Below are 48,512 nucleotides of genomic sequence, written 5' to 3' on the forward strand. Positions count from 1 at the left end.
TCGTAAAGTAGCAACAATGCTTGGATTGGATCTAAGTGGAGTTGGTAGAGGTGATTTGTCAGCACCTATAAGACTTAAATTGTGGTCTTGTGAATCCCCTCGCCTTTAGGCATGGGGAGATGTCAATTTAATCTTTGGCTTATTTTGTAAAATTCGATTGGAGTATTAACTGTATGATGAACGTAGCAAAAAAGAGTGAAACGGTTTTACGAGTAGAAAATATTAATATTTTTTACGGCGCTTTTCAAGCTGTAAAAAATGTTTCGATGGAGATTCCTAAAAATCAGATTACTGCTTTAATTGGGCCGTCTGGCTGCGGTAAAAGTACAATTCTGCGATGTTTTAACCGCCTGAACGATTTAGTTAACGGTTTTCGTTTAGAGGGCAGAATTGATTACCAGGGTCAAAATCTTTACGATCCTGATATTGATGCTGTGGAGGTGCGCCGCAAGATTGGGATGGTGTTTCAAAAGCCGAATCCTTTCCCGAAGTCGATTTATGACAATATTGCTTACGGTGCGAGGGTGAATAACTATAAGGGAGATATGGATGAGTTGGTGGAAAAGTCGCTGAAACAAGCGTATCTTTGGGATGAGGTGAAGGATAAGTTGAAGCAAAGCGGTTTTTCGCTTTCGGGTGGCCAGCAGCAGCGTTTGTGTATTGCTCGGGCGATCGCCATTAATCCTGATGTAGTATTGATGGATGAACCTTGCGCTTCTCTGGACCCGATTTCTACGATTAAGGTTGAGGAGTTGATGCGGGAACTAAAGGAAAAGTATACGATCGTCATCGTTACTCACAATATGCAGCAGGCTACCCGGGTTTCTGACTTGACTGCTTTTTTCAATGCTAAACTCTCTGACGATGGAAAGCGGTTTGGCTATCTTGTGGAGTGTGACAAAACTGAGGTGATTTTCCAAAATCCGAAGGAAGAGTCTACTATGGATTATGTCAGCGGCCGTTTTGGTTGATTTGCCGGAGTCTCCAACAGGTTGAAACAATCACGCTACGCCAACGACTACAATCAAATTGGTTCGTAGTGAGGACTTTAGTCCTCATCCCTCACAGGACTAAAGTCCTTACTACGAACCAATTGGGACATAATATAACTTAAGAATCCCGGTTTCTTGGAGGAGCCGGGATTCTTGGTTTTTATGTTTAAAAGCTCGATCGTACTTTTTGCAGATACAAGTCGCTGATTTTTTTGAGAAGAAGTTTTAAAAGAGTTCACATTTTCTTCATCCAATACTTTAACAGGTTTTCTTTGACCATGTTTTGCCGCATCACTTCTAGCAAGTATTCCTGAGCTTGGTCTTGACTCAATGTTTTGACTTGTTCGCGCAGCACTTGCAATTTAAACTGCTGTTCCATGCTGAGGCTGGTTGTAGGCATATCCATAAAATCGCTCCTCCAGTTTGTTACGTGAGATCCATGCGAGATAGATCGGAATGACGTTTCGCAGACTTTGTTGTGTTCCCTCTATTGTAAACTATCATAACATCTGCTTGACAATATGTCCAAAGTACACATTTTGAAACTAATTTGTGCCGCAAAAGTACATCTAAGTGGGGGGAGCTTTATCATAAAACAGGGATAAAAACCGGGAAGCCTAAGCCAAAGGAGCTATTTTGTATGGATGCAATGGAGTTTTTTGTGAGCAGTGCAGGGGAGTGGCGATCGCAGCGCAGCACTCACCATCTGGCTTTTCGCCAAGCGGAGATTGGGGATTCAAATATTCAGGTAACGGCCCTCGGTGCGGATGACGATCGGGTGGCCCAGATTTGCCAGATGCACGAGGTCGATCCGAGCCGCGCTGCTGGGGGAGCGTTTGTGACTTGGCACGGCACTATGGCGTGGGATAAGGATGATGAGAATCATAAGGGGTCTACGGTATTCGCGATCGTCCCCGATCCTGAAAATCCGCGGCAGGGTTTGATGTTGCGGGAACGGGGCTATGCGGAAATTACGCCGGTGGCTGGCCGTTTTGAGATGGATGATGAGGATGCGCTGCTGCTGATTACCGAATATGAGACGATGAGTTCGATCGAGCGTTTTTGGTTTGCGACTCCGAACGTGCGGATGCGGACAAGTGCGGTAAAGCGCTTTGGCGGTTTCAGCACATCGACTTTTTGTACGGAAGTTCGAGTGGAACCAGACTCGGATGCAGTGGCGACCGCCGCCGAGAAGGAGCCAGTTGCTAGCGAGTTTTACTCGGCTCTGGGCTGGTAGTTTTCGACTTCCTGCTTCCCGGCTCTGCCTGGGAATGCTCTGACGGAGGCTCTGCCTCCTGTTTGAGGAGGCAGAGCCTCGCTTATGGGCCAATAGATCCACTTTCGGGGAACGATCCCTCTTTCTTCCTTCTTCCCTCTTCCTTCTTCCTTCTTCCTTCCTTCAAGGTCAACAAATGTTACAGATTGTTGCAAAAATTCAGGAAAATCAGATTTAGATTGCGAGAATCCCCTAATCTGTATGTTGGTTAGTTGTATCCGTTATGCTGGCAGCTCGCGGTGTCAACTATTTCTGAAATTTGAGATAACGGAGATTTTAACGTGGCGCTTCCTTTATTAAGCTACGCCCCCAAAAGCCAAAACCAGCGCGTTGCTGGTTATGAAGTAGGGGGCGACGAGCAGCCCAGAGTTTTCACAACTGAAAATGTGCTCTCGTCCGGGGACATGGAAAACTTGATTTGGGCTGGATATCGCCAGATATACAGCGAACACCAAATCCTGAAGAGCAACCGCCAAACGTCTTTGGAGTCGCAACTCAAGTTCGGCCAAATTACTGTGCGGGATTTCATTCGCGGTTTGGCGACTTCTGCTCCTTTCTTGGAACGGAATTACCAAACTAACAGCAACTACCGGTTTGTGGAAATGTGCGTGCAGCGCGTTTTGGGCCGGGATGTGTACAGCGATCGCGAAAAGATTGCTTGGTCGATCGTGGTTGCAACCAAGGGGCCTCAAGGGTTTATTGACGAGTTGGTCAATAGCGATGAGTACCTGGACAACTTCGGCTACGATACAATTCCTTACCAAAAACGCCGAATTTTGCCTCAGCGTGTTGGAGGGGAAACTCCTTTCAACTTGAAGACACCCCGCTACGGTGCGTACCACCGCTCGCAGCTTGGTTTCCCACAAGTCATTTGGCAGTCAACGGTGCGCCGTTTTGTGCCTCAAGAACTACAGCCGAAAGCTGGCGATCCGGCAAACTATTTGAATATGGCTCGGAATATGTCCATGCCTGCTACTCCGCCGCAGCGCGTACCTCTGGCTAATATCAATATTGCCACGATGGTTCCTCGCCGCTAATTGATACTGCTTGGTACTATTGTTTGTGTCGAGCGATCGACTGAATCTATCAGTTTTTAAGCTGAGAGAGTTTTGAGTCTTGAGTTTTGAGGTTTGAGTTTTTTATTAAACTCGGAATCCAAAACTCAGGACTCATAATTTTTAGGGAAGAAGTTCGGCACCGAGCAATAGACTCATTGCATAAATCTTTACTTGATACAAAAACCGCATATGTCAGGCAGATTAACGCCGATCAACGCCGATAATTTTAAAATAGTTTCCGAATCAAGGCCGATTGGTTCGTAGTGAGGACTTTAGTCCTTCTTTCTGAGGACTAAAGTCCTCACTACGAACCTTTGTTGCGGGTAATTGACAGAACATAATATCAAATATGAGCTCGCAGGCGCAATATTTTTAGCAGGGTGTTGAATTGATCGGGTAAAGGCGCGATCGCCTCAATCAACTCTCCAGTTAACGGATGCTGCAATTGCAGGCGCCATGCGTGGAGGGCTTGTCCGGTTAAATTAACGCCGATCGAACGGTTGGAACTGTACATGGGGTCGCCGACAATCGGATGTTTGATTTCGGCTGTGTGGACGCGAATTTGATGGGTTCGGCCGGTTTCTAATTGATAGTGCATTAAGCAATAGTTGCCGATTCTTTCTTTGATTGTCCAGTGAGTAACGGAGGGGCGGCCGCCTTTTTCTTCTGGTACTACTGCCATTTTTTTACGGTCTGTAGGATGCCGACCGATCGGCAAATCTATTGTACCTGTTTCGGCGTTAGGAACTCCGTAAACTACGCCTAAATATTCGCGGCGGGCGGTTTTGGTTTTGAGTTGGGCTTGCAGGTTTTGGTGGGCAATGTCGGTTTTGGCGATCGCGATCGCACCTGTTGTATCTTTGTCTAATCTGTGGACGATTCCGGGGCGTTGAACTCCGCCGATTTCTGCGAGGGGACAGTGGGCTAACAGGGCGTTGACTAAGGTGCCGTCTTGATGGCCGGCTGCTGGGTGGACGACTAATCCGGCTGGTTTGTTGATGATTATTAGGCTGTCGTCTTCGTAGAGGATGTCGAGGGGAATTGCTTGGGGTTCTAATTTTGTGGGCTGGGCTTCGGGTAATGTGATGTGGATGCGATCGCCCGTTTTGACAGCTATTTTTTTCGAGGTGCAAGTTTCGTCATTGACTTTGACGTTGCCTTGTGATATGAGAGTTTGGATTCGCGATCGGGATAAATCTGGAATCTGGTTTGACAGCCAAATATCTAATCGCTGAGTGACATTAGTTTGATTGAATTCCTCTGTATTTTCAACTGTATATATCTGTGCCGTAGTCTCTGTTTCTATCATTTATTGTTGACGATTTTTTGTCTTTATTAAGACAGGGCGGTTAAAACCGCGTCTATACGAACAAAACCCGCCTCCGCGGGTTGAAGACAAAGGCAATTAAAATTACGTTATCCTCTCTTAGTCGGCGTCCGGCTGACATCGTTTGTATAGCCGCGGTTTCAACCGCCGTCTCATCTTTCATCCTAACATCTTTTAGTCTAATTGTCAATTCTATCGACAATTATCGCAGTGCCCGCACCGCATAGATTTAGCTTCATTTGCAAACCCAAAAGCTTGCAACAAAAATTGCCACCTGCACTGTCGGTGTTTCAAATATTTTGCCATTTCCTCAGCGACGGTAAAATTTGGTTTCTCGCCTTTCTGCTGTGCAGATTTATTAATAACATAATTAAAAGGATCTGACCATGTTAATTGTCCGCTGCTGTGCAAGATGGAAAGGGCGATCGCACTTGCGGGAAATTCCCGCCCCACAGCATCTGCATCGCCCTTAGCTGGGAGTTGTTTCGCCAACTGCTGCGCTTCTCGAAATTGCGATCGCAATTTGTCTTGAAAAAATTGTGCTCTTTGTTTGTCATCGGGATAAAGCAAACCCGTCGGTTCGCTAATCAACGTCAGGGCGATCGATGATTTACCGTCCCGTCCGCCTCTACCTATTTCCTGAATGTATTCCGATAATAGCAAAGGTGCTTGAAAATGAACCACCCAGCGCACATCCGCCTTATTAATTCCCATCCCGAAGGCACAGCTACAAGTCACAAATTTAAGGTCATTATTCAGCCAAGCTGTTTCTATTTTTCGGCGCGATTCAGGACTCAAGCCTGCATGATAGGCCGCCGTTTTATAACCCGCACCTGCCAAAAAATCCGCCAAATTCTCGCTATCTTTTCTCGTGCGGACGTAGACTAAACCTGCTTCTTTTGGTCGAGCTTTGATAAAATTTAATAACTGTTGTCTCCGCCCTCTGGGTGTCCAGACAGTTTGCACTTGCAAGTGCAGGTTGGAACGGTACGGACTGAGTAAAAACGCTTCTGGCTTGTGCAGTTGCAAGACTTTGTTGATTGTTTGCTGCGCTTGGGGGTTGGCGGTGGCGGTGAAAGCTGCGATCGCGATTTTACTACCTTCCGGCTTCGATTTTAACAAAGCCGGCCGTACTGTTCCCAAACGGCGGTAAGCGGGTCGAAAAGTATCGCCCCACTGGACTAAACAGTGAGCTTCATCTAATATTAAACCGTTGATTGGGATGTGGGGCTGACTGATAATTTCCCAGACTGGTTTGCTGAGCAATGTTTCGGGAGACAGGTACAGCAATCTCAACTTGTTTTGTTGCAGCGATTGCATAGTTTGTTGCCGTTGCTGTGCTGGTAATTGACTGTGGAGGAGGCCAGCGGGTAAATTGCGATCGCGCAATTCTTGCACTTGATTTTCCATCAGTGCGACTAACGGCGAAATCACCAAAGTTAAGCCTGTTTGTAATAAAGCTGGCAGTTGAAAGCAGATTGATTTGCCACCACCTGTCGGCATAATTATCATTGTATCTTTCCCGGCTAACAAACTGCTGACGATTTCTCCTTGGGGCGGCCGAAATTCGTCGTATCCCCAGATTTCTTTGAAGGCGGCGCGGGCTTGATTTAATAATGTTGGTTCTGGTTCGTATTTCATTTGGTTTATTCCCAAATCAGACCTGTCAATTATACCTGAGTCCGTAGGGTGCGTCAGCAAAAGTCCGATCTGTTTTTAGCAAAAATTTTATAACTGACGCACCCTACAATAACTTCAGAGTATGCAAATATCGAGCAGAATTAGTGTTAAGTTAATAACAGTTAATAACTTTACTCAAATTTGAATTATGAACGCAAGCACCTCAAGCGAAGTTTTTAGCTATCAGCAAAAGACTTGCGACATTTCGGATACAGCGGGCGCGGTAGCAGCATTACATGAAGATGGTTTTGCGCTGATTCCCGGTGTGCTAGGCGAGTCGGAAATAACCGCGGCTAGGGAAGCACTCGATCGCCTGCAACCCTTCGGACTCGATGGTAGCAGTTGGAGTGAGTTGAACAAACATTTTAAATGCGTGTTCAATCGCGATCGCCTGTGGCTTTCATATATCGATCGACCTGGTATCATTGAATTGGCAGAAGCATTGATGGGCAGCGATTGCCACATCATCGGCATGACTGCGTGGAAAAGTGGGCCCGGTTACGATGGTTGGCGCGTGCACGTCGATCAGGTGTTTGTCCCACTACCCGAAAGCGTGTTTGCCGTTAGCGGAGCCCTCGGAGAGGATCGCACTTTTCAACTACCTGTTTGGATTTGTACAGCCCATTTCTATCTCAGCGATATCACAGAAGACCTCTGTCCTACCTATATTATTCCTGGCAGTCACAAATCTGGTAGAAAGCCCGATCGCGGTGAAGAAACTTGGAACGGACACTCGCCAGAACCAGTTGTGTGCAAAGCTGGAGATGTGCTATTTTTTCGCAGTGAAATTTGGCACTCCGGCGGCAGAAATACCACACTCGATCGCAGTCGCTATATGCTGCAAGTGCATTATTCCCACCGCAACATCGCCCAGAAATTTTCACCTTGGCCGTGGCAATTCAATCCCGAAATTATTGCGACTGCAACCGAACGGCAACTACGACTTTTAGGAAAACATCCTGAGTCAAATTACGGTTAGTGCGATCGGTAAGCTGAAGTGGATTTAAATTGTATAATCAAGTTTAAGAAAAGTCTTGTGAGGTGGGCCAGAAAGCCCGCCCAAAAAATACAATTTAGATGCGGAACAGCTTATCAACGAATTTTTGGCAAATTTGGATCTTTGCGACAAGTCGAAAGCGGTAATTGCTCGCCACCTCGTATTGCAATAATTCTCCTTAGATTCTTATTTGTTACCACATTTAAACAAGCACAACCGTATCCGTAATTGACATTAGTTTTGACATATTCATCATCCTTAAAAGGAGGAAGATTATCCATTCCTCTAGCTTGATATCCCCCTTGGGCTGAGATTAGCCAATTATCATCTTTATCTTTGAGAAACCAATTTGCAGGCGTAGGATTTTGTAACCACCCGCACCTGGTTTCAGCGGCTTTGGCAGGAGCAATCGCGATTGAAAAAGATGAGATAATTGCAGGTATTAACCACTTTAGTTTCATAGCTTTATATCCTAATTTTTTAGTAACGATCGTAGCAACGATCGCACAGGACTTACGCGCTTCGACAAAAGAAACCGGGTTTTTTTAGCTAATCGGCGGGTGACAACGAAATATTGTCGCAAAAACCCGGTTTCTAAACACCCGCGCGCAATCCAAAATCTCAAATCGCCTAAGACTCCTCGCCGTCTCGACGCCCGAGCTCGTATACGCCACCGCCAATACAGGCGATCGTCCCCATAGATACTGCCCAACTGGTACCCAGCGACAATTCGACGCCCCAATTGCACAATCCGCCCACAATCAAAAAGGGCAGAATGCTCAACAGGGAAGCATAAAAGGCATTTTGAGCTTCTCGGGCTTGGCGGGTTCTCTCAAACTCCGCTTCCGAGGTGTAGAGGGATCTTTCGGCAAAATTCATCCAGCGGTTGAGTTGCAGGATTACCCATTCTGTGATGGGTGACAGACCCCAATACAGGGCTAAAGACCATAATGACGCACCGGCGATCGCAGTTGCGTCTATGGCAAAACTAAAAGGAAAAATTTCAGTAAGCATTGCTTGATGTGTGTTATAAATTTGAGATTTCAGACTAGATCCAAAATCCTGGAACTACTATACTGTCCAACAAAAGCTCGATCGAATTCAAGCACAGCACGAATTTGGCTGGCACATAATTTTCCCTTCCCGGCAGCATTTAACCCGGAGCCTTGACACCTGTTCTGTATGCAGTAAGATACACGTTGGTCAACTGATTCGCTAGTGCGTAGAGCACGCGAGGCAATCTTGCAGCGAATTGGCACATCAGACAACGCAGATTCGCAAATACATTCAACTTTTAGGAGTTCAAGAAATCGTGCAAGACTCTACAAACGGGCTAACAGTAAAACGCTTTTTTCGTCCCAAATCGCTGCTGCTGGTAGCAGCTTCCATCGGCATTGGTTTACTTGGTATGGGATGGCGGCAGGAGTTAGTCCGGGCCCAGCAAACCTCACCAAGCAACGTCGCTACGGGTAATTTATGGCAGGAAGCCTCTTTCCCAGTGGAAAGTTTTGAAGCCTATACTTCCCCCTTCGGCCCCCGCGGCGGGGATTTTCATTACGGTTTGGACATGGCGGCCCCGGAAGGCAGCTACATCCGCAATTGGTGGGGGGGTCAAGTTGTGGAAGTTTGGGAAGATGGCAGGTGCGGTACTGGTATGGTAGTGCGATCGGGAAATTGGGATCACATCTACTGTCACCTCAAAGGTAGGGTGCAAACCGCTAACGGCGGGCGTTATTATATCGATCGCGAAGGCGGCCTGCAAATTTGGCAGGGTCAAACTGTGCCGGCCGGTGCGAGAATTGCCAGAGTGGGGATGACAGGCCGCACGAGTGGGCCTCACCTGCATTGGGGATTGAAGTACGGCGGCCGCTGGGTAGATCCGGCTTTGGTACTTCGCGAAATGTATTCCAATCAGTCTTAATTAGTCATTGGTCATTGGTCATTGGTCATATCATGTCTGCTTGATTACCATAAAAAACCGTTTGTAGTGCGGACTTAAGTCCGCTCGCTTGTTGCGGACTTAAGTCCGCACTACGAACCAATTTTATAGTGGTCGATCGACCTGACACGATATCATTAGTCATTAGAATCGAATTCCATTGATTCGCAAACAATTTTGAAACGCACCTGCGTTTATCTGTGTTTATTTGCCTTTGATCTGCGGTTAACCTATCCAATCAAACATTAAAGGCAATTCACATCTATTAGTCATTAGTCACCAATCAAAGAGAAGAAGTAGTAGACCATGTCTGACCAAACCTGACTAATGACTAATGATATCATGTCCAGTCGATGACCATCACAAAAAAGGTTTGTAGTGCGGACTTCAGTCCGCAGCAGAAAGCGGACTGAAGTCCGCACTACAAACCTTACTTATTTCGCGGTTAATCGACCGGACATGATATGACTAATGACTATTGAAAACTGTCAACTTAAGAGGGCAGGCCCGCACCATCCACTGCCCCTACAACTGACAATTGACTAATTCACGTTGGTGCTAACTCTTTTTTTGTTGTCAACTCGGTGTATCGATCGACAATTCGGCGGAATTCCTCACCATCGATGGTTTCTTCATCCAACAGCGCTTCCACCAGCTTGTCTACCAAAGCGCGGTTTTCGCGGATAATTTGGCGTGCTTCTTCGTAGCATTGAATAGCGATTTCTCGGACTTGCCGATCGATCTTCATCGCCATTGCTTCAGAATAATCCGATCGCGAATTCCAGTCTCGGCCCAAAAACACCTCATTGTTCGGACTTTCCAAAGCCACAGGCCCCAAATCCGACATTCCGTAAAGCGTTACCATCTGTCTCGCTAGTTTGCTGACTTCTGTGATATCGCTGCTGGCGCCCAGAGTTACTTCCGCATCACCGTAAACTTCTGCCTCCGCAGCCCGTCCGCCCAAAGCGACAGTAATCCGGCTTAACAGCCACGCCCGACTCCTCAAACCTTCGCTGTCAAGCATTTCTTCGTCGAGCACGTAGTTGGCAAAGCCTGCGATGCCACCGGAACGAGGAATGATTGTTACTTTTTCTAGGGTGTCGGTATTTTTGAGCATAGTTGATACGAGGGCGTGTCCGATTTCGTGGTATGCTACAAGCCACTTTTTCTTACTGTCGAGCAGCGGATTCAGAGTCAGCCCGATCGTAATTCGGTCGATCGCGTCATTAACTTCCAAAGTACCGATCGTGTCTTTGCGTCGCCTCGCGGTGAGAATTGCTGCTTCGTTGAGCAAGTTTGCCAAGTCAGCGCCGGAAAAGCCGGGAGTGCGACGGGCTATCGTATCTAGGGCAACTTCCTCGTCGAGTTTTTTGTTGCGCGCGTGCACTTCCAAAATCCCCAAACGCCCTTTGTAGCTGGGCAAATCTACCGTTACTTGCCGATCGAACCTACCGGGCCGTAGCAGGGCAGTATCGAGCACGTCGGGGCGGTTAGTAGCTGCAATCACAATCACGCCGCTGTTACCCTCAAAGCCGTCCATCTCTGTCAGCAACTGATTGAGAGTTTGTTCGCGTTCGTCATTTCCGCCGCCAATACCAGCACCGCGCTGCCTTCCTACGGCGTCTATTTCATCGATGAAGACGATGCAGGGCGCATTTTCTTTAGCTTTGCGGAACAAGTCCCGGACGCGGGAGGCGCCGACTCCGACAAACATTTCCACAAATTCGGAACCCGAGATGCTGAAGAATGGGACGGCTGCTTCACCTGCGATCGCTTTTGCCAACATTGTTTTACCTGTTCCCGGAGGCCCGATTAACAGAACTCCTCTGGGAATTTTGGCGCCGATGGCGTTGAAGCGTTCGGGTTTTTTGAGGAAGGTGACTACTTCTTGCAATTCTTCTTTAGCTTCTTCGATTCCTGCTACGTCGTCGAACATCACGCCGGTTTTGGCTTCCATTTGGAAACGGGCTCGGGATTTGCCGAAGTTCATGGCATTTCCTTGCGATTGGGTCGATCGACGCAGGATAGCCATCAACACTGCCAACACTGCGAAAATTACCAGCAAGTTTACGACTAAACTTACTGCGGCGGCGTTGTCGGCTGTTTGTTTGACTTCAAAGTCGATCTTTTTGGCGCGGATTTGTGAGTAGAGTTCTCGGTTGTTGTAGTCGAAGAGAGTAACAATTTGCGCCTGCTCGTTTTTTTGATCTTTTAGCTTAACTTTGGCGGTTCTTTGAATTTCGTCTATTTCGACTTTACTGACTTGTCCTTTTTCTATGTTGTCGATCAGTTGGCTGTAACTCATCGTGTTGTTTGGCGCGCTGTCGGCAAAAACCGGGGTAGAGAGCAATATTCCTTGAGAAATCACCAAACTACCCAGAATGCGCCACAGATTTCGTCCTGGAATTGATTTTTTAGGATTCTGCTGGCTCGATTTGTCTTTGTTTACAGCTAGATGTCCCAGCCATGCGTGTTTCCAAGAATTTTTCATATTGCTGTGCCCAAGGTTGAAGACTGCCAAGATTGATTGCTTTTAGTTTGCTACGTTCGTTTATTTTAACAAGATGCCGGGTGTTCAATGGGTTTATCTGTCCTTGACATCTCAAGAGGTACCTGCAAGATGCAGGATTTTGAACCCACTGCGATTCAGAAACCGGGTTTTTGACCAAATCAGAGAGGTACGTAGTTGGGCTTTAGCCTCCTTTATCTATAGGTTTAAAGGAGGCTCAAGCCCAACTACGTACCTTTATCCTGAGTTTTTAATTTTTTATCCCGACAATAAAACCACCCTGCTTCACTCTACGCACTGCGACTCAAAAAACCTGGTTTTTCGACCATAAATCTCAAATCGCCAATCCAAAATCTCAAATCGATTGACATTTGCCGATCGCACTTGTTAGACTAATCATAGTCGTAATGAGTACGCTTTGGTCAAGCAGTTATTGTTTTTCAACTCCTATGGTAAAGATTGTCGGCATTGGTGGAAGTTTGCGGGCTGGCTCCTACAGCCAGTTAGCGCTGACGGTAGCAGCAGGACGGATGCAGGCCCTGGGTGCAGAAGTTGAAATATTGGATTTGCGAACCCTCGATTTGCCATTCTGCGACGGCGAGAATGATTATCACGACAAGCCCGATGTGGAAAAGTTGCGGAATGCGGTACGCCAAGCCGACGGTTTAATTTTGGCAACGCCGGAGTATCACGGTAGCGTTAGCGGTGTTCTCAAGAATGCCCTAGATTTGATGAGCTAGTACCTAGGTAGCGATTAAATAGACAAAGTGGTACACTTGTAGACAAATCTACGATATACCATCCTGTTCAAACCACAGGAATTCGCAAAAAGCTTAGATTGTCAGTAAAGACAATGCTTAGGGGCGAAATATCAACTGTCGGAGGTCGAGCAATGCTTTTATCCATCAAAACAAAGCTAAAGCTAAATAAGAGTCAAGAAACGGTCATGAGTAAGCACGCTGGAATAGCAAGGTTTACTTATAATTGGGGACTGGCTACTTGGAGCGCTCTCTATAAAGATGGATTAAAGCCCAATAAATACCTGCTCAAAAAAATCTTCAACAATCATGTGAAACCTGAGTTTACATGGATAAAAGAGACCGGAATTTGCCAGAAGATAACTCAATATGCTTTTGACAATTTAGGTGATGCTTTTGCTCGTTTCTTCTCTAAAAAGGGTGGATACCCCAATTTCAAAAAAAAAGGCCATCACGACTCTTTTACTATTGACGCTGGTGGCAAGCCGATTCCTGTGGGCGGTACATCCATCAAGTTGCCGACAATCGGCTGGGTAAAAACTCACGAAGGACTACCTCACACAACTTGTAAATCAATCACCATTTCACGTACTGCCGACAGTTGGTTTATCGCGTTCGCTTACGAACAAAGTCATGAACCAACGGTCAAAAGTCATGAGGTTGTAGGAGTGGACTTGGGAATTAAAGAATTGGCTACCCTTTCAACTGGCGTAGTATTTCCAAACCCAAAGCACTATAAAGCGCATCTCACAAAACTCAAGAGATTATCAAGAGTTCTTGCGAGAAAAGTCAAAGGTTCTGGAAATAGATATAAAGCTAAAGTTCAGTTAGCAAAACACCATGCAAAGATAGCAAACCTCAGGAAAGATACTCTGCATAAAATCACTACTTACTTATGCAAAAACCACGCAACAATAGTAGTAGAAGATTTGAATGTCAGTGGAATGCTAAAGAATCACAAACTAGCACAGGTAATAGCTGATTGTGGATTCCATGAATTTAAACGTCAGTTAGAATACAAAGCTAAAAAGTTTGGTTGTGAGATAATCGTTGCTAATCGCTGGTTTCCATCAAGCAAAACCTGTTCAAATTGTGGACACATCCAAGATATGCCACTGAAAGAAAGAACTTACAACTGTGGAAGTTGCGGTCATTCGATGGACAGGGACTTAAATGCAGCGATAAATTTATCACGGTTGGCTAAACCGTGAAAGCTTACCGAGGGATAACCGCTCCCATGCTCCCGATGAAGTAAGAAGCAAATGTCTAGACTTGTCTAGTTTTTGTATAGCAGTTTCGAGCATTTGGACGGGAAAGTTGCAGGTGCAATCAGCGTGTTGGGAGGACAAGCGAACAACAACGCCCTTAACGATTTGCGAACCATTATGAGATGGGTACACGCTTGGGTAATTCCCGAACAAATTGCGATCGGACAAGCTTGGAAAGCTTTTAGTCCCGATGGTAAATTGTTGGATGAAAAACTGTCTCAAAGGTTCGATGAATTTGCTATGAGTTTAGTAGAAAATACTAAAAAATTGCGAGGAATTTCGTAATTCAGTTGACAGTTGACAGTTGACAGTTGACAGTTGAAAGCACTTGACCTATAAGTCCGAGGATTGGGGTAATGAATCGTCTGATTTTAATTTCTCAAGGGCGATCGGGGCTCCGGCTTTCAACCAATTTTTTCTGGTAATTAGACCGATCGCAAATGTAGTCGAGGATGCAACTGGGATAGCCTTATGGTGTGTCAGTTCCAATAATTGCTCGATTTGAAGAGGCTGACTCTGACGCACCCTACAAGCTATCTTAAAATGGCATATCGATTGCATCCCCGAAAGGATGCGGTACGTCGATCGGCATTCTTCCGGGTTTAGACTCATAGTTATCAATCCACTTTTTAGCCAATTCCAAAGCTTCCTCTTCAGTTTTGGCATTTTGGACGGCGACGTGGCGGTTGCCGCGGCTATCCCAAACTTCGACGTAGAATACTTTCTGGGATTGAAGAATCCAACCTTTATAAGTGTCTGCTGGTTCCATACTTAAAATCGTAAAATAATCCGGCGGGGAGTTGGACTGACGACCTAATTATAAATATTGCACCGTGTAAAATGAATTTTACAGGGGGTTCTATAGTATTTTTGGAAAAAAGTCAGTGTTACGGTTAACCTCGTCATTGACCCCAGCCCAAAGGCATGGGGCTTGAAAGAGGAAGGCTCACCACCTTCACAAATTCAGGACTAAACCAGTGTCTAGCCTACGTCTTTAAGACAAACTGAACTGTCTGGGAGTGGTATCCCGCAAAACGTTAAGAATGCCTCCCTAGTTTTTAACCACTTTGGCAGTCAGTGGCTAGCGGGAAATATACACCTAGAAATAGGGCTTACCGCAACTTTTCGGTAGCAAACACTATGCGTACAGGGTCGCAAAATTTGAAACGGTAATTGTCCCGTTGAAAGTGCAACACTTTCATCACACCGAACTCTTGCGACTCCAAGGCGGTAGTAACAACAAATGTAAAGCCGTCCTGAAAGGACGGGGTTTCAAACCCATTTTTCTGATGACTAGACTAGAGCAATTATTTAACTGGAGAAATTATCTCCAACAAGCGGCTGTGACGATCGCGATCGTCCTGATCGCATCCCAGATAGCGGTATTGCCGGCGTTGGCGACGGGCGTTTACGAAATGCCAATGTTGTCGGCGGGCGATCGAACTTGGGTGTGGGACAAAGGCGACGTACTCAGCCGGAGCACCGAAAGCAACGTCAGCAGCGTGCTCGACACCCTGGAACAGAAAACAGGAAAACAAGTCAGGTTTGTCACAATCCACCGCCTAGACTACGGCGAAACGACTGCCACTTTCGCAGACCAACTATTTGAACAGTGGTTTCCTACAAAAGAAGACCAGAGCAATCAAATTTTACTCGTTCTCGACACTGTTACCAACAGCGCGGCAATTCGCACCGGCGAAGGGGTAAAGTCACTGCTAAGCGATGAAATTGCCCAGAGTGTAGCTGGGGAAACTGTGCAAGTGCCGCTGCGAGAAGGTAATAAATACAACGAGGCATTTTCCGAAGCTAGTTCCCGGATTGCGACTGTGATGTCGGGCGAACCAGATCCGGGCGCGCCTAAAGTTGTGGATAACACTCAAGTTGAAGGCACGTTTAAGAAAGCTGAAGAAACAGACCAAGGTAATGCCACAGTTGTTGTGGTGGTGCTGTTGGTGTTGGCGACAGTGATTCCGATGGTGACTTATTTCTGGTATCAAGGTTTTTCTTGAACAGTTGACAGTTAACCGCGAAGTTTTTAAACAGTTCATGCTTCGACTAATCTTGAACGTATTCTCGATCGTTCAACAAAGCAATTTCTGCCCGCACAAATTCCCGTCCCAGATAAGCCGCGTGATCGAACATTGTCACCGGGCTGGGGCGGGTTTCTTCTAGGATTTTCACGCAAAGTTCTTTGGCGGTTCTGCCACTAAAAAGCGTGCACTGAGTGCGTTCTACTTTGCCGCGGGCGGGGATCGGTTTGCCGGTTTCGGGATCGACAGCCAGACCTCGATCGTCGATAATGTTGGTGAAGTGTTTGGCGCAAATTGAGCTGGTGGTGCGATCGACATAGATGATGAAGTAGCCGCCCGGATCGAGGTCGATGTGACGTTTGGATAGCTTGTCATCAATTGCGGTGAGGTTTTCCAATGTTTGACTCATGATTGGTGAAAGGAAGTAGATAATGGCTGTATTTGGTTCTGCTATTTCTAGTTTAGTCGGCTGCGGGACAAGTTTGGGAGTTTTTTGGGCGATCGGCATTCTACCCGATATCTGCATACACGGCAATTCTCTGTGGGATGTCGGTTTTTGTTTAGATTAGTTTTTTGAACCACAGAGAGCGCAGAGAGCGCAGAGTGGAAGAAGAGAGAGGAACAAAATCTGTTATTATTGGATTGATTAACATTTTGTGTAAAATTATAAATGAAATTTATAGATTTGTTTTCAGGTATAGGAGGTTTTAGACAAGGTTTTGAAAAAATTGGCTTTGAATGCGTTTTTTCCTGCGAGATTAACAGCAAATGCCGGGAAGTTTACACAGAAAACTTCGGCGAAGTGCCTTTCGCAGACATCAGTAAAATTAATCCTGTCGATTTAGAAGACTTTGATATTTTAGTAGCTGGGTTTCCCTGTCAACCATTTAGCATTTGCGGTAAAAAGCTGGGTTTTGAAGATACTAGAGGTACGCTGTTTTTCGAGATTTGTAAAATCATCAAAATTAAGCAACCTCAAGTAGTTGTGCTGGAAAATGTCAAGCACTTAATCCATCACGACAAGGGAAATACTTTAAAAGTAATTATTGCCAGCCTTGAAGATTTGGGATACAGCGTAAATTATAAAATTTTGAATGCTAAAGATTTTGGAATTCCCCAACACCGCGAACGAATATTTATTATTGCAACTCAGGGTAAAAAGTTTAATTTTTCTCATCTCAAAACCAAGTTTCCGCCAAGACTCAGGGAATTTCTAGACGAGACAGGAGATTTTGAAATATTGGATAAATCTGAGTATACTTTAATTGAGTCTCCGAGAAAGCAAGATTCGGGACTTGTATTTGTAGGTTACAGAAATAAAGGTACTTGGAAAACTGGCGTGAGGCCGAATACAGAACATTTATCGAGGGTTCACAGACAGCCGAATCGCATTTATTCGGTGGATGGCGTGCATCCGACAATTCCTTCGCAAGAAACATCGGGCAGGTTTTTTGTCTATTTTCGCGATCGAGATTTGGTGCGAAAGTTGACGCTGAAGGAATGCTACCGTCTGATGGGTTTTCCTGAAGATTTTAAGAGTTATCCGAGTGCGGGGGAAAGTTACAAGCAAATTGGGAATTCTGTTTGTGTACCGGTGGTGGAGGCGATCGCGAAAGAAATATTAAGTCAAAACTTATTGTCAAATGAGCCAAATGAACCACAAAGACATCAAGAGTCGCGACTTCTCCAAGAAGTCTGGACTCTAGCTAACACTATGATTCCCATACAATTCTAGATTGTCTTGACAACAAAAGTGCGAGTTCATCAGCCGTTGAACGGTTATCTTCACGATAGGGCAAGCCTATAATACTGCCATGAGATAAAGAATCACGTACTACATTTAGACCGAGTTCTCGGATTTTCCCTACATTAAGGCTAGCAACTCCTTCACAATTTTTCAATGCTTTCAAAGATTGCTCTATGGAAAAATTGACAGAAATACCCTGTTCGTTTATACGTTGGCGCAAATAGTAGGCATCCGATTTGACGATCGATCTATCTCGATCTATCCATCCTTTTCGGAGAGCTCGGTAAACGACTGCATTATCAGGTAATTCTTCAAACTCTGACACATTTCCTGAAGATTGTTCAATCATCTGTTATTAAACCACTGCAACCAGTAAACTACTGTTGATGATGAAACGATATCTTCGACCGCATTTTCATTCTCTGTATGGTGATAGATGTCAACTGGTTGCTCCGCAATGAATGGACAAAATAGGCGGACTGTACGCTCTGGTTCTAAGCTTGTCCAATCTAGTGTAATACTGCCTCGGTCATCTGTAGCAGTAGAGCATTTCGGAAAACTGTTCCCCATAATATCGTAGGCATCAACAACCAATTTCATGGCTGTCCTAAAAGCATATTCAGTCGGTCTTAAAATTCCATACTCATCCTCTTCTTCTAAATCTAAAAGTTCTAGCAGACGTTCGATAGTGATGCGGAAATTCGATAAACCCCTATTGCTAATGCTATCAGTAATTTTTTCGTTAGCTACTGTCATAAGATTAACTTCCTTTTAGGTACTCGACTAAAATTGCTGCTGAAATTACCTTCTCTAAACCGTGTTCATCATCTTTGCGATGATAAATGCGAACAGGTTGCTCGTCATCGTCAATAAACGGACAAAACAAGCGGACTTTACAAGCCGGATGTACGCTTGTCCAAGTCAGGCTAACACCGCCTTGATAATCGGTACAAGCTGATGCTTTTGGGAAACTGCTTCCCATAACAGAATGTGCTTCGACAACTAAATTAAGTGCTGTTTTGAAAGCAAAATCGCTGGGTTTTAAAATGCCATATTCATCCTCATCATCTTCGCCTTCATAAAGTTCTCCAAGACGTTTGAGGGTGATACTCAATCCTGAGCGGCTGTAGTTGCTAGTGCTATCAGTAATCTGTTCGTTAGCTACTGTCATAAGATTAAATTCCTTTTAGTCGATCGCCAATTCGATCCTAACACAGTTTAATGCTCGGGAATTTGCAGTAAGAACTTTTGTTGCTAGTTCATAAAAAAGTAGGACTGAAGTCCTTACTACAAACCTGTAAGAAAGGACTAAAGTCCTGAGTCCGAACCTTTATCAGGCGGGAACTTGGATTCTTTCACTCCCCGAAAGCTCAAACACGGCGTGAATTGCTTTCAAAGCTGTGACACCTTGGGCTTCATCCACAACGCAGCTAATCTTAATCTCAGAAGTGGCAATCATTTGAATGTTGATGTTGTGCTCGGAAAGCGCTTCAAACATCTTCGCCGCTACTCCCGGATGCAGTACCATGGCGGAACCTACTACGCTAACTTTAGCGATTTCTGTATCGACTGCTACTTCGCCCCATCCGAATTCAACTGCTGATTTTTCTAGGACTGTTTTTGCTGCGGCGGCGTCTATTTGTGCTACGGTAAATGCTATGTCCCGTGTTAAGATGCCGTCGATATTGTGGCAGCGTTGCGATTGAATGATTGTATCTACGCTGATGTTTTCTTCGGCTAACAGTCCGAACAGTTTTGCTGCTACTCCGGGCCGATCGGGCAATTGGCGAATTGCGAGACGCGCTTGATTGAGATCCAACGCTACGGCGCGCACTGCGGGCGGTTTGTTCGATGAGGAATGCAGCCCGATAGGGGAGTTGGCGACATCAAATGCTTTGCAGAGTTCGGCAACTGCCCGATCGCACTCCGCAGCATCGATCGTACAACTAACCTTGACCTCGGAAGTGGAAATCATCTGAATGTTAATTCCCGCATCCGCTAAAGTCTTAAACATCTCGGCTGCTACCCTCGGCCTCCCGATCATTCCGGCACCGGCAATGCTAACTTTAGCTATGGGTCGTTCCTCTGCTTTTACTTCTGGTTCCCCCAATTCTGGGCGAGAATTTTTACCCAAGGCGGGGACAATTGCATCTGCAACCGCGACAGCTTGATTCAGGGAATTTCGCCTGACTGTAAAGGCGATATCGTTCGTATTTCCTTCGTGAATTGATTGGATAATTAAGTCTACATCGAGGTGTTGTTGCGCGATCGCACCGAACAAGCGCGCTGCTACTCCCGGGCGATCGGGCAAACGCAACAGCGATACGCCCGCCTGATCCAAGTCAAATTCCACCGCATCGACTGCTTTTGCGAGCTCTAAGCCCTCTAAAGGACGCGGTTGGGGGGGAGGCGACACCACGCGGGTACCGGGGGCGTCACTCCAGCTAGACAGCACTACCAGGGGGACGCCGTAATTTTTGGCAATCTCTACGGCGCGCGGATGCAGGACTTTTGCACCCAAACTCGCTAATTCCAGCATTTCGTCGCAGGTGATCTCATCCATCAATTGCGCGTCGGCTACCAAGCGCGGATCTGTAGTTAGAATTCCGGGCACGTCGGTATAAATTTCGCACCTATCGGCGCGCAAGGCTGCGGCGAGGGCTACTGCTGTGGTGTCGGAACCGCCGCGCCCCAAGGTGGTGATTTCCAATTCTCCGGCGTCGGCGATGCCTTGAAAACCGGCAACGACGACAACTTTTCCGCTATTTAACTGGGTTTCCATGCGCGCCGGATCGATTCGCAAAATCCGGGCGCGGGTGTGGGCGGCTTCGGTGACAATCCCCACTTGGGCGCCGGTGAGGGAAATGGCGGGTTGTCCGAGTTCCTGCAATGCCATACTCAAAAGTGCGATCGATACTTGTTCCCCAGTGGAAAGCAACATATCCATTTCCCGTTTGTTGGGATTTGGGGAAATTTCCTTAGCGAGTTTCACTAAACCGTCAGTCGTTTTCCCCATTGCCGAAAGTACGACGACGAGGGAGTTTCCAAGCTGTACTGTTTTGACAACTCGTCGGGCTACTTCTAAAATGCGATCGACTGTACCAACCGATGTTCCGCCATATTTCTGAACAATTAGTGCCATAGGACTTACACAAAGCTACAAAATACTTATCAAATAATACAAGCAGCTTCTGGATTACAAGCGATTATTTTTAAATTTTCCATACTAGAAATTAGCTGAACCACAAAAAATATGTGCGTAGGGGCTAGTTTTACAGCCATTTACGAATCAAAAAAAATAATTTAATAAACCCGCCCTCTTGATTCTAGCAATTGCGATCGGTGCTTGAAATCAAGCAAACAAAAAATGTTTGTAGTAAGGACTTTAGTCCTTGATGCTCTGCTCTTAAGGACTGAAGTCCTGACTGCAAACCGGAGTTAATTTCACACCCGAAGATTGGAAATGATTTAGAATTGCCATATAGCAATCCTAAATGATTGATGAAGATTTGTAGGGGTAGTGCCCCCGTGCCTACCCCTTATCTATCCGGGGAACCAGGGTCTTTAAGAACCCTACAAAAATTATGCAAATGATTTAGGACTGCTATAGCTGTCAACTGTCAACTGTCAACTGTCAACTGATTATCTGCCTTCTAACTCTCGCAAACGCGCTTCCAAAGCTTGAATTCGCAACTCAGCTTCTATGCGCCTTTGTCGTTCTTTTTCTGCCTGTTCCTCCGCCGCCAACAGCAAAGTCCCCAAGTCATCCCACCAGCGCAGCCAAGGCAGTTCTACGCCCTGATAAACTCCTTGCCAAATGCCTAATTCTACTCCTATTTGTGCGATCGGGTAATGTCCGCGATTATTTGGTGCGGCTAACTCGAAGCGGTCTTCGACTAAATGATAGACTTCAACTTGGGCTTTTTTAACTTCATAAATCGCGTAAAAAGCAGGTCTAATAATCCGCTCGTAAATCCAGAACTTCCCCTTTCTGGGAGTCTTATCTCTTTCTTCGCTTCCATCTCCAGAAACAAATTCTAGTATAATTAACGGCGGTATTAATTCTTTCCACATCACATAGGAACGCCGCATATTTCCGTCGAGAGTTGGCGGCACGTCGGGGACGTAAAACCAATCTGGTGCTTCGGCTCCTTTTTCGGGCGGTTCTGGGGGTTGCGCTACTCGCCAATAAATACCTGAATCTTGACCGATGCAGTATTGTCCGTCGGGATGAATTTGGTCTAAAATGGGTCGAACAGATGTTGTTAGCAGGATGCTTTGAGGAAGTTCTTGAAAGTTTTTCACAAAAGTACCGTCGGAGTCGGGTAATTGAGTGTGGTCGGGAAATTCTGTAAAATCTGTTACTAGAAGTTCGGTTTTTTCGGTGACACTCATATTGACCTCTTGAATGTTGAAAGATTATCGGCATTCACTTAAATTCGGCAGGATTGGTAATCGGTAATTGGGAAAAATGTAATTGCCAGCACACATTACTTAATTGAGTAATAGTATACTGGTTTATTGGGTGCATCTCAACTTTGAAGCCTGAAGAAGCATGACCGCATATAAGTTATTAGTTATAATCTCATATTCACTGCGGTCATGCTTCGCCCCGGAGCGATATATTTCCCAAACTCCCGATGCAACCCGTTTATTGTTATTTATAGATTGACAATTCTATTGTATCATCGTTTTCAGCCTCATGTTGCTATCTAGGGAATTTTGAATATGAGTCAGTACAAGTTAATTATTTTCGACTTCGACGGCACTTTGGCAATTACTCATAGAGCCATTATATCTTGCATTACTAAAACTTTTGAAAGTTTTGGTAACATACCGCCTGAGGCAGAGATAATTCAAGCGACGATCGGCATTAATTTACCAAATACTTTCAAAATCCTCCATCCGGCGATCGAGGAAAGCGCAATTCCGGAATGGGTTGAAACTTACCGCTCTTATTATCGGACGGAAGGTGAAAAGCAGCTTGATTTATTTCCCGGGACAAAGCAAGTATTGCAGGTAGCAAGTAAGTCAGAATTGAGTCTGGGAGTTTTCAGCAACAAACACGTTAATTTTGTTAATTTGTTCCTGGAAAAGTTGAGAATTAACGGTTTTTTTGATTTAATTTTAGGTGATGACGGACAAATTATTCAAAAGCCAAATCCGAGTGTTTTCCACTCGATAATTAAACCGCTGTTCCCGGATTTGGATAACAGTCAAATGTTAATGGTTGGCGATACAGCGGTTGATTTGCTGTTTGCTAAAAATGCTGGGATAGATGTTTGTTGGGCGGCTTACGGATATGGCGATCGCGCTGAGTGTCTCGCCCTAGCACCGACTTTTGCGATCGATGATATTTCGGAACTGGCTGCGATCGTTCAAAATTAATCTTGACTCGGTTTTTTTGAGAATAGTTTGGATCGTTTAACAACTAAAAAAAATTTAATTAAAAATATTTCACTAGAGCCGGAGTCTCTATTTTGGATCTAGAGGTAAAACTTTATTGCCGGCAGCAGTAAGCCGACTAAACGCTGTTAATTAATATTAGTTTTAAAAATGAATGCAACTGTAGGTAAACTCCCAACTGCGAGATTCATCAGCAAGTCCCAATCTAAAGTCTAAAATCTCAAATGGTATAAACTATACCAGAGATAGAGAAGGCGCGACAACAACTATTATAAGTTAACGGGTAAGAGTCTTTTGAATGCAAAAAGTACAAGGTAGAAGGCAAGAAAAACCCGGCACACTGATTTATTGTTGGTATAATTTAATGCATAAATTTTGGAGAATGACTTTGTAACTTCGACATATAGCGGATCTAGCTCTCATATTCGCGGACGTTGTTGGGAAGAGAACCCTATACATTTAAGCGGTTATGTAAGCTGTCAGTCATACCTCATCTTTTTGAGAAAGGCTATATAAGAAAATAGGAAATTTTTGTTAATATTGCAGGGTATGCTGCCGATCGCGATCGATAATAAACTCAATCTATAAAAACTTATGCAGATCGATATAAGTATTCCTTTTGACAATCTATCGCCGAATCGTACCGGCCCCAATGCACCGAATTTAATAGAAGAAGTATGGAGGCTGTACGATCGCGCCCTGGCAGCTACCAGCAACGGTATCGCGATCGCGGACGCTACGCTGCCGGACAACCCAATCGTCTACTGCAACCCAGCCTTCGAGAAGATTACAGGCTACGATCGCAGCGAAATCATCGGACACAACTGCCGTTTCCTGCAAGGCCCCGATACCGATCGCGCAGCCCTCGATCGCATCCGCGCAGCCCTGCGAGAACAACACGACTGCAAAGTAGTTCTCAAAAACTACCGCAAAGACGGCACCCCCTTCTGGAACGAACTCACCATCTCACCGGTGCGCGATAGCAGCGGCACCGTTACCCACTTCATCGGCGTCCAAGCTGAGATCACCGATCGCATTCAAGCAGAAGAATCTCTCAAACAAGCCGAGGCAAAATACCGCAGCATCTTTGAAAACGCCACCGAAGGCATATTTCAAATCACCCCAGACGGGCGCTACCTCAGCGCCAACCCGGCACTCGCCCGCATCTACGGCTACGACTCCCCAGCAGAACTGATCGCAAAATGTTCGGCAACAAACCTTTATGTCGATCGCACCCGCCGCGCTCAATTCGTCGCTACTATTACCAAAAAAGGCTCCCTGAAAGAGTTTGAGTCCTGCATACTCCGCCGGGACGGCAGCACTACCTGGATCTCGGAAAACGTGCGCGAAGTTGAGGGCGAAAATGGCGAACTCCTTTACTACGAAGGAACCGTCGCCGAAATCGCCGATCGCAAGCGCGCTGAAGCAGCCCTGCGCGATCGAGAATATTGGCTGAAAACCGCGATCGATGCCGTACCCGACGCCCTCAACCTCACAGACAGCGAGGGGCGCTGGCTGATTGCTAACGACTGCGCCCTCCAACTTTTGGGCTGGGAAACCTCCGACTACCAGGGCAAAACTACCGCCGAACTTGCTGCTACTGCCGATCCGAGAGTCAGAGAAATCCTGCTAACTTGGCAAGAAACCGAGGAAACTACCTGGGAAGCGGGTACTCTGACTTGCACCCGCCAAGTTGTCTCCTTACCTACAGGCGGCAGCAATTGGTTTGAAGTGCGGAAAGTGCCTCTGTTTAACCCCGACGGTTCCCGTAAAGGCATGGCAGTGGCGGGGCGGGACATTACTCAGGAAGTCGAAGCAGAGGCAGCTTTGCGGGACAGCGAACAGCGGTTTCGGGCAATTTTTGAACGCGCTGCGATCGGCATGACAGTGGCTACCCTCGAAGGCGTGGCGATCGCGACTAATCCGGCATTTCAAGCTATGCTGGGGCGATCGGAAGCCCAACTGCGCGGCGCCGGCATCGACGACTGGGCGCATCCGGAAGACGCAAAGTCCGATCGCCACTTGCGCCAACAGTTGGCCTCAGGATCGCGCGAAGCTTACCAAATCGAGAAGCGCTACCTCCGCCCAGACGGCAGCATCAGGTGGGGACGCCTCAGCGCCTCTGTCATCCACAGCAGTCTCAAAACGCCACAGTTTATTTTGGAAATGGTAGAGGATATTACCGATCGCAAACTTGCCGAATCAGCTTTACTGCAAAATGAAGCTAAGTGGCGATCGCTAATTCTCAACAGTTCCGACATCATAACCATTCTCGACGCCTGCGGTCGCATTGTTTACGAAAGCCCTTCTGTAGAAACAGTCTTGGACTACGAACCAGAGGAACTCATCGGTCAAATTGCCCTCGATTTCATTCACCCTGATGACCTGCCCTCGGCGATTTCCGACGGCGAAAAACTGCTCGCAAATCCCGGCGATCCGATCGCCCTTAAAGGTCGGTTCCGGCGCCCTGACGGTTCTTGGTGTTTTCTCGAAGGAGTCGGCATCAACTTGCTAGCAGACCCCGCTGTGAACGGAATTGCGATCAACTCTCGCGACATGACGGCGCGCAGACAAGCAGAGTACCGCCTCAGCAAAATCAACGAGTGCTTTTTGGGATTCACCACCGACGCCGCCGACAACATTCAGCGCCTGACATCCTTAGCCGGCGAGCTTTTGGGCGGCAGCAGCGCCATCTACAGCCACGTCGGTGGGGGGCTGCTGCGCGCGATCGCGACTTGGCAAGCGCCGCCCGATTACCCAGAGGTCGATCGCGCCGAAGGCCATGTCTGCACCGATGTCTGCCACCAATCCAGCGATCGGGCTGTGGTCATTCCTGACTTGCAGAACACTATCTACGCCCAAATCGATCCCGCTGTCATCCGCTACCAACTCAAAAGCTATCTGGGACAAGCAGTCAGGCTGGGAGAGAATTACGTAGGTGTGGTGTGCGTAATCTACACCGAGTCGATCGCACCCACAGAAGCCGACTGCAAGCTGATCGGAATTATCGCTGGGGCGATCGGAGTTGAGGAAGAACGGGCTGCTGCTGCCGATCGCGATCGACAAAAATCCCAGGAATTGCAAGCAGCTTTGCGCGAATTGCAACAAACTCAAATGCAGTTAGTCCAAACCGAAAAAATGTCTTCCCTCGGACAAGTGCTAGCAGGAATTGCCCACGAAATTAACAACCCAGTTGGCTTTGTCGCCGGCAACCTCTGCCACGTCCGCGGCTACGTTCTCGACTTGCTAGACATCGTGCAGATGTATCGAGAAGAATTGCCGAATCCCCCAGCCAAAATTCAGAAACAAGCTGAAGATATAGACTTAGAATTTTTAGCAGAAGACCTGCCAAAGTTGCTAAATTCGATGCACACAGGATGCGATCGAATTGTAGAAATCATTCAAACCCTCCGCAATTTTTCCCGGGCAGACGAAGCTAAATTCAAGCCTGCCGACCTTCACGAAGGTTTAGAAAGTACCTTGTTAATGTTGAACAGCAGGCTGAAAGCCAAGGCACACTGGCAGGGGATTGAAGTGATTAAAGAATACGGAGAACTGCCAAAAATACCATGCCATCCCGGACAACTCAATCAGGTATTTATGAATATCTTGGCAAATGCAATCGACGCTTTAGAAGAAAGCAGCAGCCCAGCCACAAATACCCCCAATTCAAGTTTTCCAACAATCACCATCAAAACAGAAATGATTGATAACAATAGAATTTGTATTCGCATCTCAGACAACGGCCCGGGAATTCCCCAAGATAATATCATGCGTTTATTTGACCCATTTTTTACCACAAAACCCGTAGGTAAAGGCACAGGTTTGGGCTTGTCAATTTCGCATCAAATTGTGGTTGAAAAACACAAAGGTAAATTGCAGTGCCTCTCGGAACCGGGGAAAGGCACTGAATTTATCATCGAACTTCCAATCAAATAAGCTCGTATCTTCCACTTTGTACAATTGTCGCTCTAAATACCAAGCAAAAAAAATTCTTGCTACAACAAACACAAACTTTAGACCAAGTGAAATGGAGAGTTGTTTTATCAAATATTTTCGCGCTTTGCGTCGCTCGATTTTCGATCTTTTTTTGATACGATATTTCTGCGACGCAGCCTACAGATACTAATCATATCATGTCCGATCGATTACCATAACAAAAAAGGTTTGTAGTGCGGACTTCAGTCCGCAGCATTTTACGGACTGATATCAAATCCGCCCTTCATCGTCCTGTATTAATCTCTCTCTTCTCTTCCTTTGCGTCCTTTGCGCCTTCGCGGTTAAATCATTCCGATGCAACCGGAAACGATATGAAGTCCGCACTACGAGAAAAAATGGTTTGTAGTGCGGTTAATCCAGCGAACACCATATCAGTCATTCCCAAATCTAAAATCTCAAATCCTATGACTTCTGTCGCGTCTTGTTGTATACTAAGGAGATCAGAGGTGTCAGTCTGGCTGCTAATGTTGGCACTGTACCGACTTCAGTAGCTTTTTCAGACTGAGGAAAGTTTGCAATTTCTAACTCATTTGGGGGCAATTCACGAATTGCCCCCCTTACTTTTGGGGCTGTTGCTGCGATCGCCCTTTGCTGTATCTTGTCATAAAGCTCGATCGACAATTCAATCAATCAATCAATCAATCAATCAATCAATCCGCCAGCCTTCTCCCCGATAGCTGCGACACTTCCACCTCAACCCCTACCCGCGTTTTCTCGCTACAGACTCCCGCAGCTAAAAGATGAGGTACTAATGGGCATTGGGCATAGGGCATTGGGCATTGGGCATTGGGCATTGGGCATAGGGCATTGGGCACTGGGCATTGGGCATCGCTGCACTGGGCATTGGGCATTGGGCATTGGGCATTGGGCATTGGGCATTGGGCATTGGGCATATCTCACTTTTTTGAGAACCGCTATAATTTTATTCTGATAATTAAGGAATTACCAGAAAGAATTGGTTGAAAGCCCCAACCCCGATCGGGAAAAATTAAAATCAGACTATTGATTACTCCAATCCTCTTCCTTCCTTTGTCAACAGTCAACAGTCAACAGTCAACAGTCAACAGTCAACTGAACAATTATCAAAATGAAATTCTTATTAGTGACAGATTTAGACAACACATTAGTCGGAGATGACGAAGCAACTCAACTTTTAAACCAGCACTTGCAATCAAAGCGATCGCAAATTTGTTTAGTTTACGCTACCGGGCGTTCCCATGCTTCAACCTGCGAGTTAATTTCCCAAAAGCAACTGCTAGCCCCCGACTATACGATCGCAGGTGTAGGCAGCGAGATTTACCAAAATGCTACCCTCGATTTAGATTGGGCGGAATATATTTCTCAAAACTGGGATAAAATTGCGATCGCCTCTTTAGCTCAACAGTTTAAGCAGCTTAAACCCCAATCCCTAACAGAACAAAATCCTTGGAAAATCAGTTATTGTCTGGAACCCGAAGCAGACAACAGCTCGATTCTCCAGGAATTGCAGCAAAAATTAACTACATCGGGACTAGCAGCTCAAATCATTTTTAGCAGCAATCGCGATCTAGATATCTTACCAAAAACTAGCAATAAAGGCAATGCCCTAACTTATTTACAACAGCACCTCCAAATTCCATCGGACGCAACATTAGTTTGCGGCGATTCTGGCAATGATATTAGTATGTTTGAACAGGATGTTCGGGGAATAATCGTTGCTAACGCTATGTCAGAACTCTTAGCATGGCATCGCAAATATGGCACAACAAATCATTATTTAGCTGGCTCTGCTTGCGCTGGGGGAATCATGGAAGGAATGAATTATTTTTGGGGATTTTGATTTCATAAAATGCCGTTAAAGGTTCGATCGTTCGGACTTCAGTCCTCATAAAATCAGAGGACTGAAGTCCGAACGATCGAACCAAACCGATCGCACCCCAAGTCCCCCAAACCCTTAAAATTGAGTTGAGAATCTCCACCGCCTCTCGATCGAACCTGCGATTGCGATACCATCAGCTTGTACTCGCTTGCCGCACCGCCACATGGAACAAAATACTTTACCCGTAGAGGTGATTCTCTCTCACCCCCGCCAATCCCTAGGGAGCATTCGGCTAGATTGGACGCCGCAACCGGGGAACTATCTGGATTTAGAGGGAAAAACCTACGCTGTCTTGGAACGCCACCACCGCTATCAACTCAAATTCGGGCGCTACCAACTGCAAAAAATTGCCTTGTACGTACAGTCTGCCACACCGCCGATGGAAAGAACATTTGTCAGCGGCATCTGGGTTATCGGAGTTGCTAGCTGCCACTTTAACGCTCGATCGGAAATTCTGCGCTGTGCTGTCAACCCCAATGGCCCCTGCGAGGGCTGCCGCGATTACCAAAAGTGTTGAATGCAACCTCTGCGTACAGACAATTTTAGCTCGATCGGGCGATCGAGAGTGCCGAGGCTCTCGGCATCTCCCTCAATTGCCACAAACTATCTAAACCAACTAGCAACTCTAGAATCGAATTTAACTTCTTCCCAAACGCGATAATCTACCTTCTGATAGGAATGCAGCAAGTCGCAAATGCCAGCATGAATCAAATTTTCTATCTGTAGCAACTGTTCTGAAGAACAGCGAACCTGAATTGTCTGGTTCGACACAGACTCGCCGGAGTCGATCGCAGTATATTTATTAGGAACTCTGCTCAGCACGTAAGCAATTAAATCCTGCCGCAAGCCCGAGTGTGAAAAAACCTGTTGGTGGGGATGGTTGGGATAAGATCCCAAGATAATTTCTACTTCCTCTGTGACTACGCCCAAGGTGATATTGACAAGATTTTTCTGCATTTTCCCAATTTCCCAAATACTACTGAACTTAGATATTTGTTGCCCCCGATCCAGTTCGTCTCATTTCTTCGGAACTTTAGCGCGCTAATACCGCATATTTTGCTTCCGGAATAACCCGATCGAACTCAGAACTTACCTCTTCTATAACCCGCAGCACGTAGCAGGGAATATTGTCCGATAAAATAGCACTTGCCACCGCGCCTGTATGAATTTCTAATACTGCTGTTCCCGCAGCTTCAAACATCATTTGCTGCCCCGGAAACATCACTCTTTCAAAGTACCAGTTAGGAATGTTTCCAATCCGTAAAACCTGAATTTGGTTAGTAGTATTGGCGTAATAGCACAAGATTTGGTTGTTACCTTGAGAAGATAGCTGATATGACATTTGAGAAATCTCCACACTCTTTAAAAAACTTACCAGAAAGAATTGGTTGAAAGCCTCTCCCTTTGAGGGAGAAATTAAAATCAGACTATTCATTACTCCAATCCTCTGACTTCTAGGTAGAGGTCGCTTTTAAACTGTCAACTGTCAACTGTCAACTGTCAACTGTCAACTGTTGAATCAGACTTCGCTTTGCCTATTCGTCGCAATTGCGAGTTTGGCTGTTGACAAAATGACCTTATTATTTTCTCGACGTTATTCGACAGCACGAATCACATCCTCAGTTATTAATTTATTTTTGATTGATTTTTCCTGCCAACACTTAGAATACTTGCACCGAAACCAGTTTTTTCCGGTTGAAAAACCCAGTTTGGTTAGTATGCAGTGCCTAACCCCTGATTGATTCAGGTTGGTTGTGTTGTCGCACTCCTCAATCAAAAGTACCGTCACTCACCAAACTCTCCTGACAACAGGTTCGTTTTTTGGCAGCCGGATGCTACTGAGAGTGCGACCTTCACTTGAAGAACCTGGGATAAACATTATCTAAAAAATATGAGGAAATTATGAAGATCGTCATTGTTTTAAATCAATATATTTTGCTCAAAGCATGGATTATAACACTTAGGCAGAAACCGGGTTTTTCCCTACCAACTTCGCTGTATTAGGGAGTATGGCTTAAACCATTTGGTCGATCGAGCAACAATCTGTAATTTATATAACACTAATATAAGTATAAATACGCAGAAAGCCGATCGACTTTACGGGCAACAAAAGACCCCGAGTCCCTGAGGTTATCTCTGAAACTTCTAGGGAATCAGGGTTGGAAGTAACCAATCACCGATCGATCTCAAAGCTAAATCAAAAAAATGAGGAAATTCTGAAAACACCCGGAAAACTCGGACTTTCCTGGACGCAGAAAGCCGGTTCACCAAGATAATTGCGATATTTTAGCAAGAGTCTTAATTAATTTGTCGGCCGAGGACACTTCGTTTGTTTGGCGTGCCGTTGAAACCGCCGAGTCTTGTCTTGCATTTTTCCCCAGCTTAAAGCAACGTTTCCCAACCCAGAATTCCGGCAACTTGCTGCGCCAAACTCAAAGGATCGAAAGGCTTGGCAATCACCCCTGCTACCCCCAAATCAGCAAACTCGTTCAAATCCATTGCCTGCACCTTAGCCGTCAGAAAAATCACCGGAATCTCTCGAGTAGTCGCATTTTTTTGCAGCAAACCAAACAAAGTAACTCCGTCCATATCGGGCATCATTACATCGAGTAGAATAGCATCAGGGACTTGAGTTTCAGCTAAAACCAATCCTTTGCTGGCCTCGGGCGAAATCAGCACTCTCCAGCCACCTAAATGTTCTAGACAAGCCTGAATCACGCTACAGAGGTTTTGTTCGTCATCGATTACCAGAATCTGCTTTGCTGACATAATTAAAACCCTTATTTTAAATAAATTGTGGTCAACCGAAACAGGACTTACGCAGTAACTGCTCAATAACCGCTGAAAAAGCCTGCGGAACCGCTGGTAAATTAGCAGAAAGTCACGCCCAAACGAGAGTGAAATCGTTGGATATCATTTAGATTCTCTAAAATTACCAGCGGTTATTGAGTAGTTACCTTACCCACACGAGATGCACCTACTTAAACCAAAAATTTAAAAATCTAAATATATCTCAATAGACTTGGGTTAGGAGTTGTCCGAAGATACGAACGCTATACGTGAACGCGATCTTTTATGAAATCAATCGAGCGTATCTATTTTTCATAGTTTTGACTTCCCGGCTCTCCGATCCCAAGTGTATTGAAATATACCTCTCCCCATTTGTGTCAACAACCTGGATAAAACCCTTTGTATATCTCGTTTATCAGCGAAGCAAGAACCCTATGGCATCCCCCTTAAGAAGGGGAACGAAAGAGAACAATCTTGTCCCCTCTTTTTAAGCTATGCGTTACTCACATCTTTCTTAACAAAGGCGAGAGCGATCGCTCGCTAAGCTATCAAACCCCATTCCTCGATCGACCATTTCTCAATCAACTCAAGTTTTTTTCAAGAAAGACAAGCGTCTTATTTTCAAGGTTTGTGGAATTAAATCAGCTTGAAACCCTTAGATAACAAGGCTTTCAAAATTGTTACAAAAAATGTGAGTAACGCCTAGCCGAATCGTTGCGGGAGTAGGGCGGTTGAACTGCGGGCGATCGAGACCTAATCTTCAAACATAATATCCTTGATAAATAAAACTTTAAATTGACACCAATTAACCCTCCCAAGCTCATACACTGGCTGTACATTACCAAGAACCAAGCAATGTCAAAACCGATTTCGCGTTGCGAGGAACCTTAGAGGATGTTTGAAAAGTCAAAGGTTGTCACAATTAACACCCGATCCCCCTCGCATCCCCCTTAAGAAGGGGGACTTTGAGCCGGATTCTGGTTCCCCCGGGAGGGGGCTAGGGGGATCGGGTGTTTTGATACCAACGCAAGGACTTGTCAAACACCCTCTTAGCAATCGCTTTTTCTTATGACAGCAATCTAACCTTTCCCCCCTTCGCCTTCCAACGGTGCAGGCACTGTGAAATAGAAACTCGTACCTTCAGAGACAACACTTTCGGCCCAAATTCTGCCGCCGTGCTGCTGCACGATGCTGCGACAGATAGCCAAACCCAAACCCGTACCTCCTTTTTGGCGGGAGTCAGAACCATCGACCTGTTGAAACCGTCCAAAGATAGTTTCTAATTTATCAGCAGGAATCCCCCTCCCTCGATCTTTGACTTCAAATAAAACCCGTGAAGCGTAGCTATCCCGTAGGGAATCGCCCAAATCTTCAACCCTGACAGTTACTGTACACCCCGGAGCCGAAAATTTAATCGCATTGCTCAACAAATTTACCAGCAGTTGCACAATCCTGTCCGGGTCAGCCCAAATTTGTGCCGACGAAGGCAAAATCGACAAATCAATCTTATTTTCAGCAGCCACAGACATCACAGCTTCCGCAGACTTCCGCATCAAAACCTGTGCATCGCACCACTGCTTAACAATGGTAACTTGGCTCGAATCGAGTCGCTCTAAATCGAGAATATCGTTGACCAAACGCACTAACCGTTCGGTATCGCTTGACGCAATTTCTAACATCTGTTTGGCAGTTTCCGGTCGATCTTTGAGCACCCCAGCCGCCAGCAAACCTAAAGAACCGCGAATTGAGGTCAGCGGCGTTCGCAGTTCGTGGCTGACAATGGAAATAAACTCATTTTTCATTTTTTCAATTGCCAGACTTTCTGTGATATCTGTGACTGTGCCGACGTGACCTATTAGTTGACATCGGTCGGCAAAAATCGGAGCTGTTTTTACCCGACCAAACCGGATGGTTCCGTCTGGCTGGATGTGGCGGAATTCGCAGGAAAATTCTTCATCTGGCGATCGCAATTCCGACCACTTAGACTGAATTAGTTTGATATCTTCGGGGTGAACAAACCGCATCCAGCCGTCTCCTAAAGCTTCTGCGGCTGTGAAGCCAGCAATTGCTTGACAGCGCGGATTTGTATAGGTACATTTCCCCTCAGCATCTATTTTGAAGATGCCGACAGGAGAACTCTCGCTCAGAGAACGAAATAAAGCTTCGCTTTCCCGCAGTTCTGTTTGAGAAATTTCTAGTTCTCTGGTGCGCTGCAAAACTCGCATTTCTAAGAGTTCGTTGAGCTGTTGGAGGGCGGCTTCAGCTTGTTTGCGATCGCTAATGTCGCGCTGCACTGCCACCCAATGGGTAAACCAACCAGTTTCATCTGCGATCGGCACAATGCTCAATTCTACCCAAAATTGCGTCCCGTCCTTGCGGTAATTGATCAAGTCAACCCGCACCGGCTGCCAGGTTTTCAAAGCTCTCCGAATGCGATCGAGACTTGCCCTATTTGTTTTTGCTCCTTGCAAGATGCGCGGCGTTTTGCCCACAACTTCTTCTAGCGTATAGCCAGTCATCCGCGTGAAAGCTGGGTTGACATACAGAATTCGCGGGCCCGGTTCGTCAATCGGTTCAGCTTCGGTAATTAACACCGCGTCGTTAGTCGTGGTGATGACTGATTCCAACAAACGCAACTGTAATTCTTTAGCTTTGCGATCGCTAATTTCTGTAACTGTGCCCACCATCCGCACAGCTTCGCCCGTTTCGCTATAAAAAAACTTACCTTTCCCCTCCATCCAGTGAATGCTGCCGTCGGGCCAAATCACGCGGTGTTCGTGACAAAAATCCGATCGCTCCGCGAGGGCCTGATTCCTAGCATTCTCCAAAGCTTTTAAATCTTCCGGGTGAATGCAAGCTGCAAAACTTTGATCTGTTCCGCCAAAAGTTCCAGGCGCCAATCCAAACAACTCTTCATGTTCCCTCGACCAAACCATGCGATTTTTCTGTATGTCCCAGTCCCAAAATCCGATTTTGGTAGCCGACAAAGCTAAGTTGAGCTGCTGGTTGATTTTCCGCAACTCAATGCTAGCAATAGCAACTCGCAGTTCTCGGGCAATTTCGATTTCGCAAGGCTGCCAAGGCAAAGATTTTGACCTCACAGTTTCTTGCCACAACTCAAAGGAAGTGCGAGGAGACATCAATGGGGTGCCATCTGGTTTAAATTCAATTGGCCAATCTGGTTTGCCTGCCCAGTTGACAGTTTGAATTGCTTCGGGACGGAACCACAAAATGTAATAATTTTCAATCTCAGACATGGCAAGCACCAGCAAACCGCCAGCGACTTCTTTCAATTTTTCGGCAGGCGGATACAGTTTTGATAGACAATCTGTATAAAAAACATCATTTTTATTTATTTTGGTTTTTATCCAATCAATTAAGTTTTCGATTTCTCCCAGTTTCGGGGTTTTTCCGATTGCGATCAAATTTTCCTTGGCACACACAACCCCACCGGTAGCGCCCACTAAGGCCAGCAATTCATCTGGGGATTTAAGTAAACCTTCTACAAAGGAGTTTTCTTGAGAAATTTCCCTGAGAAATTTATGGCAAATTTCTTTTAAATTAATTGCATAGTCCCAGTCTTCGCTATCTTGTTTGTAGCTGAGTTCTAGATTCACAAACTTTGCTACCAGTTCGCAAGCCGTTCTGGTTTCGTAGTTGATATACTTTGGTGTTCGGTGGTGACAGGCGATCAATCCCCAGAGTTTTCGATCTTTGATTAATGTCACGGTCATGCTAGCGCCAATGTTCATATTCTTGAGATATTGAACGTGGCAAGGCGAAACTGTTCTCAACAAAGAAAATGCCAGATCCAGGGGGCGCCCCGTCAGCGGATTGCACTCAGGAATTAGTTCTACAGCCTGATAGTGAAGATCGGGAATAAACCGAATTAAATTCATGGTGAACTGCTTTCTAGCCTGCGGGGGAATATCGGCAGCCGGATAGTGCATTCCCAATAAAGAAGCCAAATTTTCTGCTTTATCTTCGGCGACGACTTTTCCCGCACCTGTGGCATCAAATTGATAGACGATCGCCCGATCGAACCCAATCATCCTCCGCACCTCTTCTACCACTGTCTGACACAGCAATTGCAGGTTTGGCGTGTTGTGGATTTTGTCGATCGGCTTTTGGACTAAATGATAAGAATTGAAATAATTGCTCGCTTTTGGGGAAACAACCTGCTCTAGTTCAAAAATTAATACCGAACTTAATTGATACAGCGTCCCATGAAAAAAAGACTTGCGGTTTTGAATTTTGAATGATAAGCTGATATCGTTAGTTTGATTGCTGTTTTCGCATAAAGCTTTTTGAATCGCCTTAATTTCCTCAGTCTCGACAAATCCATGTAAAAACTTGCCCAAAAGTTCTTGCGGGTAAATGCCGATCGCCTTAAAAGTATTATTGCTAACTTGCAAAATCTTCAAAACAGTAGATTCCACCACCAACAGGATGCCGTGAGGTTGAATCGAAGCCGGAGCGTAAATTAATTCGCAGTCGCTGTCATCGCGATCGCCTGTCTCTGACGTTAATACCATTACTTTCTTTTGATTGTGAACATTTATCTAAATTAGCCTGTGTTCTGAAATGACCGGGCAAACATCCCTCGACGCCACCGCGTCCGAATCCTAGAATTTAATAATTAATTCCAAGTTTTGGCGAAAGCTTACCAGAAAGAATTGGTTGAAAGCCCGCCCGCCTTTGAGGGAGAAATTAAAATCAGACTATTCATTACTCCAATCCTCTGACTGAAGCGTAGAGGTCGCTCTCCTTCTGTCAACTGTCAACTGTCAACTGTCAACTGTTGAACGGCGTTTCGGACGCCCGCTGCATAATTAGGTGTCAACAATCGCCTAAAAACTTTTGTATCTATCGTTTACCGTTGAGGCCTGAACCCCCTCGCATCCCCCGAGGATGGGGGAGTAGAGGGGTTGACGAAAGAGAAGACTCTTATCCCCCTGACAGTCCTATGCTTTATAAACATCTTTCTTAACAAGAAAGTTGACAAAAGTAACTACTGGTGTAAGAGCTATTGGGGAGATAAATTCTGATCGAATACGAATTCTGGTGCAAAGAATGTTCATTGATGTCTCCCTCTTTCAATAAGTTCGCTCAAGTGCTCTCGGGAAAAACCCCGAGATCGCATTTTGGACAAATAGCAATCTAAGGTTTTTCTGCCATTGGTGGCGGTTTGCCAAAATTATCACTTACGTCATCAACACAATTTGTCATCACAGCTATTTTCACCCTGGCAAAATACCAATTCAAGTTGTTTTAAGTTGATTAAATAGCAGCCAACCCATCATAATATCATCCAATCTTCTCAATCCACGCCACAAGGTCTTAACTCCCGGAAAACCATCATGTTTTCTTCCCAAAAAACCTCCCAATTTAGCAATCCAACCAACCGCTTCTCCTAAAGTTGGCGGGTAAGAATGAGGATAACTTTTGTGATGATTTTTGGCATAAAGAGCCTGCCATTCCGGAGGTAATAACATAATTTCACAACTGACATTAGTCTCGCTACGAGCTAGATAAGTAATATAAAGTAAACGCCACGCTACAATTTGGTCGATAATGCCTAATGGTAGCCCCTCTGTTGTTGCTGCCTCCTTTGAATGTACTTTCAATCCATGAGCATATTTATTATCAAGATATCCGACTCCTTTGACTGCTTCATGCGTAGTATAATTTAATTCCGTTGTATCCTGTATTGCTAAGATAATTTGATAATTTTTAATTCTTGAAAGCGTCGCATCTATGTGTCCTTTCCTAAGCTGAGCTGGTTTGATATATGGTGAATCCCAGAAATCGTAAGTAGTCTTAGTTTCTGCCCACGTTCCACTAGCTTCTGGGACGCTAGATTCTGGTTTATTGCTCAAATTAGAAACAATTTTCATGAATCTATTTGTCCTTCTTGCGTCTCCCAATTCAGTTTTTTCTAATTCTTGTCTTACCCATTGATTGATCATTTTAACCTCATTCCTGGGCGATCGCCCGTTCGTTTAACAGCACAGATGTTGATTTTTGTCAACTTTATTGTTAAGAAAGATGTTTATAAAGCATAGCTTCTTAAGGGGGGGTTAGGGGGGATCTAGGCCTAATGGTCAAATAGTAGATCGGCAGTATATTTAACGTTAAGTTGACACTAATGGGTAATGGGGAATGGAAATTTAACCCAATCACTTATAACTTATCTCAAATTTCTGAAATATACAGAAGACCGGGTGAATGGAATTCGCACGCCAAACAAACACTCACGCGCCGGGAGCGGGTTGAAGTTTTATCTTCTCCTTCTTCTTTCTTCTCTCGCGACGATAACTCAAGCCTTATTCTATACAATCCGTTACATCCCGTACATTGCTCGTTGCCGAACTTTCTTTACCTAATAAAAAAAGGGGCGAGCCAGAAGCCCGCCCCACCCAAAATTATGCTGCTGCTATTTATTAGCCTAACAGCTTAGCCTAACAGCTTAGCCTAACAGCTTAGCCTAACAGCTTAGCCTAACAGCTTAGCCTAACAGCTTAGCCTAACAGCTTAGCCTAACAGCTTAGCCTAACAGCTTAGCCTAACAGCGCCTTAGCCTTAGCTACGACATTATCAACGGTGTAGCCAAACTTTTCTAGAGCAACGGGGCCTGGTGCAGAAGCGCCGAAAGTATCGATGCTGATGCTGTCGCCTTCGGAACCCAAATAACGTCCCCAGCCGAAGCTAGAAGCAGCTTCAACTGCTAACCGTTTGGTAACAGCTTTTGGTAGTACAGATTCGCGGTAAGTGGCATCTTGCAAGTCGAACAATTCCCAGCAAGGCATCGAAACGACGCGGACTTTATTACCTGCGGCGCGCAATTTTTCAGCGGCATCAACGCAGAGGTATGTTTCGCCACCGGTGCCGATTAAAATGATGTCGGGAGTGCCGCCGTCGTCGGACAAAGTGTAAGCACCTTTGGCTGTTCCTTCGATGGAGCTTCCGGCCAAATTGGGCAAGTTTTGACGAGACAAAGCCATTAATGTGGGGCGTTTGGGGCTTTCAACTGCCACTTTGTAAGCACCGGATGTTTCGTTTCCATCCGCAGGGCGCATCACCAACAAATTGGGGATGGCGCGCAGGGAAGCGATGGTTTCGACTGGTTGGTGAGTGGGGCCGTCTTCGCCCAAGGCTACGGAGTCGTGAGTCATGACATAGATGACACCAGCTTCGGAGAGTGCGGAGAGGCGAATTGCGCCGCGCATATAGTCGGCAAATACTAAGAATGTGGCGCAGTAAGGTATTAAGCCACCGTGGAGGAGCATACCATTGGCGATCGCGCCCATGGCGTGTTCCCGCACACCAAAGCGCAGGTTCCGTCCTTCGTATTGACCTTTTTGGAAATCTTTTTCACCCTTGAGCAAAGTCATGTTAGAAGATGCCAAGTCAGCGGAACCACCGATCAATTCAGGTAGGACAGCAGCCAAAGCATTCAAACATTTTCCAGAATGATTCCGGCTGGAATCTGCCTTATCTTCCGGCTTGTAAGTCGGGAGAACTTTATCCCAACCTTCGGGAAGTTGGCCAGCAACGGTGCGCTCATATTCCGCTGCTTCAGCAGGATATGCTGCTTTATAAGCTGCAAAAGCTTCATTCCATTCTTGCTCAGCAGAAGCTCCACGTTCTACTGCTTTGCGGAAGTGTGACAAAGCATCAGCAGGAATTTCAAATGGTGCGTATTCCCATTTCAAGAAATCGCGAGTTGCTTTCACTTCATCGGTACCCAAAGCAGCACCGTGAGAACTGTAAGAATTGCGCTTGTTGGGAGAACCGTAACCAATGATTGTGCGAACTTTAATCATGGACGGTTTGTCCGTGACTTTTTTGGCTTCTTCAATAGCTTTGTGAACTGCTTCTAAATTAGTATCATTGTCTAGAGCAGTATTGTCTACTGTAATAACGTGCCAGTTGTAAGCTTCAAAACGCTTGCCGACATCTTCAGTAAAAGCCAAGGCGGTGTCGCCTTCAATGGAAATGTGATTGTCATCGTACAAGGCAATTAATTTGCCGAGTCCGAGGTGTCCAGCCAAGGAACAAGCTTCGCCGGAAATGCCTTCCATGTGGCAGCCATCACCCATGATGACGTAGGTGTAGTGGTCAACAATGGTGTTACCGGGCTTGTTAAACTTAGCAGCGAGGTGAGCTTCTGCCATTGCCAAACCGACGGCGTTAGCAATGCCTTGTCCCAGAGGGCCTGTAGTAACTTCTACGCCTTCGGTGACAAAGTTTTCTGGGTGTCCGGGGGTTTTGGATTCCCACTGACGGAATTGCTTGATGTCGTCGAGGCTGACGCTATCGTAGCCGGTCAAGTGCATGAGGGCGTACTGTAGCATACAGCCGTGGCCGGCCGAGAGGACGAAGCGATCGCGATTGAACCACTTGGGGTTTTTGGGGTTGAACCGCATAAACCGATCCCACAGCACGAAGGCCATAGGCGCAGCGCCCATCGGCAGTCCAGGGTGTCCTGATTTTGCTTTTTCTACCGCATCGATGGCGAGAAAGCGGATAGAGTTGATGCAGAGTTCTTCGAGTGATTGAGTTGCAACAGCCATAATTCTGGTTTTTATATGTAAGAGAGTGTGTGTGGTCGCTTGTGGCAGAGGTGCGATGAGTCGAGTTCGATCGCCCGCGTCCCTGCTGTTCAGTTTCTGTGGAACTGCCGTGAGGCTGCACTACATATCATCTCACCACTTGCGATCGACAGACAACTTAATTTTTTAAGGTTTCGCCCGCTTTGGCAGTTGACAGTTGGCAGTTGGCAGTTGACAGTTGACAGTTGACAGTTGACAGTTGGCAGTTATGTGTGGGAATCAAACCGTTTATCTGTAAGGAGTTGAGTTTTTATTTGTGACATTATTTAAGTCTGCGCCGGATGTGGCGGTTGCGATCGCAGATGTTAGTCAACAGTTAAGGCACGCCTGACGATCGCAAGTGTATCTTAAGTTGTTTGAAAAATTCATCCCTGTTGCGCGGTTATGATAAAGTCTAGTGTTTCTCACATTTTGCAGCTTGGTCAGGAACAGGCAAGATGCTTGTCCCTTAAGAAGTGAATTTTCTGGTGGGGTTGGCAGGCGAGCCCGCCCGGAGCACCAGCACGAGAATAGTGCAAGATGTAAGATATTGGTAATTTTAACCAGGCAATAAGTAATGACTCTGAGTGAAGCCGAAGTCCGCAGTCAAAAAGTAGACGAACTGCGATCGCAAGGCATAGAACCGTATCCTAGCCAATCCTACGCGCGATCGCACACAGCCCAACAAGTTCGCGAAATATTTAGTCAGCCGGGAAAAGAACTCGCCAATGGAGAAAGCGATCCCGAAGAAATTTCCCTGCGATTAGCAGGCCGGATTATTTCCAAGCGAGACAGCGGCAAAATTGGTTTCATCGATTTAAAAGACGCCACAGACAAAATTCAACTCAAAATCGAGAAAGCAATCGTCACCGGTGAAGTCGGTTTGAGCTTTGAACAAATTAAAAAATTGCTTGATATCGGCGATTTTGTCGGTGTCCAAGGCATCGCCTGCCGCACGCCCCGGGGAGAACTTTCTATTTTAGTGCGGGAATTCACGCTGTTATCAAAAGCTACCATTCAATTTCCCGACTCTTATTACGGCATTAACGACCCCGAAGTTTGCCGCCGCCACCGCGAAATGGATTTGGCTAGCAACCAAGATGCGCTCAACCGTTTCATGCAGCGCAGCCGCATCGTTCAAAGCATCCGTTCCTATCTCTGGAAAGCCAATTTTTACGAAATAGAAACACCGACACTGCAAGCTATTTACGGCGGTGCTGCTGCTAAGCCGTTCATGACGCACCACAATGCTTTGGAAGTGGATTTATATTTGCGAGTGGCACCGGAACTGTTCTTAAAAAGAGCTATTTGCGGCGGTTTTGAGCGAGTATTTGAACTCGGGAAAGCCTTTAGAAATGAGGGTATTGATAGCACTCACAATCCCGAGTTTACCTCCTTAGAAGTTTACCAAGCTTATGCAGATGTGTTCGACATTTTAACAGTTGTCGAAGATGTGATGTGTTTTGCGGCGGCGGCTGTTTTCGGGGATGTCTTGGAAATTGAAAATCAGGGAGAAAGCATCAGTTTAGAGCGCAAATTCGACTACAGCGACAAATATCCCGGTTTTAGCGGCAAACACTGGCAAGTGAAAACGATGGTGGAAGCTGTCAGAGACGAGTTTGGGCTGGATTTTGACAGTTTGGATCTCGAAAGTGCGATCGCAAATGCCAGCAAGCTAGAATTACATCTGTCCAAGTTAGAACAACAAAGTTTAGGCTACGTCTTGTACGCAGTTTTTGACAAATTAGTTGTTCCCAAACTAATTCAACCGACATTCATCATCGACTATCCCGTCGAAGTCAGTCCCTTAGCCAAAGGACACCGCAGCAAACCGGGATTTGTCGAACGTTTTGAGCTGTTTATTAATGGCACAGAATACTCGAATGGCTTCTCGGAATTAAACGATCCGAAGGAGCAAAGAAAGCGCTTTGAAGAACAGCTAGCGCAGAAAAATGCAGGCGACGACGAAGCGCATCCCATGGATGAAGACTTCATCCAAGCGCTATCTTTGGGAATGCCGAATTGCGCGGGAATGGGCATCGGCGTAGACAGATTGGTCATGCTTTTAACTAACACTCAAAGCATCCGAGATGCCGTAATGTTCCCGACAATGCGGCCGGTGAAAGATTAGTAAAATCCTGTAGGTAGTGTCTCGATTAATCAAGGTTATAGCCCTTCTCAAATAGGTAAGGTACGTTGTTGGGCTTCAGCCCTCTTAGTGGTTATATAAGCTGTCAGTCATACCTCATCTTTTAGAGAAAAGCTATAATTAGACTCGAAAGGCTTTTGGGATTTTCAAAATCCCAAAAGCTAAATGCACTGCTTTCCTCATCAAAGCCGCGTCCAATCAATTAACCTGACAACCCCTAGGTTGGTTTTATTGTCTGGAAAAAATGGAAACTACCAAAAGCATCGCTCAAAGGTCGGTTCGCGTCTGGGCCGCAAATGCTATAATTAATCAAGGTACGTTGTTGGGCTTTAGCCCTCTTTGGACGTATCTATAAAGAGGGCTAAAGCCCAACAACATACCTATTTAATCGTTTAAAATGGAATTGCGCCCTAATCTTGCAAACAAATAACTTCTCATTGTTAACTCAGAAAATATGACACTTATTCAAGAAAAAACTCTAGCCTCAAAAGTTCGCGCCGACTTTCCAATTTTGACCCAAAAAGTCAACGGTAAACCGCTAATTTATTTAGACAACGCAGCGACTTCCCAAAAACCCCTAGCTGTACTCAACGCTTGGCGCGATTACTACGAACAATACAATGCCAACGTCCACCGCGGCGCCCACACTCTCAGCGCCAAAGCGACTGATGCTTACGAAGGTGCGAGAGATAAAGTTGCAGCATTTATCAATGCAGCATCGCGGCAAGAAATTGTTTACACTCGCAACGCCACGGAAGCAATTAACTTAGTTGCTTATTCTTGGGGTTTAAGCAATCTGCAAGCGGGAGATGAAATTATTCTGTCGGTGATGGAACACCACAGCAATCTCGTTCCCTGGCAAATGATTGCTCAAAAAACCGGTGCGGTGTTGAAGTTTGTTGAATTAACCGAAACTTACGAGTTTGATTTGGAACAGTTTAAAACGCTGGTTTCCCACAAAACTAAGTTGGTGTCTGTGGTTCACGTTTCCAATACTTTAGGCTGCATCAATCCAGTTAAAGAAATCTGCAAAATCGCCCACAGTTTCGGCGCCAAAGTTTTAATTGATGCTTGCCAAAGCGTACCGCACATGATAGTAGACGTGCAAGCAATCGATTGCGATTGGCTGGTTGCTTCCGGTCACAAAATGTGCGCTCCGACTGGTATCGGTTTTCTGTACGGTAAACTAAACTTGCTGAGAGAAATGCCTCCGTTTTTCGGCGGCGGCGAGATGATTGCTGATGTGTTTCTAGAATATTCCACCTATGCTGATTTGCCGCACAAGTTTGAGGCGGGTACTCCGGCAATCGGTGAGGCGATCGCCCTTGGTGCTGCGATCGACTATCTTAATAACATAGGCATGGAGCAGATTCACGCTTGCGAAGCCGACTTGACAGGTTATCTCTTCCAACAGTTGCGGCAAATTCCCGAGATCAAAATCTACGGGCCGCAACCAGACAGCAACGGTGAAGGTAGGGCAGCGCTAGCATCATTTACCGCCGGAGAAATTCACCCTCAAGACTTGTCTACGATGTTGGATCAGGAGGGGGTCGCGATTCGTTCCGGACATCACTGCACGCAAGCTTTGCACCGCTATTTGAACGTTTCATCTACGGCGCGGGCGAGCGTGTATTTTTACAATACCTGTGAGGAGATTGATGTGTTTGTCAAAGCACTCAAAGAGACGATCGACTTTTTTGGTGAGATGATGGGTTGAACAGTTGACAGTTGACAGTTGACAGTTGACAGAAGGAGAGCTACCTCTACCCTTAACTCCGATGAATGGAGTAATGAATAGTCTGATTTTAATTTCTCCCGATCGGGCGGGCGGGCTTTCAAGCAATTGTTTCTGCTAAGCTTTGTGGGGTGGGCATTTGCCCACCTCAGTTACCAAAGTTTTTTTCAAGATTCAGTTGAGCAGAATGCCTTTTACAATTGCACATCCCATCGCCGCCGCGCCCATCTGGTTGCTGTCTAAACGAAAATTGGATTTATTAGCGATCGCAATTGGGACAATGATACCCGATTTGCAATACTTTATCGCCCTAAAGCCAGTCAGAAGTATTGGACACAGTTTCCAAGGAGTATTCGTCGAAGGTATACCCTGTTCCCTGGTGCTGTTGCTAGTGTTTCACTTGGTTTTCAAGCATCCGCTGGTGGCACTTGCTCCCTCACAGGTAGCCGACAGACTGCCACCAATTAAGCGATTCTCGTTTTTTCCATTATCTAGATTTTTAATAATTATAGCATCGATCGCGATCGGTGGCATCAGTCATATTGTTTGGGATGATTTTACTCATTCCACAGGGTGGTTTGTCGTCAACTTTCCTCTGCTGCAATCTAAGATTGTATCTCTGCCACTTTACAAGTTACTTCAATATGGAAGTGGCATATTCGGACTCTGCGGTTTGTCGATTTGGTTTTTAGTATGGTTACTCAACACTCAACCTCGCCAAAGGCAAGAAACCCTACCTATTTCCTGGAAATTATTAGCAACTGGCTGCATTTTACTCACATCTGGTATCTTTGCAGCAATTGCGATAAAATTACACCTAGCCGAGGATGGAAGTTTTTCGGGGATAGTTGTTAGAGCTGTTATTGGTTCTATTTCCGGGCTATTTATCGGTGTTTTTTTATACTCAGCTACATTCTGGAAGCTCAAAGGTTTTCAGAAATTAAACTATAGCAATCCTAAATGATTGATGAAGATTTGTAGGGGTAGTGCCCCCGTGCCTACCCCTATCTATCGGGGCAACCTGGTTCTTAAAGAACCCCTACCATAATTATGAAAATAATGAGAGGATTGCTATAACAATTGTGTAAGAAGGATAATTCTCAATACCCTTCCAGCATCCGCGTTCATTCGCGTGCACCTGCGGTTCAAAAAAGAACGCCCTTTTGGAACTAACTTTGACCGTGATACAATAAAACTAGAGTTTTCTCAGCTCAAGGAGATTTTGAGATGATTGCTACCACTTCAAGTTTAGCCGAACAGAGAACCCTGCTAGAAAACATTAGCTGGCAGACCTTTGAAACGCTGCTCAAAGAAATAGGCGATAAGCGAGGTTATCGCATAGCTTACGATGAAGGGAGACTGGAAATTATGGCGCCACTATTTGAACATGAGAACTACAAGAGCAATTTCGGTAATTTCATCCTTGCTCTAGCAGAAGAACTCGGCATTGAAATTAAAAGTGCTGGCTCAACTACTCTCAAACTCAAAAATGCAAAAAAAGGTATAGAACCAGATAACTGTTATTATATCCAAAATGAAGCAGCAGTTAGAGGCAGGCAAGAACTGGATTTAGAAACTGCCCCACCGCCCGACTTAGCAATTGAAATAGATATTACCAGCAGTTCAGTTGATAAGTTGGCACTTTACTCAGCACTTGGAGTCCCGGAACTCTGGCTGTATAACGGGCGAGTTTTGAAATTTTATCAGTTGGTTGAAACCAAATATATTGAGCGCGACTTTAGTATTGCTTTTCCCTTTGTATCAGCAGCGGAAATGGCTGTTTTTTTCACTCGCACTCAAACGATGGGGGAAATGGCTTTGCTGAAATCTTTTAGGACTTGGGTTAAGGAGAAAGTATAGAAAAGGTTTCATACTAAATCCGAGTATCCCCTTGATGAAGGAGGCGGTTGAAACCGCGTCTACACAAACAAAGTCGGCCTGCGCCGACTAAAAGAGAAAGGGGGTCAGAAACCCGGTTCTGGTATCAAATCATGAAAAAATTACTAACTACTACAATTGTTTTTCTGTTCGCAGCAAATCCTTGTTTCGCTATGACTCCCTCTGAGCTAACAATATTTGCAACTAACTATAAATACAATGAGAAGGCTCCGATAGCTTATTCTTATTATGACAAAGCTTGTCAAAGAAATATCTCTGTTTCTTTGGTAAAAATTATGGATTTAGGCAAGGGAAGAATCGGAGGAATTACCAATCAATTTCTGTGCTGGGGAGCTACCTACACTTATTTTGAAATGACTCGCGGTAACTTGGAATCTATTCGAGCTTTTGTGGCAATACGTGCAGGCAGATCCACTCAATATACAAACTGGGGCCCAGTTGCCAATCCTGGGGATGATTTAACTCAGGATCAGCTTATATCTGTGGCAAAAACGATGACAGCAAATACAAAATGATTTGTATAGCCTCTCTCAAAAAGATGAGGTATGACTGACAGGTTACATAACCACTGAAACTCTTAGGGCTGAAGCCCAACAACGTACCTCATCTTTCTGAAAACTACTATATTTAAAACTCTGTAATTTCAGGATGGATGAATTGATAACCAGCCGCCTTAATTTTTTGATTCGATACCCTCGCATTATAAGGGCGCACGCTGCTCACAGATTTATCCCAAGTAGCTTTCGGTAGATTGTGAGTTTCAAAAATGCGATCGACTAATTCGCTACTAGATAGCGACACATCCCCGACTAAATTATATATCCCTTGCAATCTATTGTCTAATGCAAAGGTCAATCCCCCAACAATATCATCTCGATGCACCCAATTTGTCGCATCTTCCCCGGCGCCCGGACGAGTTGTCCCCGCCCAACGTCCAAAGATTTTAACTAATTCTCGCCCGGGCCCGTAAATGCCACCCAAACGGAGAATGCAAACTTGCAGGTTTGGACTCGATGCTGCTAATAAAACTCGTTCGGTTTCGGCGAGAATTTCACCGTTGGGATTGGCGGGCGCGACGGGCGATTCTTCATCTACCACTTTACCTTGACAGTCGCCGTAGACTGAATAAGTACCCGTATAAATTACCTGCTTGACTGTCGGTGTCTGCTGTAAAACTGATACCAAAGTTGTCGCAGTCTCTAAGTAACTTTCCCGATAAGCATCAGCATTTCGAGCACCGACGCACATCATAACTGCATCTTGGTCTTGCAGCAAACTCGCGATCGCACCTGCATCATTTCCCTTAAGCACAACTACCCGCTGGGCGACACCCTCCAATTCACTAACTCGGCTCGCCGTCGTAGTTGTCGCCGTCACAGTACAATCAGATTTACCGCGTAAATGTCGCGCTGTCGCAGTACCCACATAACCGCAGCCGACGATCGCAACTTTCATCAAAAATTCTCCATTTTGTCCTAGCTTCTAAGATTATTGCCGGTTTTTGCGAAGATTCGAGGTCAGGTTTGTGGTACGATCGAGATACTCGCGATCGATCCAAGTTGCATCATGTCCGAACAAGATATTTTTGCTACATCTTCTGAAACCGAACTTTTAGCTTTTTACGGTTCTTTATTTGCGATCGCAGCCGCCGACGGTTCCGTTGATATTGACGAACTAAATTTGTTGTTTAAAACCATAAATTTAGACAAGTTTTCCGATTCAGCCAAGGCTCAAATCCAATCCTACACTGCGACTCCACCATCTCTGGGCGACTGTTTGCCAACACTCAGTCAGTCAAAAGAACCCCTGCGCTTGGGAGTCATGTATTTTTTAATCGGCATTGCTTTGGTAAATAATACCCTGCATCCCACAGAAAGCGAGGCGATTCAATCCGCGAAAAAAATGCTCGCAGTTTCCGATTTGCAAATTCAAGCCATGCAAGAATTCTTCGCAGACATGAAACAACTACAGGAGGCTGCACCCACCAACAATCAAGCATCAGCATCATTTAATACTGCTATTTCCCAGCTCAAAAATAAGGGCATTCCTCTCGATTTAATCGACCCTAAAAGAACCACAATAAACCTCACCAATCCGCAACCAGGTTATTCCGATGAAAGTTTTTGGGCAAAACTTAAAAAGTTTGCTTTAAGTGCTGGCCGAGAAGTAGTTGAAAAAGCTTTGACTCTTTATTACACTGCTCAAAATCCCAACGTACCTGCTTGGGCTAAAACCGTTGTTGTGGGAGCTTTGACCTATTTTATATCTCCAGTTGATGCGATTCCAGATATATTAGTCGGTGTCGGATTTACAGACGATTTGGGGGTGTTGCTGACTGCGATTGCTACTGTTTCAGTGTACATTAATGCTGAGACTAAAGCACAAGCACAGCAGAAAATGAGTGATTGGTTTGGTAAATAATCTTATCTGGTTTGTAGTAAGGACTTTAGTCCTGCTCAATTTAAAAATCAAGAAGGACTGAAGTCCTTACTACGAACTTT

General features: G+C 45.6%; 41 protein-coding genes and 2 pseudogenes. 21 read left to right on the plus strand and 22 right to left on the minus strand.

The window, feature by feature from the left end; genetic code table 11:
* The first annotated feature begins 176 nt into the window (after positions 1-176).
* The gene (pstB, locus tag QZ938_RS08115; RefSeq protein ID WP_293154522.1) at positions 177-971 is read left to right on the plus strand and encodes a phosphate ABC transporter ATP-binding protein PstB; all 795 of its coding nucleotides are present in this window, start codon (positions 177-179) and stop codon (positions 969-971) included.
* A gap of 256 nt (positions 972-1,227) precedes the next feature.
* Here pstB and QZ938_RS08120 read toward each other — a convergent pair whose 3' ends face one another.
* Positions 1,228-1,398, minus strand: coding sequence for an NblA/ycf18 family protein (locus tag QZ938_RS08120; RefSeq protein WP_293154509.1), 171 nt, complete (start codon positions 1,396-1,398; stop codon positions 1,228-1,230).
* A 234-nt stretch (positions 1,399-1,632) separates the two neighbouring features.
* On the opposite strand from QZ938_RS08120, the gene QZ938_RS08125 reads away from it, so the two are divergent.
* Together QZ938_RS08125 and QZ938_RS08130 are read left to right on the plus strand one after the other, a co-directional pair.
* On the plus strand, positions 1,633-2,229 hold the full coding sequence (locus QZ938_RS08125) for a phycobiliprotein lyase (protein ID WP_293154507.1): 597 nt from the start codon (positions 1,633-1,635) through the stop codon (positions 2,227-2,229).
* Between the two features lie 320 nt (positions 2,230-2,549).
* Positions 2,550-3,305, plus strand: coding sequence for a phycobilisome rod-core linker polypeptide (locus QZ938_RS08130; RefSeq protein ID WP_293154504.1), 756 nt, complete (start codon positions 2,550-2,552; stop codon positions 3,303-3,305).
* Positions 3,306-3,669: 364 nt separating this feature from the next.
* Here QZ938_RS08130 and QZ938_RS08135 read toward each other — a convergent pair whose 3' ends face one another.
* Both QZ938_RS08135 and QZ938_RS08140 read right to left on the minus strand, forming a co-directional pair.
* Positions 3,670-4,635, minus strand: a complete 966-nt coding sequence (locus QZ938_RS08135; RefSeq protein ID WP_293350630.1) for an RluA family pseudouridine synthase — start codon at positions 4,633-4,635, stop codon at positions 3,670-3,672.
* 210 nt (positions 4,636-4,845) lie between these two features.
* Positions 4,846-6,294, minus strand: coding sequence for an ATP-dependent DNA helicase RecQ (locus QZ938_RS08140; RefSeq protein ID WP_293350633.1), 1,449 nt, complete (start codon positions 6,292-6,294; stop codon positions 4,846-4,848).
* 187 nt (positions 6,295-6,481) lie between these two features.
* Between QZ938_RS08140 and QZ938_RS08145 the strand changes: the two genes are divergently transcribed.
* Positions 6,482-7,312: a phytanoyl-CoA dioxygenase family protein gene (locus tag QZ938_RS08145; protein ID WP_293350636.1), complete on the plus strand. Its 831-nt coding sequence runs from the start codon at positions 6,482-6,484 to the stop codon at positions 7,310-7,312.
* Between the two features lie 113 nt (positions 7,313-7,425).
* On the opposite strand, the gene QZ938_RS08150 is transcribed toward QZ938_RS08145, so the two are convergent.
* Both QZ938_RS08150 and QZ938_RS08155 read right to left on the minus strand, forming a co-directional pair.
* The gene (locus QZ938_RS08150) at positions 7,426-7,791 is read right to left on the minus strand and encodes a DUF4087 domain-containing protein (RefSeq protein WP_293350639.1); all 366 of its coding nucleotides are present in this window, start codon (positions 7,789-7,791) and stop codon (positions 7,426-7,428) included.
* A gap of 169 nt (positions 7,792-7,960) precedes the next feature.
* Positions 7,961-8,344 carry a hypothetical protein gene (locus QZ938_RS08155; RefSeq protein ID WP_293154492.1) on the minus strand — a complete coding sequence of 128 codons (384 nt, stop codon included), beginning with the start codon at positions 8,342-8,344 and terminating at the stop codon, positions 7,961-7,963.
* 298 nt (positions 8,345-8,642) lie between these two features.
* On the opposite strand from QZ938_RS08155, the gene QZ938_RS08160 reads away from it, so the two are divergent.
* A complete protein-coding gene (locus QZ938_RS08160; RefSeq protein WP_293154516.1) occupies positions 8,643-9,251 on the plus strand; it encodes a M23 family metallopeptidase in 609 nt (202 codons plus the stop codon).
* Between the two features lie 565 nt (positions 9,252-9,816).
* Here the strand turns inward: QZ938_RS08160 and ftsH are convergent.
* Positions 9,817-11,760 carry an ATP-dependent zinc metalloprotease FtsH gene (gene ftsH / locus QZ938_RS08165; RefSeq protein WP_293350642.1) on the minus strand — a complete coding sequence of 648 codons (1,944 nt, stop codon included), beginning with the start codon at positions 11,758-11,760 and terminating at the stop codon, positions 9,817-9,819.
* Positions 11,761-12,227: 467 nt separating this feature from the next.
* Here ftsH and QZ938_RS08170 point away from each other — a divergent pair.
* From QZ938_RS08170 to QZ938_RS08180, 3 genes and pseudogenes are all read left to right on the plus strand, one after another.
* Positions 12,228-12,515, plus strand: a pseudogene (locus QZ938_RS08170) (NADPH-dependent FMN reductase); the annotation flags it as partial.
* A gap of 155 nt (positions 12,516-12,670) precedes the next feature.
* On the plus strand, positions 12,671-13,747 hold the full coding sequence (locus QZ938_RS08175) for an RNA-guided endonuclease TnpB family protein (protein ID WP_293154486.1): 1,077 nt from the start codon (positions 12,671-12,673) through the stop codon (positions 13,745-13,747).
* Between the two features lie 81 nt (positions 13,748-13,828).
* A pseudogene (locus QZ938_RS08180) lies at positions 13,829-14,089 on the plus strand (NADPH-dependent FMN reductase); the annotation flags it as partial.
* A gap of 253 nt (positions 14,090-14,342) precedes the next feature.
* Here the strand turns inward: QZ938_RS08180 and QZ938_RS08185 are convergent.
* Complete coding sequence (locus QZ938_RS08185) at positions 14,343-14,573, minus strand: hypothetical protein (RefSeq protein WP_293154483.1); 231 nt, start codon at positions 14,571-14,573, stop codon at positions 14,343-14,345.
* Between the two features lie 520 nt (positions 14,574-15,093).
* On the opposite strand from QZ938_RS08185, the gene QZ938_RS08190 reads away from it, so the two are divergent.
* A complete protein-coding gene (locus QZ938_RS08190; RefSeq protein ID WP_293350645.1) occupies positions 15,094-15,813 on the plus strand; it encodes a TPM domain-containing protein in 720 nt (239 codons plus the stop codon).
* 46 nt (positions 15,814-15,859) lie between these two features.
* Here the strand turns inward: QZ938_RS08190 and QZ938_RS08195 are convergent, their stop codons facing one another.
* Positions 15,860-16,243, minus strand: a complete 384-nt coding sequence (locus tag QZ938_RS08195; RefSeq protein WP_293350860.1) for a DUF4346 domain-containing protein — start codon at positions 16,241-16,243, stop codon at positions 15,860-15,862.
* Positions 16,244-16,504: 261 nt separating this feature from the next.
* Between QZ938_RS08195 and dcm the strand changes: the two genes are divergently transcribed.
* Complete coding sequence (gene dcm, locus QZ938_RS08200) at positions 16,505-17,569, plus strand: DNA (cytosine-5-)-methyltransferase (protein WP_293350648.1); 1,065 nt, start codon at positions 16,505-16,507, stop codon at positions 17,567-17,569.
* Here the strand turns inward: dcm and QZ938_RS08205 are convergent.
* The 5 genes from QZ938_RS08205 to QZ938_RS08225 form a co-directional block, all read right to left on the minus strand.
* Positions 17,547-17,930: a hypothetical protein gene (locus QZ938_RS08205; RefSeq protein ID WP_293350651.1), complete on the minus strand. Its 384-nt coding sequence runs from the start codon at positions 17,928-17,930 to the stop codon at positions 17,547-17,549. The two genes, dcm and QZ938_RS08205, sit on opposite strands and share 23 nt — an antisense overlap.
* Positions 17,927-18,337 carry a hypothetical protein gene (locus QZ938_RS08210; protein ID WP_293350654.1) on the minus strand — a complete coding sequence of 137 codons (411 nt, stop codon included), beginning with the start codon at positions 18,335-18,337 and terminating at the stop codon, positions 17,927-17,929. Before QZ938_RS08210 ends, QZ938_RS08205 begins: the two co-directional genes overlap by 4 nt.
* 4 nt (positions 18,338-18,341) lie before the next feature.
* Positions 18,342-18,752, minus strand: a complete 411-nt coding sequence (locus tag QZ938_RS08215; protein WP_293350657.1) for a hypothetical protein — start codon at positions 18,750-18,752, stop codon at positions 18,342-18,344.
* 162 nt (positions 18,753-18,914) lie between these two features.
* A complete protein-coding gene (locus QZ938_RS08220) occupies positions 18,915-20,723 on the minus strand; it encodes an aspartate kinase (RefSeq protein ID WP_293350660.1) in 1,809 nt (602 codons plus the stop codon).
* A gap of 500 nt (positions 20,724-21,223) precedes the next feature.
* The gene (locus QZ938_RS08225; RefSeq protein WP_293154456.1) at positions 21,224-21,976 is read right to left on the minus strand and encodes a Uma2 family endonuclease; all 753 of its coding nucleotides are present in this window, start codon (positions 21,974-21,976) and stop codon (positions 21,224-21,226) included.
* A gap of 333 nt (positions 21,977-22,309) precedes the next feature.
* On the opposite strand from QZ938_RS08225, the gene QZ938_RS08230 reads away from it, so the two are divergent.
* Both QZ938_RS08230 and QZ938_RS08235 read left to right on the plus strand, forming a co-directional pair.
* Positions 22,310-22,969: an HAD family hydrolase gene (locus QZ938_RS08230; RefSeq protein ID WP_293350663.1), complete on the plus strand. Its 660-nt coding sequence runs from the start codon at positions 22,310-22,312 to the stop codon at positions 22,967-22,969.
* Positions 22,970-23,581: 612 nt separating this feature from the next.
* A complete protein-coding gene (locus QZ938_RS08235; RefSeq protein ID WP_293350666.1) occupies positions 23,582-26,926 on the plus strand; it encodes a PAS domain S-box protein in 3,345 nt (1,114 codons plus the stop codon).
* A 462-nt stretch (positions 26,927-27,388) separates the two neighbouring features.
* On the opposite strand, the gene QZ938_RS08240 is transcribed toward QZ938_RS08235, so the two are convergent.
* Positions 27,389-27,616 (minus strand): hypothetical protein, encoded by a 228-nt coding sequence (locus QZ938_RS08240; protein WP_293350671.1) that lies wholly within the window; start codon positions 27,614-27,616, stop codon positions 27,389-27,391.
* A gap of 20 nt (positions 27,617-27,636) precedes the next feature.
* Positions 27,637-27,879: a hypothetical protein gene (locus QZ938_RS08245; protein WP_293350676.1), complete on the minus strand. Its 243-nt coding sequence runs from the start codon at positions 27,877-27,879 to the stop codon at positions 27,637-27,639.
* A gap of 194 nt (positions 27,880-28,073) precedes the next feature.
* Between QZ938_RS08245 and QZ938_RS08250 the strand changes: the two genes are divergently transcribed.
* Together QZ938_RS08250 and QZ938_RS08255 are read left to right on the plus strand one after the other, a co-directional pair.
* On the plus strand, positions 28,074-28,805 hold the full coding sequence (locus tag QZ938_RS08250; RefSeq protein WP_293154444.1) for a sucrose-phosphate phosphatase: 732 nt from the start codon (positions 28,074-28,076) through the stop codon (positions 28,803-28,805).
* Between the two features lie 202 nt (positions 28,806-29,007).
* Positions 29,008-29,361, plus strand: a complete 354-nt coding sequence (locus QZ938_RS08255; RefSeq protein WP_293350681.1) for a DUF6464 family protein — start codon at positions 29,008-29,010, stop codon at positions 29,359-29,361.
* An 86-nt stretch (positions 29,362-29,447) separates the two neighbouring features.
* On the opposite strand, the gene QZ938_RS08260 is transcribed toward QZ938_RS08255, so the two are convergent.
* From QZ938_RS08260 to tkt, 6 genes are all read right to left on the minus strand, one after another.
* Positions 29,448-29,801, minus strand: a complete 354-nt coding sequence (locus QZ938_RS08260) for a hypothetical protein (RefSeq protein WP_293154438.1) — start codon at positions 29,799-29,801, stop codon at positions 29,448-29,450.
* A 76-nt stretch (positions 29,802-29,877) separates the two neighbouring features.
* The gene (locus QZ938_RS08265) at positions 29,878-30,279 is read right to left on the minus strand and encodes a DUF1830 domain-containing protein (RefSeq protein WP_293350684.1); all 402 of its coding nucleotides are present in this window, start codon (positions 30,277-30,279) and stop codon (positions 29,878-29,880) included.
* Positions 30,280-31,226: 947 nt separating this feature from the next.
* A complete protein-coding gene (locus QZ938_RS08270; RefSeq protein ID WP_293154432.1) occupies positions 31,227-31,613 on the minus strand; it encodes a response regulator in 387 nt (128 codons plus the stop codon).
* 1,100 nt (positions 31,614-32,713) lie between these two features.
* Positions 32,714-36,169: a PAS domain S-box protein gene (locus tag QZ938_RS08275; protein WP_293154429.1), complete on the minus strand. Its 3,456-nt coding sequence runs from the start codon at positions 36,167-36,169 to the stop codon at positions 32,714-32,716.
* Between the two features lie 726 nt (positions 36,170-36,895).
* Positions 36,896-37,600: a transposase DNA-binding-containing protein gene (locus tag QZ938_RS08280; RefSeq protein WP_293154514.1), complete on the minus strand. Its 705-nt coding sequence runs from the start codon at positions 37,598-37,600 to the stop codon at positions 36,896-36,898.
* A 594-nt stretch (positions 37,601-38,194) separates the two neighbouring features.
* Positions 38,195-40,210, minus strand: a complete 2,016-nt coding sequence (gene tkt, locus QZ938_RS08285) for a transketolase (RefSeq protein ID WP_293350687.1) — start codon at positions 40,208-40,210, stop codon at positions 38,195-38,197.
* A gap of 27 nt (positions 40,211-40,237) precedes the next feature.
* On the opposite strand from tkt, the gene QZ938_RS08290 reads away from it, so the two are divergent.
* The 6 genes from QZ938_RS08290 to QZ938_RS08315 all read left to right on the plus strand — a co-directional run bounded on the left by QZ938_RS08290 (position 40,238) and on the right by QZ938_RS08315 (position 46,526).
* Positions 40,238-40,438, plus strand: a complete 201-nt coding sequence (locus QZ938_RS08290) for a hypothetical protein (protein WP_293154423.1) — start codon at positions 40,238-40,240, stop codon at positions 40,436-40,438.
* Positions 40,439-40,805: 367 nt separating this feature from the next.
* Positions 40,806-42,359, plus strand: a complete 1,554-nt coding sequence (gene lysS, locus QZ938_RS08295; protein ID WP_293154420.1) for a lysine--tRNA ligase — start codon at positions 40,806-40,808, stop codon at positions 42,357-42,359.
* Between the two features lie 472 nt (positions 42,360-42,831).
* Positions 42,832-44,094 carry a SufS family cysteine desulfurase gene (locus QZ938_RS08300; RefSeq protein ID WP_293350689.1) on the plus strand — a complete coding sequence of 421 codons (1,263 nt, stop codon included), beginning with the start codon at positions 42,832-42,834 and terminating at the stop codon, positions 44,092-44,094.
* Between the two features lie 205 nt (positions 44,095-44,299).
* Positions 44,300-45,076, plus strand: a complete 777-nt coding sequence (locus QZ938_RS08305; RefSeq protein ID WP_293350691.1) for a DUF4184 family protein — start codon at positions 44,300-44,302, stop codon at positions 45,074-45,076.
* A gap of 263 nt (positions 45,077-45,339) precedes the next feature.
* Complete coding sequence (locus QZ938_RS08310; RefSeq protein WP_293350693.1) at positions 45,340-45,972, plus strand: Uma2 family endonuclease; 633 nt, start codon at positions 45,340-45,342, stop codon at positions 45,970-45,972.
* A gap of 191 nt (positions 45,973-46,163) precedes the next feature.
* Positions 46,164-46,526 (plus strand): hypothetical protein, encoded by a 363-nt coding sequence (locus QZ938_RS08315; protein ID WP_293365415.1) that lies wholly within the window; start codon positions 46,164-46,166, stop codon positions 46,524-46,526.
* A gap of 112 nt (positions 46,527-46,638) precedes the next feature.
* Here the strand turns inward: QZ938_RS08315 and QZ938_RS08320 are convergent, their stop codons facing one another.
* Entirely contained in the window at positions 46,639-47,466 is an 828-nt protein-coding gene (locus QZ938_RS08320; RefSeq protein WP_293350702.1) for an SDR family oxidoreductase, read from the minus strand.
* Positions 47,467-47,577: 111 nt separating this feature from the next.
* On the opposite strand from QZ938_RS08320, the gene QZ938_RS08325 reads away from it, so the two are divergent.
* Positions 47,578-48,432 (plus strand): DUF1232 domain-containing protein, encoded by an 855-nt coding sequence (locus QZ938_RS08325; protein ID WP_293363329.1) that lies wholly within the window; start codon positions 47,578-47,580, stop codon positions 48,430-48,432.
* The last annotated feature ends 80 nt before the right edge of the window (positions 48,433-48,512 follow it).

Source organism: Microcoleus sp. CAWBG27, assembly GCF_020883145.1.
Classification (GTDB): Bacteria; Cyanobacteriota; Cyanobacteriia; order Cyanobacteriales; family Microcoleaceae; genus Microcoleus.

Bases quoted from the DNA above. Each gene is read 5' to 3' on its own strand.
- pstB (WP_293154522.1), top strand. From the start codon at position 177: ATGAACGTAGCAAAAAAGAGTGAAACGGTTTTACGAGTAGAAAATATT.
- QZ938_RS08120 (WP_293154509.1), bottom strand. From the start codon at position 1,398: ATGGATATGCCTACAACCAGCCTCAGCATGGAACAGCAGTTTAAATTG.
- QZ938_RS08125 (WP_293154507.1), top strand. From the start codon at position 1,633: ATGGATGCAATGGAGTTTTTTGTGAGCAGTGCAGGGGAGTGGCGATCG.
- QZ938_RS08135 (WP_293350630.1), bottom strand. From the start codon at position 4,635: ATGATAGAAACAGAGACTACGGCACAGATATATACAGTTGAAAATACA.
- QZ938_RS08140 (WP_293350633.1), bottom strand. From the start codon at position 6,294: ATGAAATACGAACCAGAACCAACATTATTAAATCAAGCCCGCGCCGCC.
- QZ938_RS08145 (WP_293350636.1), top strand. From the start codon at position 6,482: ATGAACGCAAGCACCTCAAGCGAAGTTTTTAGCTATCAGCAAAAGACT.
- QZ938_RS08150 (WP_293350639.1), bottom strand. From the start codon at position 7,791: ATGAAACTAAAGTGGTTAATACCTGCAATTATCTCATCTTTTTCAATC.
- QZ938_RS08155 (WP_293154492.1), bottom strand. From the start codon at position 8,344: ATGCTTACTGAAATTTTTCCTTTTAGTTTTGCCATAGACGCAACTGCG.
- ftsH (WP_293350642.1), bottom strand. From the start codon at position 11,760: ATGAAAAATTCTTGGAAACACGCATGGCTGGGACATCTAGCTGTAAAC.
- QZ938_RS08175 (WP_293154486.1), top strand. From the start codon at position 12,671: ATGCTTTTATCCATCAAAACAAAGCTAAAGCTAAATAAGAGTCAAGAA.
- QZ938_RS08185 (WP_293154483.1), bottom strand. From the start codon at position 14,573: ATGGAACCAGCAGACACTTATAAAGGTTGGATTCTTCAATCCCAGAAA.
- QZ938_RS08190 (WP_293350645.1), top strand. From the start codon at position 15,094: ATGACTAGACTAGAGCAATTATTTAACTGGAGAAATTATCTCCAACAA.
- QZ938_RS08195 (WP_293350860.1), bottom strand. From the start codon at position 16,243: ATGAGTCAAACATTGGAAAACCTCACCGCAATTGATGACAAGCTATCC.
- dcm (WP_293350648.1), top strand. From the start codon at position 16,505: ATGAAATTTATAGATTTGTTTTCAGGTATAGGAGGTTTTAGACAAGGT.
- QZ938_RS08205 (WP_293350651.1), bottom strand. From the start codon at position 17,930: ATGATTGAACAATCTTCAGGAAATGTGTCAGAGTTTGAAGAATTACCT.
- QZ938_RS08210 (WP_293350654.1), bottom strand. From the start codon at position 18,337: ATGACAGTAGCTAACGAAAAAATTACTGATAGCATTAGCAATAGGGGT.
- QZ938_RS08215 (WP_293350657.1), bottom strand. From the start codon at position 18,752: ATGACAGTAGCTAACGAACAGATTACTGATAGCACTAGCAACTACAGC.
- QZ938_RS08220 (WP_293350660.1), bottom strand. From the start codon at position 20,723: ATGGCACTAATTGTTCAGAAATATGGCGGAACATCGGTTGGTACAGTC.
- QZ938_RS08225 (WP_293154456.1), bottom strand. From the start codon at position 21,976: ATGAGTGTCACCGAAAAAACCGAACTTCTAGTAACAGATTTTACAGAA.
- QZ938_RS08230 (WP_293350663.1), top strand. From the start codon at position 22,310: ATGAGTCAGTACAAGTTAATTATTTTCGACTTCGACGGCACTTTGGCA.
- QZ938_RS08235 (WP_293350666.1), top strand. From the start codon at position 23,582: ATGCAGATCGATATAAGTATTCCTTTTGACAATCTATCGCCGAATCGT.
- QZ938_RS08245 (WP_293350676.1), bottom strand. From the start codon at position 27,879: ATGCCCAATGCCCAATGCCCAATGCCCAATGCCCAATGCCCAATGCCC.
- QZ938_RS08250 (WP_293154444.1), top strand. From the start codon at position 28,074: ATGAAATTCTTATTAGTGACAGATTTAGACAACACATTAGTCGGAGAT.
- QZ938_RS08255 (WP_293350681.1), top strand. From the start codon at position 29,008: ATGGAACAAAATACTTTACCCGTAGAGGTGATTCTCTCTCACCCCCGC.
- QZ938_RS08260 (WP_293154438.1), bottom strand. From the start codon at position 29,801: ATGCAGAAAAATCTTGTCAATATCACCTTGGGCGTAGTCACAGAGGAA.
- QZ938_RS08265 (WP_293350684.1), bottom strand. From the start codon at position 30,279: ATGAATAGTCTGATTTTAATTTCTCCCTCAAAGGGAGAGGCTTTCAAC.
- QZ938_RS08270 (WP_293154432.1), bottom strand. From the start codon at position 31,613: ATGTCAGCAAAGCAGATTCTGGTAATCGATGACGAACAAAACCTCTGT.
- QZ938_RS08275 (WP_293154429.1), bottom strand. From the start codon at position 36,169: ATGGTATTAACGTCAGAGACAGGCGATCGCGATGACAGCGACTGCGAA.
- tkt (WP_293350687.1), bottom strand. From the start codon at position 40,210: ATGGCTGTTGCAACTCAATCACTCGAAGAACTCTGCATCAACTCTATC.
- lysS (WP_293154420.1), top strand. From the start codon at position 40,806: ATGACTCTGAGTGAAGCCGAAGTCCGCAGTCAAAAAGTAGACGAACTG.
- QZ938_RS08300 (WP_293350689.1), top strand. From the start codon at position 42,832: ATGACACTTATTCAAGAAAAAACTCTAGCCTCAAAAGTTCGCGCCGAC.
- QZ938_RS08305 (WP_293350691.1), top strand. From the start codon at position 44,300: ATGCCTTTTACAATTGCACATCCCATCGCCGCCGCGCCCATCTGGTTG.
- QZ938_RS08310 (WP_293350693.1), top strand. From the start codon at position 45,340: ATGATTGCTACCACTTCAAGTTTAGCCGAACAGAGAACCCTGCTAGAA.
- QZ938_RS08315 (WP_293365415.1), top strand. From the start codon at position 46,164: ATGACTCCCTCTGAGCTAACAATATTTGCAACTAACTATAAATACAAT.
- QZ938_RS08320 (WP_293350702.1), bottom strand. From the start codon at position 47,466: ATGAAAGTTGCGATCGTCGGCTGCGGTTATGTGGGTACTGCGACAGCG.
- QZ938_RS08325 (WP_293363329.1), top strand. From the start codon at position 47,578: ATGTCCGAACAAGATATTTTTGCTACATCTTCTGAAACCGAACTTTTA.